Raw genomic sequence first — 56,012 nt, 5'->3', positions numbered from 1 at the left:
GTGCCATCGCCCGCGTGACCAACATGAAGGTCTGCACCGCTTACCCAGGTCGATCCCGCGCCCGTCACCGTTGCCGCGCCGCTTGAGCCGAAACCAAGTCCGACATAGCCGAAATAATCGCTGACAACCGAACCGCCGTGTTCGACATTCAGCGTGCCGGAGCCGGAAACCCCGACATAGAGGCTGACGGAATTGGCCCAGGTCGATCCCGCACCCGTTACCGTCACGGTTCCGGTTGAGCCGGAATTCTCGCCGATATTGCTGAACGTACTATCGACCACCCCGCCGTTCCGGATGACCAGTCTGACATCATCCCCAGACACGTGGCCGACACTGAGACTCCCCCCAACGTTCCAAGGGCTGTTCCAGGTTCCCGTGGTACCGTCGCCGCTGCCGTCCACGATCACTTCAAGCGCATGAGCCGGAAATGGCAGGCTTCCTAGCAGGAGCAGGCCGCCAAGCGCCGTGGAACCATGAAGAAATCTGCGAAATGAACGTTTCCGCGTCATGCCCTGACCATTTCTTTTTCTGTGGCGGGGCACAAACAGGCCGTGCCGCTTCATTCGCCTGGTGATACGGCCGCGACCTGTCGAGGAAAATTCACATAACCCCTTGCTTCGGCGACGATAATCGTCACGCCGCGTTCGAGGACAAGGCGCTATGAGCGGCGCGGGGGATTATTGTCATTTCGCGCAGGAGAAGGCGGAGCGCGTAGTCAAATCACGCAAGCGGACCGGAGGGGGTGGTGCGCTACGGCCGCGGGGCCTGCCTACATGGCCGCGATCCACCGCCGCCATGCGCTGTGCGTGGGCGATTCTGCCTGCGCTATGCCGGCCTCGGCAAGCCGCTCGCGGGCCATGGCGCGAACCTGGCCCGGCGTCAGGCCGTAGAACGCCCGAAACGCGCGCCCGAGATTGGCCTTGTGGCTGAACCCGTGCGCGTTGGCGATGTCCTCTATGCGTAGGTGCAGCTGTCCGTGATCTCTCAAGGCTTCATGGGCGCGGGCCAGCCTTTCCTCGCGCACCCATGAGGCGAACCCGTCCCTGGATGCGAACAGGTAATCGAGCTTGCGGACAGAAACGCCGAAATGCCTGGCAACATGCTCTCGTGTCATGTCCGGACCGGGCAGGTGGGCGCGCACGTAGCGGCAAATGGCGCCGCCCAGCGCGGCCTCAACGCCTTCCGTCACGTCCTCGCGTTCCGCCGAGCCGTTGAGCGCCGCCGCGGCAAGCTGTAGCGTCGGCGCGCTCACGCGTGCCGCGTCTTCATTCGTCATCGAGGGGGCCATCTGAAGAAGCGCCTGCAAATGATCGCGGAACAGGGCGACAAGCGGCGTGTCGCCCGGCAGAATGCGCATGGCATGGTGGTCGGGCGCCTTGAGCAGGGGCGAAAGCAGGCGGCGGGGCACGATGAGATTGAGCATCTCGGCATCCTCGGCCAGGCTCATGACCGGCTGTCCCAGATCCGACACCCACAGGTCGCCGGGGCGCGTCCTGGTTCTCTCGCCTTTCTCGTCGCGCCTCGCGACACTGCCGCTCCGGTAGAATTGCAGCAGATAATGGTCGATGCCGTCGCGGCCGGCGCGTCTGCGCGACCGGTCATAGCTCTGCCCGCCGACCCGGGCGTCGACCAGCACGAGGTCATCCAGCATGAACGCATCGAGATGCGCACGGAAGCCGTCACTTCCGACTTCATTTACCCGCACGTCGAACATGACATCGATATGCTCGTACCACGAGGAAAGCGCTTGTTTCGGAGTCAGGGCCCGCGTGTCGAACACCGAACGCAAGACAGTCTCGCGAGACCGATCGCCGTTTCCGGCTGCCTGTTCCGTGTTCGCCTTCTCCACGCACCCGTCCTCCTCTTCTGAAGGTTGTGGCAACAAAGTCCGCCTTGCCTGGCTTGCCGGTCGAACCGGCGCCGTCGAAGCGCCGCGCCGTGGCAGAAACAAGACGCTTTCGATTCCTCCCGGGCGATCATCCCGACGATGACGGACAGACGGCTTCATGGCAATGCGCCTTTGGGTGTCCGGTCCCCATCAAACGCATTTATGCCGGGTACCGTCCCTGCGCCGACCGCGGGATCGAGCTTCATGCTCAAAGGCTTGCCCGCATACGCGGTGTCTCGCGGTTGCCGGGATTACGGTTTGCGGGGTTGCGGCTGTCTGCCCGCGCTGAATCAGAACGCCTCCCGTGCGGGAGACGATCAAGGATTTGTTTTTCGTTGGGATTTGGTTGTGGGGGCAGGATTTGAACCGTTCGGGTCTCAAAACGCTCCACTGGAGCGTTTTGCCGCCTTGCGGACGACCGCTCACCCTTCAGGTTATGAGCCCCATGCAGGGCTATAGACCTCAACAAGCACCAATGCCTAACAGTAGCATTTACAGGGATTTAGCGCCAGTCGCCTGTTGAAAATCGTTGGCGAATGGGGCATGTTGATGGGAGCAAGTGTCCCCAATTTGTCCCCGCGTGTCCCCGAGGCCCCGCCATGCCCACCATCGAAAAGCGCGTCCGCAGCGACAACGGCGATAGCTATTATCGCGTCCGCGTGCGGGTGCGCGGTCTCCCTGAGAAGCAGAAGACCTTCAAGCGCCTGACGGACGCGAAGCTGTGGGCGCAACAGACGGAAGCGGCCATCCGGCGCGGCGAAGTCCAGAACGTCGTACCCGCCGCCAAGGGCAAGACGCTCGCTGACGTGATCGAGCGTTACAAGAAGCGCGTATTGCCGCACCGGGCTGAAAGCACCCAGCGGGCGGCGGTGACGTATCTCGCCTATTGGGAGAAGGCGCTCGGCACCTATGGGCTGACCTACATCACGGCGGAATTGATCGAAGCGGAGCTTGAGAAGCTGGCCGCCGCCGGGGACACACGGCGCAAGAGCGATGAAGGCGAACCGGCTGGCAAGCCGAAGAGCCGCAAGACGATCAAGCATTACCGCGACACGCTGGCGCTGCTGATGAAGCACGCCAAGGCGTGGGGCTGGGCGACACAGAACCCAATGGAAGGGGTGACGCCGATCACCAACATTCGGGATGAGCGTACACGGTTCCTGAGTGACGCTGAACGCGCCGTCCTGCTTGACGCCTGCAAGGCGAGCGACAACGATCAGCTGTTCAACATCGTGGTGTTCGCTCTATCGACCGGCGCGCGCAAGAGCGAAATCCTTGGCCTGACGCTGGCCGATGTGGACCTTCAACGGGGCTCGGCGATCTTTCGGGATACGAAGAACGGGGACACACGGGCCGCGCCCCTCGCCCGCCACCTGCGGGACCTACTGACGGGTCAGGTGGCGAAGGCGGAAGCGCTGTACGCCGCCCTGCCCCATGCGCCGAAGACGCGCTGGCTTTTCCCGCGCGCGGACGGCGTGCTTCCCATCGACATCCGCACCGCCTGGGAGAACGCCCGCGACAAGGCCGGGCTGGTGGACTTCCGCTTCCATGATCTGCGGCACTCGACGGCCAGCTATCTGGCCATGAAGGGCGCGAGCCTGGTGGAGATTGCGGAGGTGCTTGGCCACCGCACCCTTCAGATGGTGCGCCGGTACGCGCACCTGTCGGAGAGCCACGTGAAAGGGCTGGTGGAAAGCCTCGGCGAAGACATGTTCGAGGATACGGCGACGGCGGTGAAAGGTCAGGCGGAAGGTGAGGAATTGAAGGTGGTGCCGTTTTCCGGCATAAGGAAGGTTCCTGCTCCTTTATAGGCCCCAAGACCATGAGGTTAACATGGTTGACTACAGGGACCTGGCGACCGTGAGGCAGGTAGCGGCGGAAGCGCCGTTCATCACGGAGCCAACACTGCGCTGGTGGATCTTCCATGCGGAGACGAATGGACTGAAGCCGGCGCTACTAAAGATCGGTGGCCGGGTCTATATCGACCGCGCCGAATTCAACAAGTGGCTGGAGTGCCAGCGCATGGCGCCCAAGCCGTTGAAGCCCGCAGCCTGACACGGCCTAGATCGACGACTGAAGCTCCGCCGCAAGGCGGGGCTTCTTTTTTCGGAACGAAATAACAAAATAGAATTTACACTCAATATTTCTTATGATGCTTCTTGGACCTCAACAAATGAAAGCGGCAACAAATGCTGTTTGGCCTCTTCGGGCGAGGCGACGGGCGACCTCAAAATCTCAAAGTTATCACACGAGAAAATACGCACGATGAAACCGCTTTATTGCGCCCAGTTATATACATGGGAGGGTATCGCGATGGCACGCCGAGCGCTTGGCGCTCTCATGTCATCGAGAAACTAAGCGACTACGCGGCTACTTTAATCGACCCATCAACAACGGTTGCCCCCAATCCTCGTCGTGATCTTGATGGCCACGCTGAGTTTGTCTTGTGGGAAAGAAGCGCAATTGATGGTTCTGACGCCGTCATTATGTGGCTGCCGAGGAGAATGGATAATCAGGCTCCTCGCGTGGAGATTGGTTATATAACAGCTCGGAAGAAGCACCTGATCGTGGGTGCAGAACCTGAATTATCGGGACTTGATCATCTACAGTGCTTTACCCAGACACAATTTTTCCCATGCCTTGATCAGACAATTGAAGCGACAATCGAATACATCATGAATGGCAATCACAAGACACGCTGATAAGCAGAATCATTTATGATTGTGTTCAGGCTGAGAATACATCCGCGATCCAACTTCTCGGCGCCCGAAATTTCATAGGTCACCCGTTGATCGCCGCTGTTCCTGTTATGTTCATTTCTTCATCGATTTCAGCGTGCTAGCAAGCAATTCTAGCCTTGCCCTACCCTGCTTGTGACCCTAGCGTGCGTGTGGGTCTAGTTTCTCGTTGCATCGAGTCGCTTGGCCCATTTGGCAGGAGCGGCGATGGCCAGTCAGCACATGTTGGGGCTTCGATGGGGTGTCGAGCAGCGGCTTGAGTTCGTTGAGACCCGGCTGTTTTGGGAGGGTTTCGTGAACAGGAGCGATCTGATCGACACTTTTGGGATTTCTGTTCAGCAAGCATCAACCGACCTCAACCGCTATTTGGCGTTGGCGCCGGACAACATGATCTACGACAAGAGTGCGAAATCCTACGTGCGTCGAGAGACATACGCACCCAAGTTCTTCAAACCAAGTGCTGACCAGTTCCTCGCCCAGCTTCGATCTTTGGCCGAAGGAACCCTTCAGCCAGACCATGTGTGGTCCATGGGGACGACACCGGTCGAGGTTGCGACAACTCCGGCACGCGGTATCGACGTTATGGTCTTGCGGGACATCATCACTGCGGTCAGGGCTAAGGACGCTTTGGAGATTGAGTATCAATCCATGGCGAAGCCAGAGCCGCTCTGGCGCTGGATCGAACCTCACGCTATCGGCTTCGACGGTTTTCGATGGCATGTCCGCGCCTATTGCGCCAACGACTCCATGTTCAAGGACTTCGTTATCTCCAGAATTATCGCTGTAGGAGAGAGACGCAGCGCAAGTGTGTGCGCCCAGGACGACTTAGACTGGCAACAGACCGTCACCCTCACAATTGGCCCTCACCCGAAGCTCACATCAGGGCAGAAGCGGATCATTGAGTTGGACTATGGCATGTCTCGCGGCGTGGCAGAAATTCAGGTCAAAAGGGCGTTCCTCTATTACACCCTCAAGCGACTTGGTCTCGATGTCGATCCATCGACACGCCGACCTCAGGACCAACAGATTGTACTACTGAGCATGTCGCCTCCGCTCGATGGCGCACGCACCGATGACTGAAGGAGACCGATGATGCTCGGACTAGTTCTGCGGCAAGAATTCAAAGGGCGGCGTCTCAAGGGGACGGCTATCGAACTTTCGAATGACGCCAATACAGGCGCCACGCAGGTTCCTGCGCGCGACTTTCTGGAGATCACATACCCGACGATTGACCTGCTAAAGGGGATCGAGGCGGTTGGCCCTCAGCAGGGACGGCCAGTTGTGGTCATCGGTGAGCGCGGCCTTGGTAAGTCGCACTTGATGGCAGCGCTCTTCCACGCTGTCAGCGATCCGACATCGACAGGCGACTGGCTTAGGAACTGGTCAACCACCCTCGCTGAACCCACGATTGGGCAGATTCCTCTGCGGAATGGCATGCACGTGATTGGCGAGAGCTTGCACCGCCAAAGGTACAAGTTTCTTTGGGATATCCTGTTCGAACGTCACCCTCATGGTACTTACATCAAAGGAAAATGGGAAGGGATGGGGGCCGGGAAGACTGATATCCCGTCCGATCAGCTGATCCTTGAATTGCTTCGTCATACGCCGACGATGCTTCTCCTCGATGAATTTCAAACCTGGTTCGACGGCCTTACGAATACCAAGCAGTACCCCTGGAAGAACTGGGCTTTCAATTTCATTCAGATCCTTTCCGAGATCGCCAAGGAGTATCCGGATCTCCTCGTCCTCGTGGTTTCGGTGAGGAACGGAACCAGCGACGCTTACCAGCAAATCCACAGAGTTAACCCGGTTCAGGTCGATTTTCGGGCAGGTGGAAGTCCGGACAAGATACAGCATGATCGCCGCCGAATGCTGCTTCACAGGCTATTTGAAAACCGGCTTCAGATCGGCGAGGCCGCGATTGAGGGCGTTCTTGGCGTTCACATCGCGGAGTACTTCCGCTTGCTTGGCACGCCCACGTCAGAACAAGATCGTAAGCGACACGATTTCGTGGAGTGTTGGCCGTTTGCGCCTCACCTGTTGCAGCTGCTGGAAGATCAGGTTTTGGTCGCCACCGACGCCCAGGAGACGCGTGACCTCATCCGAATTCTGGCCAATCTGTTCAAAAGCCGGGGCGAGGCATCGTCTGTTCTGACGGCAGCCGACTTCCGACTGGACGATGACACATCCGGAATTGGTGCGCTTCTCGACTCGGTTGCCAATCAGCAACATCGCGCGCTGCGTGACAAAGCACTCCGGAATTTGACGTCAGTAACCGAGGCTGTGCCGGATCATGGGGCCAAGGTACCTCACCTTCAGGAGATCGTTGGCGCGCTGTGGCTGCGTTCGATCGCGGTCGGTAACTTGGCGGGTGCAGAGCCTGCGGCCTTGCAGGTCGACCTTACGCAAGCAAAACCGGTCGACGACAATGCTTTCCAGGTCGAGCTGGCGACGGTCATCGAGAACAGCTTCAACATTCACCAGGACGGCGCACGGCTTGTTTTCAAGGAAGAGGAAAACCCTCAAGCCAAAGTCATGGCCTCTGCAAGGAACGACAAGCTCTTCACAGATGGGTCGGACCTAGGACAGCTGGCGAAAGAGGTACGCTACATAATCGGCGGTACCGAGGAGGTAGCCAAGACGTTCCGCGTCATCGCCCTTCCGCGCAACTGGCTGAACGATCCGTGGACGGGGCTGGAAGAGAGTGAACAGCCAGATCGCTGGGACGACAGGCTGCCGATCCTTGTGCTTCCTGAAGAACCGGATCGCATCAATGAACGTTTAGGACGGTGGCTCAAGGACCATCTTCAAAAGCGGCGCAACACGGTTCGGTTCTTGATCCCCCGGAACGGGACATCGAACGCCTTCTACGATCGCGACCTGCTTGTCCTCGCCAGGGCAGAAATGAAGGCGCAAGAGTGGGGGGCGCAAAACCCTGAGTACCGCAAGCTTCAGTCGAAATACCAAGGCGAACTGCGGGACATTCTCAAAAAGCGGTTTGACCGGTTTGCGGTCCTGCACAGGTGGAACTTCGGCGACCCGACGAAATGCGAGTTCCATGTCGAAACGCTCCGTGAACAGGGAGCGAAGGTGCCGGAGGCCATTGAGGCGGCGCTAACGAATGACTTGTTCGTACCAGAGGACTTCGAACAGCTCGTCCTCGAAGCCGCCGGTAACAACAGCTCGGTTGGCAAGCTCCTCAAGGAACTGCAGGAGCCTCGCCCCGCGGGCCAAGATTGCATCCCTTGGCTCGGTGAGACGGCCATGAAGGAGCGGATCGTGCGCCTGTGTGCGAAGGGCAAGATCGCGATCAATCTCCGAGGGATGGAGTACCTCCAGGCTCAGGCCGGTGAAGAGGAGGAGAGTGCTTGGCGACGCCTGAGACCCAAGCTGTCTTACACCGGCCGTCAGCTAGAAGAGGTGTTTCTGCTGCCGCCTTCAGCCGTCCCTGCAACGGGAGGAACCAACCCTCAACCAGGTGCCGGATCATCCGGTAACGGTGGCCTCTTCGGCGGCGGCATGGCACCCACGCCAACACCGCCCGGCGACATGTCGGGTGGGCAGACAGGCACTGGCACAGGCGGAATGCAGCCGTCTCCTGAGCCCGGCGGCGGCATTTTTGGTGGTGGTGCTGGGAGCCCACGCATGCCCTACGCGGCACCGGCGACGTCGCCTCTTAATCTCATCGGTAAGCTTGAAGGCTGGGGGATCGGCCCGGCAACGCCAGTCAAATCCGTCATGATCAAGGTCGATGCGGCAACCGGTGCCCAGCTCAAGGAGCTACTCAAAAAGCTGCCGGACGGCATGACGTTTGAACTGTCGCTCGACAAGGAGGGCAGCTGATGGCCTTAAACCTTGAGACGCTCGCCGGCTTGACGACCGCTTCGGAAACTGAAGCCTGGGCAGAGGTCATCGAGAGGGCGCTGGCTATATGCGGCGCACCGCTCGACGTGGAGAAGGCGCCCGGAGAGGTGACGCGACGTGACCGCGCGATTGGAGAACTGGACCATTTTCTTTCGTCGGTCGCATGGGAGTTGTGGCCGACGTTTACCAGCGCGGCTCCAAGGAATGCCGACAAGATCGTTGAATGGTGGTTAGCGCCTTATAGCGCGAAGGCGGTCCTGATCCTCGATGGTCTAAGCCTTAGAGAGATGCCTTGGCTTGTCGAAGGCGCAAGGGCGCGCGGGTTCGTTGTCCATACGTCCACAGCTTACGGCGCTGAGATACCGTCGGAGACGAACGCCTTTGCCAAGGCGCTCGGCTTTGGGAGCCGCAGCCAACTCCAGAACAACGGCGGTAGCCTCGTGCATCGCCTGGCACCTGCCAAGACGGAGTGCATAGACCTCCCATGGAAGGATTGCTTGGGCCTGATCGACGCCTCCCCGAACTGGGTTTTCTGGCACCAGTGGCCAGACAGCAAGCTACACGATGGCTCTGGCGCTGGCCAAGGACTGGACCTTCTCACGCGCGATATCGCGGTACAGCTGACCAGCGATGATTTCTGGGAGTTTGTTGAACGTCTCGCCACCGGTCGCCGATTGGTGATCACTTCAGATCACGGCTACGCGGCGACTGGGCTCTTCTTCGATGCGGCCGAGGATCAGGCCGCCTTTCTCAAGGGTGCCTTGAAGAGCGGTAGGCTGTTATCAGGCGACCATGACGCCGGCCCTTTCGTCCCCCCGGTCGCACTTCAAATGGAAAGTCCGCACGGCAAGCACCTGCTGGCGGTCGGACGCTGGAAGTGGAAGAGCCAAGGGGGTTACCCGACGCTTGCACACGGCGGGCTGTCGCTTCTCGAAATGCTCTGCCCCTTTGTTGAAATAACGAAATAAGGAACTCGCGCGAATGGCCACCAAGAAGGAAATGATCGCCCAAGAGGTCGCGCGCGCAGTTGGTGCCGGTAGGCCCGTTGCACTTGAGACAGTCGACTTCAGCGACCCGAACCGACCGAAAACCTGTCTTGAGGTAGATTTCCCGATCCTGCCGGTCAATCAGGTGGCTGTCATCGAAGGCAATGCCGGAAAGCCGATCTACCAGATGTCAAAATGGTGGGCGCGGCGTCGTTCCAGCGTGTTTCGCTCGATGCTGATCGCAGCGGCGACAAAAGCCCCTGAGGACCCTTCACTCGCGGCTAAGCTGGTGTGGGACAACTATTACGCCAACCACCAGAAGAAGGGCGCCTTCAAGCATCTGAAGGTGGCTGACATCTTCATGGGAGGCGGCACCACGCTGGTTGAAGGCTCTCGACTGGGCATGCAGATGTCAGGCAACGACCTCAATCCTGTAGCTTGGTTTGTGGTGAAGCAGGAGCTGGCGGATGTCGATCTGGACGAGGTGAAACGCCTGCTGGCCGATATCGAGGCCGAGGTGAAGCCGCAGATCATGCCGTTCTACTACTGCGATGGCCCGAACGGCGAGAAAGGAACATGGACGCACAAGCCGACCGGGAAGGTTATGAGCGAGGACTTCGACCCGCTCTCCCTCAAGCCCGAGGAGCGGAAGGACTACAGCTACGAAGGGCCGGAGATCATCTACACCTTCTGGGCGAAACATGGACCTTGCCAGGTGACAGGCTGCGGTCACCGCACACCGATCATGACCAACCCCGTCATGGCGATAAAGACGCTGACGGTGAAACATTGGCAGCACACGTGCCGGTCGTGCAATGAGCGTTTCGATATCGAGGAAGCTGAGGCGCGCATGGCGCCGGACGTCCCGCTGTACGTCGCACCTGACGAGCCTTCCTATTCGATACTCGATCCGAAGGGTCGCGTCGTCTGCCCCCATTGCTCCCACACTGAAATGGTGAAGCTCGGCAAAGGCAAAAACAAGAAGGTCGAGCTCTCGCTCCTGGTCCATCCTGAATGGCTGGCTGGCAGCCCAAAGATCGATTCTAACGGCGCTCCATTCGGAGGGTCGCCGCATGATGACGCCGTCTCAAGCGAACGGTGGGATCGCGAAAGAGCCTCTAAGATACGCCTTCTCGAAGTGAGGGGGGCACTCCCTGACGAAGTAATTTGCCCAGATACTGGCGTGACTTTCCGAACGGACGGAGCCGCCGGCACGGTTCCAAAACGCTCACACTTTGAATGCGCTTCGTGCGGCACTGTTCAAGATTTGCTGGATTCTGCTCGACAGTTCGGAAAAGCCGCACCACTGGCCGGGTATGCTGTACAAGGATACGCACCCAAATCTGACCAGAGTTCAAGACCATACAACGGTCGGTTCTTTGCACCATTTGATCTTAGAATTGCGAAGCAGTTTGATGCGGCTTGCAGCGAGTGGGCAGACAGAAAGAACGGAGACCTAGCTGGTTTTTGGCCGCGAAGCGCAATTCCTATTGGCGCTGAAATTGGTCCACATGACGTTGAGGGGCATCACTTCACTCACTGGTGGACAATGTTTAATCCTCGCCAATTGATGGTCCATGGACTACTTCTTAAGTCAATAACGACGGCTGGAAGCTACGCCTGGGAAACGCGCGAGTATGTTATGGCGGCATTCCAGCAATATTTGCGTAACCAGAATATGTTTTGTTTCTGGAATTCTGGGGCTGACAAGATGGAGCCTCATTATTCGCGAAACAGTTTCCACCCAAAACTTACTGCAATTGAGAATAGTGTCTTCGGTACACTCGGCAGGGGAAACTGGTCCTCCTGTGTGGAAGGTGCCGTGGAGTCGGCCGATTGGGCGAAGCATCCTTGGGAGCTTATAAGCCTTGAGCAATTAGCTCGAACACATCCCGATCTATCGGGCCAGTGCTCCGGAAAGAGCGAAAAGGCGCTGCCTTTCGACGCTGTGAAAGGCGGGAGCGTCCTTCAAGCTTCGTCGACAGATTTGAGCGTTTATTCGGCGGATATGTTCGACTTAGTGATTACCGATCCGCCGTTTGGCGATTTGGTCCAGTACTCTGAGCTATCCGATTTTTTCTATGTTTGGCTGCGTATAGTCATGCGAGAACGATACCCAGACGTTTTCTCGGCTGAGTACACCCCAAAAACACTGGAAGCCGTCGCTAACCGCTATCGTGAACCAGAGGATCCAAACGGCTTTTACCAACGACTTCTAACGGCGTGCTGGAAAGAAGCACACCGGGTATTGAAACCCGGCGGCATGCTCGCGTTTACTTTCCATCACAGCGAAGATGCGCCGTGGGTGTCTGTCTTGGAGTCTTTATTCGATGCCGGATTCTATCTGGAGGCGACTTATCCGATTAGATCAGACGAGACCAAAGGCGACGGGCAATTCGGCTCTCAGAAGGTTGAGTACGACATAATCCATGTCTGCCGAAAGCGGACTGAAGAGCCAAAATCCGTCAGCTGGGGTCGAATGCGTCGTGAGGTCTTGGCAGATGTCCGCCAGCTTCAGGGTTTGCTTGAAAACCACGCACGGGCCGGTCTGCCCGCGGCTGACCTTCAAGTCATCCGGCGGGGCAAGGCGCTTGAGTATTTCTCGCAGCATTATGGGAAGGTGTACGTGGACGAAGGTCGTCCGATCTCCGTTAAGGATGCTTTGGTTGGTATCAATCAGCTCATCGACGAAGATACCAACAAGGCAGCCGAGCCCCCACCCGTGGTCGCAGAGCCGATTACCCGCCAGTTCCTACGTATCTTCGACGGCAAGACCGAGCTTGCCAGAGACCAAATGCAGAAGGTCTTGCGCGGTTCGGGTATCGCACCCGACGAATTCGTGAACCGCGGCTGGGCACGCGAGGAAAAGAAGGTCTTCTATCTCAACGACCCGCTGGAAATCGCCCGCGACTGGCAGGGACGGCACCGTCGGCGTCTCACTGCTGATCTTGATCAGGCCTTCGTTCTCATGGGCGCCTGTTATGACGGCAGCGGCATCAATGCGGCAGACACTTTGAAGAACGAAAACTTCAAACCGCACGCCGCGCTGAAGAGCCTTCTCGAATGGATGAGCAAGCGTGGCCAGACGCAGGCGATGCGGAATGCGGCCTCGCGGGCGCTGACCATCTACAACAACTGGGCCGCCAGCCACAAAGAGCAGGTCCGGCAGCTGTCGTTCTTCCTGGAGGATTGAGCATGAAACAGGTGCTCGACAGCGTCTGGCAGCGGCGGGGTATCAGCTGGATTTGGGACGAGGATGCCTTCTCGACCGTCGCGAAGGCGAACCAAGTTTACAGCCTGCGTCAGCTGATGCGCGCCACCAAGTCCTGGCCGGACGATCTGCCGAGCAACGCGGGAGACACACTCGTTGTGGCGGGCCTCGATGCTTGCCTCGACCTGCTCACTCCAACTGACGCGGAGGCGTGGTTGGGAGGAGCACTCAAATCAGCCATCCTCTCTTTCCAGGATGCTTATGACGGTCAAGCATCGCTGATTTTCTGGCTGCCGAACGGTCAACGGCGGATGCCGATTGACCTCGCAACGGATGCTGTTCGGTGGCGCTGTTCCGCTCCGTCTTCGGGTGAGCTGATCGATTTCGGACGGGTTCTATGGGGCGAGGCTCGTGAGTACCCGCAGGAAATTGTCCTGAGCCAAGGCGGGAAGCCAGTCGGCCTGTTTCATTTGAGAATTACCTGAGCATGCAGATGGAACAAACAGCCTTTGGACCTGGCGAGAGAATCACCCACTTGGACTTCGGCGCGGGCGTGGTGCTGGAAGCTCCCCGCGACGGATACCTTCGCGCGTTTTTCAGCATCGGAGAGCGCCGGGTACCCCTTGCCAGCATACAGAAGGAGATGTCCCGCACAGAGCGTATTCTGCGCTCGGTAGAGGGAACTGCGGAACGGGCGCGTTCGGTGTGGCTGTCCTACGAGGCCCATGCCCTGCCGGTGATGGAGAGCGCCTCGGCTTTGACATCGGCGCGGATCGACCTTCTCCCTCATCAAGTCGTTCTGACGCATCGTATCGCGACGGCGTCACCCCGCCGGTTCCTGATTGCGGATGAAGTCGGGCTCGGCAAGACAATCGAAACGGCCCTCGTCTTGCGCGAGCTCGCGAGCCGGGGCGAACTCGACCGGGCCTTGATGGTTGTGCCTGCTGGCCTTGTGAACAACTGGCACCGTGAATTGAATGAGGTGTTCAATCTGGACTTCGAAGTCTTCGGGTCTGAAGGGGATATCACGGACCGTAAAACAAATGCTTTTGCCAAGCATGACAGGCTCATTGCCAGCATTGACACACTCAAGCGACCCGCCCGCATCAAGCGCCTTCTTGAAGCGCCCCCCTGGGACTTGGTCGTCTTTGACGAAGCGCATCATCTGACCGCGTATCGAACGGGTGGAAAGGTCAGAAAGACCGAAAACTACAAGCTTGGTGAAGCCCTGAAGGGCCACACCCGTGATCTCCTCCTGCTATCGGCTACGCCCCACCAGGGCAATCATTTTCAGTTCTGGATGCTCGTGCAGCTTCTGAACCCCACGCTGTTTGGAAGCCCAGAGGAGATGCTTGAAAACCGGCACCGCTTGAACACGGTCATGTTCCGGCGGACAAAAGCCGATGCATGCCGTCCGGATGGTGATCCCCTTTTTGCACGGCGGTGGGTGCATACTGAGTCGTTCCTGATGGGGGACGAGGAACGGCGCTTCTATGAGCGTCTGCGGGAGTATCTTGAGGACGGGTTTGATCTCGCCAAGCGGAAGGGGAACCAAGGTCGAGCCCTTGGCTTCCTCATGGCGATTTTTCAGAAGATTGCGGCTTCCAGCTTCGCAGCAGTGCGAAGAACCCTCAAGCGACGCATGTTGATGCTTACACTGCACGAGGCCCTGCTTCGCGACAAGGAGCTCGACATCGAGGGCCGTGAACGCTTGTTCGATGAAGCACGGGAGCTGATCCATGCCGAATGGGGCTTCGACAGGGATCCCATCGGCAGAAGCGAAGTCGACAGGATAATGGCCGATTTGAAGTATCGGCTGGCAAAGAAGCTGGACGAGGAAGCGCTTGAGATGGCCTCTGATCCCTATGGGTCGGAGTTCGCTTCATCGCATATGGAAGATGTCGCCTCGGCTGCGATTGACCTGCACCTTCCAGAAGAGCGGCTACGTATTGCTGACCTGCTGTCTGTCTTTCCCCTGCAGCGCGAGACCAAGGTACAGAAGCTCCTCGATGGGTTAGGCACGCTCTGGCGCCAGAACCCGAACGAAAAGATCGTGATCTTTGCGACGTATCTTGGGACTGTGGACCTCCTTGCACGCGAGATCGAGGCGACCTACCCAGGACAGGGCGTCGTCGTCCTGCGTGGTGGGGATCACGGGGCGAAAGCAGCTGCCGAACGTCGGTTCAAATTGAAGGACGGGCCGCGAGTTCTTGTTTGCACCGCCGCGGGGCGGGAGGGCATTAACCTGCAATTTGCCCGCATCCTGTTCAACTTCGATCTGCCTTGGAATCCGATGGACATGGAACAGCGGATTGGCCGCATTCATCGGTACGGGCAGGCGCATACTGCTCAGGTCTATAATCTGGTTCTATCCGACACGATTGAAGGCCGCATCTTCCTTCTGCTGGATGACAAACTGACTGAGATCGCGAGAACGCTCGGAAAGGTCGATGATCAGGGCAACGTCGCGGAGGACCTCCGCTCGCAGATTCTGGGACAGCTCTCGGAACGCCTGAATTACGATCGGCTATATCAGGAAGCCCTCGGCGATCCCGAACTGAAGCGGACCGCCGTGGAGCTCGAAGCAGCCCTTGCCAACGCGCGCGAAGCCCGAGAAGTCGTCTTCGATCTGTTTCAGGACCTCGAAGGCTTTAGTCTTGACGATTACAAGCCGTTCGCGGACGTCTCTACCGGCCTGGAGCGGCTGGTAGAGTTCTTGTCGGCCGCACTCGCCGACAGGCATCTGCGTATGGCAAAGGTCGATCCCGAAACCATCGATTTGGTCACGGCAGACGGTTTACGACGCACACGATTTACGCTTAGTCGAGAGGTCGCAACGTCATCTGAAACTTGTGACCTGCTTGGTCTCGATCATCCTGCCGTCCAGGAAGAGCTGGGTCGTTGGCGCTCTCTCAGCCCAGAGAATCTGGGGGTAGCGCTATCCGGCAATGGCACGGGGCAAGCGGTGCTTTCTTTGTGGCTCGTCGAATCGACAAACAGCCATGGCGAAAAGCGTACGACAATCCAACCGATCGCGGTTGGGATTGACGGCACGCGGGTCCCGGCCATCGAGCGACAAGTCGATCAATTCCTCCAGCTTTCCCCGGTACGGCCGGCACTGACAGTCGAGCGCAGGCTTGAGATCTTTAGCCAGATCGTAGAACCGTCGCTACAGAGAGAGCTCAAGCACAAAGGCACTGCTAGCGGTGACGGCAGTTACTCCGCAGAGCTCATCGGCTACGCGGAGATTTCTTGAACACTGCGGCTTCGACGGAAATTGTGACAAAACGCGAAATCGTTGAGCGATGGACATTAAAGAGGCGCGCAATGTCTGCTTGGGATTGCCCTTCGCGTAGCAGTTTATGCACCGCATGCTGCTGATCGCGTGTGAGAGCCCGGCGGCGACCCAGACGACGCCCCTGCTCGCGGGCATGGGCAAGGCCAGCACGTGTGCGCTCCCGGATCATCTCCCGTTCGAATTCTGCGACGCTGCCTAGCATCTGCATCATCATTCGACCGGCTGGAGTTGTGGTGTCGATTGCCTCTGTGAGCGAGCGGAAGCCCGCAGCCGCAGCATCAAGTCGCTCCATAATCCGCAGAAGGTCCATCAGGGAGCGAGAGAGGCGGTCGAGCTTCCAAACTATGACGACATCGCCTGGCTGCACGCTTTCCAAGAGCTTCTGAAGCGCGGGACGATTATATCGCCCTCCAGACGCGGCATCTTCGAAGATAGTATCGGCACCTGCTGCCTTGAGGGCTGCAATCTGAGCAGCCGTGTCCTGACCTTCAATCTTCGATACGCGGGCATACCCGAAAATCAAGCGCCTAAAGTCCCCATATTCTGCAACAAGTATTCGCAACCGAATTAAACAATATCATCAATATCTTTTCGATTGTTGCAAAAACGGTCGTTTTTGATTGGCACGATCACAGCCTCTAGTGCCTTTGCCGTATCGTCAAAGCCGCTTCGACGGGCTTGGTCGGCGAGATACCCGATACACCAAGCAAGACGCTCGGCTTCAATGCCGGTCGAAAGTGCGTTGTCATTGGGCTCGGATGCCGGCCACTCGGTATCATGCGTCATGCCGCCACCCTTTCGTAGCGCAGTTCACCGAGGTTGCAGATGATCGCCCCCGTCGCGCCCGCCCGCTTACGGACGCGCGCCAGATATTCCGGCGACACGTCAAGCCACTCCGCCGCTGCCGTATCCGTGCCAGTTTCCAGTGTTCCGCCAAGTCGGACCGGGTTCCACCCTGCACGGCGCATGATGGGCTCCATGCGGATGTCGGAAACCGATACATAAGCGCGAAGCCCCGCGTATAGCCCGAATTCGAGCATTCCGGCCATAAGGATGGCGGCGATGTTGGTAGGTGCGGTAGCCTGGTCTGCACAGAACCTTGTACTCTCCCAGATCTCCTGTTCTCGGGGAAGCGCACCATGGACCAGTTCCGGAAACACATCCGCCAGCAGGTAAGGCCCTGTCGTCGGAAGAAGCCGGGTGCAAGCATTTATTCGGCCGTTTGGGCCTGTGTGAACCAGGTAATGAGCATCTGGAAGGTCGAACTGATCGAGCTCCAGACCATTGACGACATTAACGCTCCAGCCTAACCGCTCCCGGAATACTGTTCGGCGGAGCTGATGCATTGATGCAAGTTCATCCCAGTGTAAGTGAGCGTTTTCGCCAGAAATGATAGTGAGCATAGAAATTTCCTTCCCAAAATTGACTCAGGAAAGGAAAACAGATTATCGCGATCCGCACACCCTACCCACTCGGGTAGTTACCGATGAGTAAAGTCATGGATCGATCAGGCCAAGCCGAACGGCCTGAATGATAATTTCATGGCGTGAATAGGTCCCGAACTTGGCTCGTATGTTCTTGAAGTGATATTTGACAGTTTCTTCGGATATACCAAGTATCAAGGAAATCTCCCATCTCGTTTTGCCGTTTGCGAGCCAAATCAGGCATTCTCGTTCACGTGGTGAAAGGCTGATTGGGCTGCGGCCACATCGACCTAACGCCATCAACTCCCGTGCCAGATTGTGGAAGATAAGGGAGATGAGATGAACGTCCTCTCCGTGGTGATGGAGCATGCGGGCCAAGCGACGGGTTTCTTCCTCAGCAACCATGGAAATCATGGCAAGCGAACCGTACGCTCCATGCACCGGGATGCCCAAACCCTCACCAAGGCCAAACTCTTCTGCTTCCGCGAAGAAGCTTTTCTGCTCGTCTGTCGGCTCGATCCCGAACGACATGCTGCTCCATGTGAACGGCAAAAGCCGCTCAGGGCCTTTGAGAATGACCGGATCAATAAGGTGGTAGCTGCTGTCAATGTAATGGTCGCGCCAGGCGTCAGAAAAGGTGGTGAGGATCACCGGCTTCTCATCTGGCAAGGCTTCCGCACGAATTACTTGGTAGGCCCACTCCCGAAAGCCAAGCTCAGCCAGCACCTTTGAGAATAGCTTTTCCAGCGCAGCGAGGTCCGTTACCGCGCGCGACTGATCGAGAAAATCTAGAACCGCTAATTTTATGTCTGGATGCCTCCATAGCTCTTTTGTCTTATGGAGGAAGAAAAAAGGAAAGCTACCGTCCTGCGATGGGAGCAAATTATCACATTGAATTGAATACTATAATTTGCAGCCTTGGGGTCAGAAGTTGAAATTTTCAAGCTACCCGTTCGGGTAGGTGAAATATTTAAGCTCGATATCCAAAAATAGGTATGGAGCGTTGCCGACCCTCTTTTGGCAAAGTCGTCAATCGGGAAACGCGACGATCAGGATCGGCAACACTTCCATTATTGTACCAAACCCTTTGGAATTCCACACGTCAGTTAAAGTAATTTCTGAATGCCGCATAAGCCTTTGGCAAAGTCAATTACCAAGGGAACGCACAATGGGGCATTTACGTCTGTTGTGGCGGCTCGTCAGGCTTGTCCTTGTAGAGCTGCCAATCTGTCTGCTTATTGCAGCACTTATCTGGTCCATCATCGAAAATCTAACTATCGGAAGTGACCGGCTGTTCGTGCTTGGCACGGCAGGGGCATTCGCCGGCGTGGCGATCGTCTTCTTCGCCAGCCGCCTCTTCCGCCAACCTAGTGATGCGCACGGCACGGCCGCGTTTGCGACGCCGACCGAGATCCGACACGCGGGCCTTCGGTCTCGCGGCGTCATCCTCGGCAAAAAGGGGGGGCGCTTCGTCCGCTTCGCCCGGCCAGGCCACCTGCTGACCTTTGCACCAACCCGCTCAGGCAAGGGCGTCGGCGTCGTCATCCCCAACCTGCTCGAACATCAAGGATCGGTGGTGGTGACAGACATCAAGGGAGAGAACTACCGCATCACGGGGCGGCATCGCGGCACGCTCGGGCCGGTACACGCGTTCGCGCCTTTCGATCCGGAAATCGAGAGCGCCTGCTACAACCCGGTCGAGTTCATCCGCACGGGCACGGTCAACGATGTGGACGATGCGCGGCTGATCGCCGAAATGATCGTCGCGCCCGAAAGCCACGAGCCGAACCACTGGGAGCGCGAGGCGCGGGTGCTCGTCACCGGCCTGCTGCTCCATATCGCCCAAGACCTGCCGCCCGGCCGCCGGAACCTGCGCGAGCTGCGCGTTCTTCTCATGCGGTCGCGCGAGGGCTTCGATGGCGTACTCGCCGGCATGGCCGATGCCAAGCACCCTATCGTGCAGCGGATCGCGCAGGGGTTCTCGCAGAAAGAGGACAAGGAGCGCTCGGCCGTCATTTCGACGGCGCAGACCCGGACGGAGGTGTTCGACAGCCCGCAACTCGGGGCGATCACCGGCCGCTCCACCTTCCGGCTGGAAGACCTGAAGAACGGCGTCATGTCGGTCTTCCTCATCATCCCGCCCGAGTATGTCTCCGTCTACCAGCCCTTCCTGCGCCTGATGGTGGGTCTCACCACGGCCGCCATGACGCGGAACAAGCGGGTGCCCCGGCATCCGGTGCTGTTCCTGCTCGATGAGCTGCCCGCCCTCGGGCCGATGCGCCCCATAGAGGACGGCATTGGCTATCTGGCCGGATATGGCGCGCATCTGTGGCTGTTCGTCCAGGACCTCGACCAGCTCCAGAAGACCTATCGCAAATGGCGCTCGATGATCGCCAACTGCGCGGTGCGGCAAGCCTTCAACGTCCAGGACAGCGACACCGCGCTACTGCTCTCGGCGATGCTCGGCCAGCGCACGGTGACGGTTTCCAGCGGCGGCAAGAGCGGGCGATTCCCGTTCCTAGCGCTGGCGTCGAACTACAGCGAGCACCACAGCGAGATCGGACGGCCGCTGCTGGCGCCCTCCGAAATCATGCTGCTGCCGGAGAGCTGTCAGCTCCTGTTCGTTCAGGGCTGCCGGCCGATCCTGGCGCAGAAGCTCCGCTACTTCGAGGAGCGTGTATTCAAGGGGCGCTGGACGCCGTGGCGGATGGAAGCAGCAGAGGACGATCCCGGCGCGCTCATATCCGCCGACATGATGAAATAGCGAAAGGACGAAAGGATGAAATCGTTCAATAACGATATTGGCGCGTATGCCTTCCTCGGCCTACTCGTCGCCACGGTATGGGCCATCCCGCTCGCTGTGTTCCTGCACCGCGACGCGCATGGAAGTCCGATGGAACTGCCCCGTTGCCTCGAAGCGCGCACTTTGGATCAGGTGCGAGCGGCTCTCGAAGCTCAGGGCAACCGAACCGTTCTCGGCCTCTACGCCGCCACGGAAGTCCGTAGCGGCGCCAACCGCGATTACCGGCGTTGCATGGCGACCGTCGTGACCGACGACGGGGAAGCGCATATCGGGTTCACCATTGGTTGGCACGACCGCCGGAATGGCATCCCCTTCTGGGCGGGGGACGGACTGCCGTCGTCGCGGCAGTCCGTGTCGAAGCATTGACATGCGCGCTTTTAGTAATTACATTGTGATTACATAGGAGGATATGACGATGAAAGTGAACCTGGTTCCGATCGGCAATTCCAAGGGCGTGCGGATTCCAAGCTCGGTCATCAAGGAGTGCGGCTTCGGCGAGCAGATCGAGATGCGCGTCGAGCACGGCATTGTCGTGCTAGCGCCTGCCCGTCGCACCCGCGATGGCTGGGACGGCGCGTTCGCGAAGATGGCCGCCGCCAAGGACGATGCCCTGCTTATCCCCGATACGATGGAGCATGACTGGGATAAGGAGGAATGGGAGTGGTAGCGGATGTCCGACGGTACGACGTATATCTGGTAAACCTCGACCCCACGCTGGGGTCGGAAATCAAGAAGACCCGGCCTTGTCTGGTCATATCGCCGGACGAGATGAATCGGCACATCCGGACGGTCATCATCGCTCCCATGACCTCCGTGCGGCGGGACTATCCGAGCCGCGTCGATGTCACCTTCCAGCGGAAGAAGGGACAGGTGGTTCTCGACCAGATACGGACAGTGGACAAGGCGCGCCTCGCCAAGCATCTCGGGCGCCTGCCGGAGCCGCGTTGTCGCGAGGTCGCCGGCGTTCTTCAGCAGATATTCGCCTACGAATAATCGCGCGAACAATGCAGACGTGAGCCGACGGCCACGCCACGTCCGACAGGGTCATGGCTGATGGAACCCCCAGCCCCGCTCTCCGTACAACGCGCAGACCGCACCAATCAGCGCGTTCGCCTGCGACAAGCTGAACACCTCCGGCTCAAAGCCGCCCGCCCAATCCACCATGTCCCGGTGTTCCGGATGGTCGGTATCGGCCAGCGCATCCAGAAACTCCGGATAGCGGTAGACGCCTCCGCAATCCTCAGGAGGACATGCGCGCTCGCCGGCGACACAGCGAGCCAGATGGCGCGCGGAGGCGGGCGCGGAAATATCCTCGACCGTGACAAGGTGCTTCCAGTTGTCGCCGAAATCGTAGACGTAGAGGAACTCCATTCCCTTGGAGAGGATCGCCCCCAGCGTTTGCTTCCGCTCGTCCGCATATCCGTCCTCCGGCCCGAGCTTGTCGTTCTCCGGCACCTCGAAGCGCTTTCCCTCGATCTCGAACATGTGCAGGTGGTAGTCCTGCCAGCCCATGGCCCCTTGCAGGACGGCATGAAGTTCCCGCAGCGTCAGCGTGCCCGGAACAATGATGCGACGCCAGATTTCCGGCTCGATGCCGATTATCTGAACCTTGATCTGAAACGCCGCATTCGCGGCGGCGCGTTTTCTCTTGATGGGCATGCACTGCTCCCCCTTTTCTTGTCGTCGTCAATCCTGCCGGCCGGTTCGGAATCTGCGATGCAGATGCCGCGCGACAGGATGCTCACTTATCGAACAGGCTCAGGTCGAGCCCGAACGCCCGTCCCCGTTCGCGTTTGCGCTCCCGCTCCAGCCTGCGCTCCTTGGCCAAGCGCCAGGCACGATGGAGTTGCTCCCGCCGTTCGTCCGACAGTCGGCTGCGCTCGATGGCCTTCTCGGTCACGCGCGACAACGCCCGCGCACGCGCCTTGATCTTCTCCAGCATGGTGTCGCGCAGCACCTGCGGGCTACCGGCGATCTGCTGTAGCAGCTCGTAGTCCCGTATCGACTGCTTCACCCGCCGCCGCGCCTGCTCGATTTCCGAGCGCGTGTGCTCCAGTCGGTTTCTGGCGTCCCGCCACCGGCGCCGGCGTTCGATGATGTAGCGATAGTACCGCCTGGCTTCCTTGCGGTCCGCCGTCCGCGTATCGCCCAGCCGCATGCCGCGCACCGCACCGAGGATGAAGGGGTCCTTCTCGATCATCCGCTCGGCGTCGCGGATGCCGAACTTTTCCTCCAGGTCATCCCAGACCGCGCGGGCCTTGGCAGCGTCGCGGTAAACCTTGCCGAGGATGTCGTTGAGGCTGCGGTCGCGCTTGCCAAGCCATGCCTCGTCGCGGGGCACCTGCTTCTCGGCGAAGGAGTGCTGACGCTCGGCATAGCGCACCTTACCGGCGGCCGACCGATAGGACGCCTCGATCTGGCCCCAGTAGCGGAAGTCCATGTCGGCCTCGTCGAACCGCCGCACGGCCGCCTCGGCCGGATCGCGGTCGGGTTCCTCGGCGAACATGCCCTCCACCGTCCGCCGATCGCGCGGCGCCATGCCCGACGTGTCGGGTGTCGGCTCCTCCTTGCCCCGCTCCCGCTGCGCCACGCGCGCGGCCTGCCGCGCCATGTGGTCGTCGAAGCTCTCCGCGAAGCGTTCCTCCAGGGCATGGAAGCGCACGCCCTTGCCCATGTCGGAGAGCTTTGCGAAGCGCTCGCCGTCGGTGAGGATCAGCCCCTGCCCCTTGCGCTCCAGGGTGACGCCCTTGTCGGCGAGCCGCTGGGCCAGGTCGTCCCAATCGCGGGCGCGGATGAAGTCGTCCTTCAGGCGGCTGCGCAGGTCGGCAATGTCGTCCTTGGCGAAGGGGATCTGCGCCTCGCGCTGCTCCCGCCGCGCCTGCCAATATTCGGCGTCGGAGACCGTGGGGCCGAAATCCTCCACCACATCGCGGCCGAGATCGCGCTCGTACTCGCGGTTGCGCAGGATGTTGAGGCCGTGCTCCCGCGCCAGCTCCTGCACGATGCCGGTCAGCCGCCGCCCGTCCTGGTGCCGGTCATAGGCGACGTGCTTTTCGGGATGCACTCGGTTCACCAGAAAATGCAGGTGGGGGTGGTCGGTGTCGCGGTGGCTGTAGACCAGGAGCTGATGCTCCGTCAGGCCCATCCGCTCGATGACCTGCTGGGCCACCTTCCGCTTCAGCTCCGGCGTCACCTTCCCGGCCGCCGCGTCCTTCGGGTCGAAGGTGATCATGAAATGGTAGGCCGGCTGCTTGCACCGCGCCGACTGCTGGGCGGTCGCGTCCATGACGGCCGCTGCCGAGCGCGGGTCGTCGGTATGCAGGTTGCGCCGCTCGACGAACTCCACTCGGTCGGGGGTGAGCCCCTTCACCCGGCCTGCAAGATAGAGGGCGGAGGCCCGGAAGCTCTCTGGCTGGCGCTTCGGGACCTTAAAGCGCATCCCGCCCGTCTCCCGGATCGGGTTCCTTGCCACCGTCCCTGGCCGGACGCTTCACCGCCTTGTGGACCGGCTCCAGGACGCGGCCGAGGATGGAGAGGGTCTCCTCGACCTCCCCGGCGTCCAGTTCCTTGCCCATGTTGGCGCGCCGCGCCATGGCGTTGACCATGTGCCCGGCACCGTTGATCTCCTCCAGGTGCTCCTCGATGAGCGGCGTCAGGTCATGGCGGTCTGTCACCCGCTCGACCAGCTCGCCACCGACATAGCGCGCCCACTGCGCGTAGGTCGCCTCGCCGGTGGCGTCCTCAAGCTGGGAGAGGTTCGTGGCGATGGAGGACAACTCGTAGAGCAGCGCCGACATCATCCGGTCCTTGACCGGCTTCGGCTTCGGCCGCCGTCCCGTCAGGGTGGCGCGGGCGTACTCGGCAAGCGTCACGCCGGCCTCGGCGGCGGCTCGGCGAAGGTCGTACATCTCGGTCGGGGAGAGTCGAACGTTGAGGGTCTCGGAGCGCCTGCGCTGGGGATCGAGGGTTGGCCGTGCCATGGCTCAGATGCCCCCTGTCCCGGTTGCCTCGCAGAGCAAGATGGCTGCCGCTTGAGACCCCGTCAGTGGGTCGAATGCGTGCGCTGTTGGGTGGAAGAAACTCCCGTCAGGCCGGTCGGCGAAGCCGCGGCCGGTGTCGGGGCGGCAGCCTCGACGCGGGAGTTTTTGTAACACAACATCCATCTTGCCTCCCCCCTGTGGCACACGCTTGCGTACCCACTTATGGGGTCGGGCAGAAGCAGAAAAGGAATTCACGAAGGAATCACAGGCTACTAGCGCCAGTGATGGACAAACGGAAATTAACAGAATCAACCCGACACCGCAACGGCCAACACTGCACAGCAGACAACAACACTCAGCAACTCGCAAGCGCAGCACGGGGCTGCGCCGCGCCAGCGGACAGGGAAGCAGGCGCGAATGCGCCGCGATCCAGCCGCTGTGTGGGTTTCGGTCAAACGCCAATTACCCCGCTGGCGGTTACGCGAGCGGGGTGAATAGAGCGAGGTTGCGTCACGCCGCGCGGAGCCATCTATCGCGGTCGTCGATGATCCCCGTCACGCACCCGATTGGGCTCAGGCCTCGTTCGAATGCAGCAAGAACCGTGGCGTAGTCATCGGCGTCGATGTCCCCGCCAGTCTCGATGAGGTGCAGGTCCTCGACCTCAATGATGAACTCGTCCCAGGTCAGTTCGTAGTCGGTGTCGATGGTGTGCAGGGTGTCCATAGCTTGCCTCCTTCTGTTGCTGTGACCGCAACCGCGGCCTTCCATGGGCAACGTGAGGCGTCGGCTGAGGCGTCCAGACGCACCCGAAGGGCGAAGCGCAGCGGTAGACGGCGACGCTCGACTTTCTTGGAGCGCAGCGACCGCGAGGAAGGCGCCATAGGCGCCGGGGAAGAAAGTCGAGCAGCGCCGTTGCGGCGGACGCCGCCGACGGCAGTTTGCCCAGTCAGGAAGGCCCGCATGGTTGCGTGAACGGGAAGGACGGCAAGCCCACCCCGCAGACCTAAGAAGCGACAGACTGGCTGTAGCGATGTCAGCAGGTAGGTTAGCGCGCACCCCCATAAGACAGCACGAAACTCGAAAGCCACATGACCAGCACGGGGGGCAGCCCAGATGCAGGACTACTGCCTGACGAGGGGACAAGAAAATCTGACGCTCTTTCGTCTGGCCAACCAGCAGCGACGAGCACGGGCGCGCAAGATCAAGATTATGGCGCTGACAGCGTTGATCCTGCTGGTCGCTGGTCTCGCCGTCAGCGCCGTAGTTTGGATAACGTGAGATGATGCGGATGGAAGACAAACGCCCACTTACTCATCGTCAACGTTTCATCAGTGTCGCCAGAATGATTGCACTGTCGTGCCTGATAGGTGCGATGGCGGCGGGAGATGAATCGGCCAGGCTCCTTTTGGGCCTTATTGCAGCGGTCGGGCTTGCTTGTTGTGTTGGTGCAAGCTGCGCGAAGCCGCTTGATTAACGAGTCGTACCGCGTCGTCTTGGCAACATGACAAAGCCGCCCCTGGAGCCGGGGCGGCTTCTGCCGTTTCAGCGGTGACTACCACCATGATGTGTAGAACACCGTCTTCCCGTCAGCGATGGCCGCACGGGCTTTTGCGATGAAAGCGAGGTCGAGCTCGGTCTCGTCGGGGCGTGAGGTTCCGAAGAAGAACCCCTCGGTGTGCGGCAGTGCCTGATGGCGAATGTCCCGCTCCAGCTGGTCGAGGTCTTCAGCGGTCAGCGCGACATTCACGCAGTTGAAGTCGGCGTCGGTGCCGCCCTTGGCACGGTAGAGCTGTTCCATCCAGCCGTGCAGGTTGGGGTGTTTGCGCCAATAGGCGAGTTCGGTGGCGTTCTCAGTGGTGAAGTCCACTGCGGCCGCGACGGGCTCGGCGGTGGTGAAGGCGTACATATCCAGTCCCATGAGGGTCTCCTTTCGGTCTTTGGTTGCTCGTCCTGATGGACGCGACCGAAAGGGCGGACGGCATCAGCCGCCGCCGTCCTGACCAACACGGGCGGCCTCGCCCGCTGGCGCGGGCAGGTCATGGACGGCAAGACGTCGTCCGCCAGGGAAGCGGACTCTCCGAAGGGCGGGCAACGGACCGGGAGATGCTATGGTGGACGGGCTGCTGCCTTCAGCGCGGCCGGAATCGGATGCAGAGGATGACCAACGTCGAGAACCTGAACCGCCTGATCGGGCGCGGGCTGCCAACCACGGTGGCGATGGACGTTGACGCCGGGCGGCTCGACGAAGAGTTCGAGGTGGCGTTATGGACGACGCGCCGCGAGGCCGAGAGGTGGGCCAAGGACGCCGCGAACAGGTCTGCTGCGTTCACGCCGGTCTGGGATTTCGACCCGGCACGGTTCTACCTGGCGTTCGATGGCGAGAGGCCGGACACCGTCGATGGTGCGGCCCTGACGGTGATCGAGGTGACGGTGGGCGAACTGCACGGTGCGCTCCAGCACGGAAGCGGGCGCGACAAAGACCCGTGGTCCATACGCTATTGGGAGAAGACCGCCGTCATCGCGTACCGTTGGGCACGGGGGCTGGCGGTCACGCCGCCGCTGATCCGCCCGTTAAACGGCGAGGTTGTCATCGCTGGCGGCATGCACCGTTTCCACCTCGCGCGGCACTACGGGGCGCAGACGATGCCCGTGCTGCTAAGGCGGGAGGAGCTGGCAGAGGTGGTGCGGGTTCTGCCATCGGCGCGGGCGCTGTAGCGCCCGACCGAAGTGCAGACGTGCGAAATATCCGCCTCAGTCGAGGCGGACTTCCAGTTGGTCGATGCCGTTCCACGGGCGCTCGGTGATGAAGTAGCCAAGCCTGTTGACGAAGTGGCAGCCGGAGAGAAGCCACAGGCTGTCGTCCTCGCCATCGACGATGGTCCAGACGCAGGCCGGGTCGGCGGCGGCGACGGCATCGAGTTCGGGGCCGAAGGTCTCGAACATCAGCCCGTCGAAGGGCGCGGCGGGGCGCAGGGTGTTGCGAATCGGACGGTAGGCGTCGCGCCAGTCGTCGTGGCTGACTGTGGGTGCAGGCGGCGTTGGCTCAGGATTGCTCGCTTCTCGGGCAAGCTCCTGAAGGGCGAGCTTGAAGCCGGTCGCGATGCCGTCGGCTTCCTTCCATGCATCCCAGTCGTCGGGGTCGTCGCTGTCCTCGGCGGCGGCGAGGCGGCGGTCGGCGTCTTCGGCGATGCGTGCGGCCTCGGCGTGGAGGCGTTGCATATGGATGTCGGTCAAAGTGATCATGATGAAATCGTCCATTCGTTAAATCGTCAAACTATTGAGGGAGGCAGCGCCGCCCGCCGTGGGGCGGGCGGCGCTGCCTGCGGTCAGCGGCTCCAGATGAGGGCGAAGCCTTTGTCCTGCTCGACCAGGTTGGCGTAGATCGGGGCGGCGAAGCTCGGGTCGTCCAGCTTGACCGAGATGTACTCGTTGCCGCCCTTGGAGGTGCGGTGCCAGGCCGCGCCGATCTCGACAGCGCCCGCCTTGACGCGGAAGTCGGGGGCGGCGTCTGCGGTTTTCTCGACGCCGGTGATCGCGACCTTGGTGGCTTTGACGCCGAGGGTCTGGATGGTGCCGGTGAAGCCGCTGTCGGTCTTGGTGAAGGTGCCGATGGTTGCCATGATGAAAGTCTCCTTTGTTTGGTTCTGGCGGTCGCGCCCATCGCGACCTTTCCATGGCCCATGACGGAGACCGTCGAAGCACGGACCCGCACCCGCAGGGCGAAGCGAAGCGGCAGACGGCAGGCGGGCTGTTTCTTGAAGCGCAGCGCCCGCGAGGAATGCGGCGAAGCCGCAGGGGAAGAAACTGGCCGAGCGCCGTTGCGGGGACGGGCGACGGGATCAGATGTGGCCATGAGAGGAAAGGACGCAGTTGGGCGGCTGATCCGCGCCAAACAGAGGGCAAGACGCACTGGCGACCTCGGCCCCTTCACCCGACACGCGGCCAATCGGCCTCCGTCCAAGTCACGGCCTCCGGCCAAATCGCATCACCTGTCCAACGAGAAACCGCCCCGCCCCTTGACGGGAGCGAGGCGGCGATGTGGGTCGGCTCATGGCCGCGCCGTCTCTCAATGCGGCGAGCGGGATCTTAGGTCAGCGCGGCTCCGACCCGCTTCGGATCGCCCTCACGATCCAACCTGCAATGAGCAGGATGAAATACAGCCCCACGGCTGCGAACGGACCGACGAAGAGCACCGCGATGAAGGCGTCGGCACTGCTGGTGCTTGTGCTGACGAAGGCTGCGAAGATGATGAGCGCGATTGTGACGATAATGGACATGAGGCACCTGTCGAACGAAGGATCGAGATTGAGGAAAGAACGAAGCCCGCCCATGACGGGCGGGCTTCGCGGGACGGATCAGGCCGCGTGGGCGGGCTGAACGTCCTCGGCGACGGCGGGCGTGGGAGCACCGTCGCCTGTCTCGTTCTCGTCCTCGGCCATCCCGTCACGCTGACAGGGCTGGCCGTCTTCCACCACGGCGGCACCGAAGCGCATGGCCTCGGGAAGCCAAGCATTCGCGCGCGCCTTGAGGTCGGCGGCGATCAGCTTGTCATCGGCGGCGCTGCGCTCGAAGTGACGGGCAAGGGCAGCGGCAAGTTGCGTCTTGTTGTAGTCCTTGAGCGCCCCGAGGCGGCTCACCGCGCCTGTCTCCTTGGCGATGGCCTCCAGCTGATCCTTGCGGCGGCGCGAGAGGAACGCCTCGTCGGGGCACCAATGATCCCGCATCGACACCCCGAGATCGCTGGCCACACGATTGAACAGGCTCGCCCCATCATCGAGCGCGTCCATGTTCCCCTGACCGAAGGTCAGCGTGGTCAACAGAAGATGCAGCGCATCGAGCGCGGCATCATCGAGGGCGGCCACGGCCTCGTAGAGCGCCAGCGGCTCCTTCTGGGGGCGCAAGAGCGTCTCCCATGCCCCACGGTCGGGCGCGGGATATCGGCTGGTGAGCGTAGCGGCAATGTCGAGCGCCTCCATCACCGCCTGCGCCGCGCCTTCCACCTTGGCGTAGGTGTCGGGCTGGGCATCCTCGCCCGCGAAATATCCCAGCGCGGGATGGGCATCCAGCCGCGCCCGCGCCGTGAAGTCACAGGCATTCAGCATCGTCACCACGGCCACCTCCCGCGCCGCGCGGGGGTTGGCCAGAAGCCCTGCCATGACGGCGAGCGACTTGTGGGCGGCGACCATGCGGATGACCGCGCCCGTATATTCGGGCTTCTCTTTCGGCGAGGCAGGATGATCGGCGGTGTCCTCTGCCACGCTCGGGCGCACCTCGCGGCGCGTCAGCCCTTCCCGCACCTCGACACGGCCTGACGGCTTGAAGTGGATTACCACTCCGCCCGTCTCGCCCGCTTCGGCGTCGGCCTCCCGATACTGCCACCACGCGGCGTAATTCTCGGTCAGGATGTCCACGAAGGCGGCACCCGCCTCGCGGTGATGCGCGACCAGCGCCTCCACGGCCTCGGTCTGGAGCCGAAGGAACTGCTCGGCATCGTCGAAGATGGTCGCGTCCTCGTCCGCGAACAGGTCGGACGTGGTCGTGCCTTCATAGCGTTCCAACGGAAAGATCGCGAGCGACAGGGCGGGCTTCTCGCCCGTCAGCCAGTCGCGGATGTCGTCGGCATCGTAGCGATAACCGCTGTCCAGCCGCTCGATGACGGCGCGCTGCTGCTCGGCACTGCCCAGCGTCAGCGCCTCGGCGGCGGCGAGGGTGATCTCTCCCTCCCGCACCCGCGCCTTCACCTCATCGGTGAGGCTCGCCAGCGCCACGCGGCGCTTGACGGTCAAGACCGACACGCCCGCTTTCGCGGCCACGTCTTCGAGGCTCGCGCCCTGCCCCAACAGAAGGGCGAAGGCTTCGGCCTCGTCCATTGGCGGCAGCTGCTCGCGCTGGATGTTCTCGACGGTGGCCAGACGCAAAGCGTCGGCCTCGGTCAGATCGGCGCGCACCTCGACGGGCACGGGATAGTCCTTCCCGATGTCGCCACGCTCCACCAGCAGGGCAAGCGCGCGCCAGCGCCGTTCGCCCGAGACGATGCGGAACTTCCGCCCGTCCTCGCGCACGACAAGGTTTTGCAACAGGCCGTCCGCCTTGATCGAGGCGGCAAGCCCCTCGATGGCGGCGGCGTCCATGCTGCGGCGGGGATTGGCACCCTCGGCAAGGGCGAGTTTGGAGAAGGTGATGGTTTCGATGGTCATGGGTTTGTTTCCTTTCGATTGGGTGAGCGCCCGCGCCGTGACGCGGGCGCGGGTTGTCAGGCGCTGATGCGCCCGTGTTCGTTCGCCTCGGCGGCATAGGCCGTTAGGCTCTTGGTCGGCTTGAAGTGGAGGTCGCGCTCGATGGTCAGCCCAGCGGGACCACGGATGGCGGCAAGCTCCGACAGGCGAACGCTGCCCAATTCGGGGCATCCGAAACCAAGGTCGCAAAGGCCGAAGGCCATATCCTCGTCCTCGGGGTCGATCTCCGTCAGGAGCCACGTCGCTGCACCCCACGGGCAGAACAGCTTCACCACCGGCCAGAAGTCCTGCGTGTTGCCGTCCTCGGCGATACGTTCGGCATTGGCGCGACCGTTGGCCAGCATGCGCGCACGCTGGCAATCCGTGAGAAGCGGCATCATTGCGCGGCCTCCCGTCCATCATGGTCGGTCAGGCGCATCGTGTCGGTCACCGACACGAACAGCGGGCGGATGGTATATGCGCCCCCCTGCTCGTTCACCGCGCAGATAGCGGCGGCGGGCTGGCCGTCCGCAAAGCAGGAGAATAGGGCGAAGTTGGCATATTCGCCGCTGGTCAGCGCCTCGAAGGCGGCGCGGTGTTCGGGGGTGATGTTGGTGAGGCTGGCCATGGGTCAGCCCTCCACCGTTGCGGCCTCGGCGGCGCTTGCCGCTTCGGCCTCGCGGGCGGCGTCTGCCGCCTCCACCACATCGCCCCAGCTGGTGAACAGATACTCGCCGCTGGCGACGTCATAGACGATGGTCGGCGCATAGCTGTCGCCCATGTTCACATAGAGCGCATCGGGCACCGCGCGCGGGTCGATGCGCCGGGTTTCATCGAACCACAGCGCTTCCACGCCATGGCCACCGGCCAAGGCGCCGACACCCTGCAAATGGTTCTCGGCGCGCTCCAGCCGTTTGAGTTGGGGAAATCGGTTCATGTCGTCATGTCCTCCGTCGAGTTGTTCGGGTCTGCGAAGGACACCCACGCCCCGCGCATTACCCTCTGCCCAGCGGCGAGCGACGACAGGAGAACCAGTGACCATGAGGGCAGCAGTCGCTCTGGCGGCGTCGCGCCGACTGCGCCGGGCTCCCGGGGGAGCCGCCCCGCAGGGGGCATCCGGCCAACACGGGAGGGCGGCGTCAGCCGCCCGAATGGAGCGGGCAGGCCGGACGGCGACCTTGGGATGTGCGCGTGGTGAGCATCCTGCCCGATGTCGGCTTGGCCGGTGCAGTCGGCACAAGCTGGAAACAGAGGGTATCGCGCCCAGGCGCGATCACAGGATCATCTCCGGCCCAACGGGCCGTCCGCATCGATGCAGTGAAAAGAATAGGGAGTATGCCAACAAAAAAGTCGCCCAAGTGGGCGACTTTCCCCGTTAGATGAAACGGTTCGCTTGGAGGGTTTCGTAGAGAACGCGCGCAAGCTGAAGGTCCTCCAGCTTTTCGAGTGTCGCGTCGAGACAAGGCCAGTGCGCACTTTCTCCGAGGGCGTCTTTCACCCCCTGTACGCCTGCGGCGACGACAGCTTCGCGGAAGCTCTGGACGGCCGAAACGAGAGTGAGACGGCCGGGGACAGAACTGCGCGACACTTTGAGGGCGCAGTTGGCTGACGCGAGGGCCTCCGCGTAGCGGGGACCCTTCCCTTTCAGATCATGGGCGAGTGCATTCGCGCGCCGGACGACATGGTCTCGGAACGGGGCAAGGTGTTCCTCGACGCCGACATCTCGGCACAGAAATATCAGCGCATTCATCAGTCCGGGCCGAACGATGACATCATGGGGGTTCCATGAATGCTCGGCTCTGACGATGGCGGCGATCTGCGGACGCGTCGACCACTGGTTGATCAGGATGACGTCAGCGTAGCTGGCATTTCCAATCATGGTTCATCACCCGACCAGGTCGGGGTCCCTATTGGTGAAGTTGGGTTGATGTAACCGAGGGCGTCGAAGGAGCACCGGAGGTGGTCCGAGACGAGGAAGCGGAAAGAAAGATGGTTCGGTTACGCGTTCTTATGTCGCGAAGCAGAAAACCTACTTCTGACGGGGCGTTGCGAGATGAAACTCCGCTGGAAAGGGGTGCGCCGAAGAAACGTGGATTGAGGCCATGGGAAAGCCTATTCCCCGCACATGAAATTTTTCTACAAAATCAAAATACGACGATATGATATAATCTCTATTAACGCCCATTATGAAATAACAACAATATAAAAACCGAATGCTTTCAATTTCATTTTTACTTGCGGCGCTTATACCTCCGATCTTTGACAAGGAGGCGAACACCGTTATGCCGCGACAGCAGCGCTTCGATTTTCTTGACGACATGCGCGTCAAGGGTGAAGGGCCTTGTCTTGCGGTCGACGTGGGTGATGCGTTTTGCCCAGGGGTCGCCCATGGAGATCATTCCATCTGCGATTGCTACAAGACAAATATGAAGAAGATTTACTTCTGCATCGACTCAATGCTGATCTATCGTGGAGATTATTTGACCTGCGCCCCGAAAACTGGGCCAGTTTAAATGAGAGTATTGCGCTCCGATAATGGAATCGAAGGCGCAAAGAGACATGAAGGCGAAAAGACTTATGGAAGAGCAGATCGTCAAGGTTTCGCAAGAGGTCGAAAGCTGGGTGAGCTGTCGGCACGGCACGTCCAAGCCGACGTATTTGCACTAGAAAGCCAAGTAGTCGGGGATGTTGGCGAGCGATCTGAAGCGACTGCGTGCGCTTGAGCAGGAAAAGAGCCGACTCAAGCGGCTTCTGGCCGATACGATGCTGGATAATGCCGGACTGAAGGAAGTGGTTTAAAAAAGTGGTGACGCCGACGGCGCGCCGCCAGGCGGTCGCTGCTGATGGAAACTGCAAACTTTAGCGAGCGGCGCGCGTCGGCGCTTGTCGGCCTGAATCGGACGACACATCAATACAAACGAAATCACCCTGACGGTGCCCTGCGTCAGAAGTTGCGCACGCCCTCGTTTCGGTTATCGCCTTCTGTACATGATGCCCAAGCGGCAGGGGGTGATGGTCAATCACAAACGTGTTCAACGGCTCTACCGCGAAGAAGAGCTGGCCGTGCGCCAGCGCAATCGGCGACGGAATTGCGCGGCCGTGACACGCATGGTGCAAGAAGCGAAGAGGCCGGACGTCGTCTGGGCAATGGACTTCGTCGCCTACGCTCTGTCGAAGGGTCGGCGCCGGAGGTGTCTGACGCTTGTGGACAATTACACACGGGAGTGCATGGCAATTGAGGTGGATACCTTTCTGCCGTCATTGCGGGTGATGGGCGCGCTCGACTAGATGCTTGCGCACGCTCGCAAGCCGGAGGTTTTGAGGGTGGACAACGGGCCCAAATTTGCGAGCAAGGCGCTCGACGAATGGACGTGTCGGCGTGTCGTGAAGCTGGATTTCATCCGACCGGGTAAACCGGTGGAGAATCCCTACATCGAAAGCTTCAACGGAAATTTCGTGACGATAGCCTGAATCAGAACTGGATGCTGGGGTTTCAGGATGCGCGCGGGATCATCGAGAACTGGCGGCGCGACTATAACGAGGCGCGTTCGCATAGTGCGCTGGCTGGACTTAGAGTCCGTTTGAGAATGTTCTCAATGGCTGATGCGGCGTAGGAGGAGGCTTCCCATGGCGACGTGGATCATGGCCTCGGAGACGTCGATGCGCTGCTCGTAGTCGCGGACGAGGCGCCGCCATCGTGTCATCCAGGCGAAGGTCCGCTCGACGACCCATCGCCTCGGCAGGACCTCGAAGCCCTTCTGGTTCTCCATCTTGCGCACGATCTCGACGACGAAGTCGAGGAAGGCCGCCTTGTCCATGAGTTGCGTGCGGTCGTAGCCGCCGTCGGCGAACAGGTGCTTGAGCCAGGGCCAGCGCTTGCGCACAGCCGCGAGTATCGCTTGAGCGCCGGCGCTGTCGGAGATGTCCGCCGTGGTCAGGTTGATCATCAGAAGCCGCCCGTCGGTGTCGACTGCGATGTGGCGTTTTCGGCCCACCATCTTCTTGCCGCCATCGAAGCCGCGCTCCTTGGCTGCGGGAGCCTTCACCGTCTGGCTGTCGAGCACGCCGCCCTCCGGGCTCGCCGCGCGTCCGGCGCGCTCACGATCGAGCATCAGCGCCACGTCATGGATGGTGCGGAAAAGCATCAGCCGCACGAAACGCCGGAACCACCAATAGACGGTCTGCCAAGGCGGAAAGTCCTTCGGCAGCATCCGCCAACCGCCGCCGGAGCGCGCCATGTAGCGGATGGCGTTGAGGATCTCGCGCCGGTCGACGCTCGGCTTGCGCCCGCGACGCGCGACGTTCGGAAGGAGCGGCGCGATCCGCTCCCACTCCGCGTCGGTCAGGTCGCTCGGGTAGCGCTTCGTGCGCCGTTCGATCTTGGCCATCCGGCCTCGGGTTTGCTTCGTCCACATCGCCACCGTGAATCACGGAAGCCCCGATTTGAACACCCCCGCCGCGCATTCTCAAACGGTCACTTACGCTAGGGAGTTTCCTGCACAAGTGGGCTCTGGACGCGTCCAGATCCTACTTGTGAGTAAATAATTGGTAGACCAAAAGAAAGATGTGTAATTATAATCAAATGCGCAAACCGCTCTCATCACGAGTAGATAGTTTTTTTCCAGGTAATGTTGCTGACCACGCGTCAGCCAAATCGCCAATTGAACTATCATCATGTTGCATAAAAAAGAGGAATACTAAAGGGGATCCAACTATGAAATGCGGCTCTATAATCATTGCAACAGCGATTCTATCTTTTACAGCAATAAGCGTCGGCGCACAAAGCAAATTCTTTTCAACATCATCGAGAGGCGGCGCAGAGGGTGCCAAGCAGAGTGCACAAGTGACGACCCTTCAGGGCGAGAACGAGCGGATGAATGCGTGTACTGCCGCTGGAAAAATTTACGCACCTACGCATCCCAATAAGGACACAAATGACTGTATTCCTCATTTAAATCTGAATCCAACCAACGGAACAGCTACATTTACGGGACAAGGGGTATTTCCGAGCTTGCGTGTCAATCCAGAATCCCTTTCTGCCTGGCCGACGGGTTGGGGCCTCGGGATTCATACTTGGGATCTTTATGCGAATGGAACGATTGCCGCTGGTCAAAACGGCCAGCTGAATGCGACCATGTCACGCAACGGCGATATCACAGCTTCCAGAAACTTGACGGTCGGAGGCACATCTACCTTCAGCAGCAATATGCAAGTGAACGCCCGCGTGACGGCCAATCAGCTTTATGTTGGCAGTGGCAACGTGGGCAGCATTCCCACCTGTACCAGCGCTCAGAAACTGCAATGGACGGGCACGGCCTGGGCCTGCGTATTCGATAATGTCGGCGCTACCGCTGCAACGGAGGTTGACCCGAAGATCGGCACACTGACAAACGGCCGCTGGTGTCGAACTGATGGCGCTCGCGTGCACTGCGACGTTCCAGTCCCACCCGCTTGCGGGACAGCGCAGAAGCTGCAATGGAACGGTAGCGCTTGGTCCTGCGTCGCCGATAGTGGCGACAACCTTGGTGCAGGCGGAGAAACGGCAGGACAGATCACAATTCGCAACCAATCACCCACTCTCTTCCTTGCTGACTCGAATAATAGATCCGGCATGGTCCACGTAAACTCGAACCTCATGTACTTCCTGCGCGGGTGCGGAACGGGAAGTACCAGCTGGTGCCAAACGAACGGCCAATGGCCGCTCTACCTCAATCTTGAAAACAACGATGCCGTTGTCGGCAATAATGTAAACGCCCAAGATGTTTACATCCGAAAGGTCGGAAAATGGGCATCAGAATTATCCGGTTCCACCTCGGGCTTCACCTCCTGCCAGGTGTGCTGCAACGGCGTCTGTCGAGCGAGTTGCGGGGGAATTTACTGCTCCGGCGGCGACGACGACTTCGGAGACTGGTGACACTTCGTCGCCTCGGCGCTGCGGCTGACGAGTGCGCATCAGCTCAGCACAGTTGGAAATAGGGATAGCCATGCCCCGTAATGGATGTCAGCCGATCACCGGCGTCATAGACCACAAGTAAGAGAAGATCGAACCACGCACCTTTCTTGGGCTTACCTTTTCCTATTGTGGTTAATCGCCCATTGGGTCGATCACACGGCAATCGTCTGGATTTTCATCAACCCCTGCTGTGGGAGGTTACCGCAGCAATGCGGATTGTATGTCCATGCGCGATCGGTTCTACGCCCCGAACACGCTCGCTGTCACTTTCCCCCTGATTGCGGCGATTGCGCTCGCGTCGCTCCTGTGTTGGTTCCGGGGCAAGCCGCACTGTCAGACATGGCCGTCTGTGTGCTGATGCTCGTCGCTTTCTATTTTCTGTTCTATTGCGCCGAGTACCACTACGCTGGGATTCTGTGCTTCGTTGACATGTTCATAGCCTTCGGCTGCGCCGTTAGCCATCATTGCCGATGTCGGCACAATGCTGCCGCAAGCCGCATTCGACGGCGGACGCATCTTTGCCATCGCCTGCGGCAACGAGGCATGTGAAGCTCCATCTGCGGCCCGTAAGGTATACAATCCATATTTGCGTTGTTAATTTGCGGGTGCCTTGCGAACTGTGGGGGTCGCGCCCTTCGCGAGCACTCGATGTAAAAAGAAAGTTCAGCAGATCCGATGCTCCGAAGTTTCTAATCTTCAGAAAAAGCGACCAAACTCAGTTGTCCGCCCTGAACAATGGCTAAGCCGTTGACATATGTGGCCTGCGAAGACGGGAGGCAGTATCCGGTTTCGCCGTTGTCGGCAGGAGCGCCTGCAGGAACGAGGCAAGCCAAAGCGCCAGGACGGCCAGGATCAGGCGCAGATTGTGAGCGGCGGCCACGAGCAGCGCATTGATGGCGTCGCCAGCATGGCCGAGGAGGAAGTTGCGGTCCAGTCGCCCATCGGTCTTCATGTGCCCGATGGTTGCCTCGATGGCCGATCGTCGCTTGAGTTCCCGTTTCATCGTGGCGGTCAGGCCGCGCTTGCTGCCGGCGATCATCACCGAGCCCGCGCCGGCATAGTCGTGGCCGCGATAGCCTTTGTCGACGTAGATGCGCTCTGGGTCGACGCCGCCGATGTCCACGGCCTGGTCGACGGTCGCCGCCAGCGTGTGGCCATCATACGGATTGCCCTCAAAGGACTTGGCGGCCAGCACGAGGCCTTCCCGGTTGGTGGTTGCAATCCCCACCTTGCAGCCGAACTCGTAAGGGGTGCGTGCCTTGCCTTTCGAGATGCAGACCACCTCGGGCGCATGCAGCGAATAGAGCTTGTTGCTGTCTTTCGGTTTCTGGGTGAGCAGCCGCTCGACGAGCCCGAGCAGTCGGGCGAACCTGGCCTCGAGTTCGGCATTACCGGCGATCTTGCGGCCGATGTCGCGGAACACCCGGCCGAGATAGGTGCGCAGTTTCTTCAACTCGCGGCGCATCCGGCGGAATTGCCGGGCATGGGCATAGCGACCCGCCCGCACCGCCGCGGCCTTGGCCAGCCGGGTGTGGCTTTGCCGGAGCACGATCCCATGCCGCTTCGCCTGGCGGACGAGGATCTGGATCGCCTTCAGGTAAAGCCGACTGTCGGTTGGATGAGCGATCGCCTTCGGCTGCACCGTAGTGTCGACGGTGATCCTCTCCAGCGAACTGGCCGTGGCGACCCCGGTGTCGAGCGCAACGTCAACACTCGCCTTCAGCATCTGCTCGAGCCCCTCCGGCCCGATCCGCTTGCGCCAGCGCGTCATCGTGCTGGCGTCGATCGGCGCCTCGTGCTGGAAGAACTCGAAGCCGCAGAAGAATTGCCAATACGGATTCTCCACCCATCGATCGACCACTTCCTCGTCCGAAAGGTCGTGGACGTGCTTGAGGTAGTGCAGACCCACCATCAGTCGCGTCGGCTTGGCCGGCCTACCGACCGGGCGGTAAAAGCCGCCAAAGGCTTCATCGAACCGTGACCACGTCATCACCTCCGACAATCGCGCCAGCGGATGGCGGGCATTGATGATCGCGTCGAGACGCTCGCGAAAGAGATCTTTCTTGCCGGATGAGGGGCGGGATGGGCGCATGGCAAAAACACCAGAAATCAACGGGGTCGGGATCGATTTCTGGCATTCTCCAATACTTCAAACCCGATGGGAATCCCCGAACGACAAGGGTTCCGGGAGTTTTTCAGGGCGAACTCAGTTGGGAGACGCCTCAAGAGGCGGCGTCCAGTCCCTGAGCAGAGTATCGTCCCCGATGGTCTGCATAGAGATGACCTTGAAGCCGACTTCGCGGGGATAGCAGAGAGAAAGCGCAAGCAAGGCAGAGTCGGGTTCTACGGCTTCGATTTCAACTGTGTGACCGTCGGCCCAACTGTCAGCAAACTCGGTCACATTGGGTTCGCCTGACGAAAGAAGAAGGCGGACCCAATTGTTAACAATGCGGGCTCGATATTTGGTCAATCCCATTCTATGAGCCTCTGCCATTACTTCGTATTATAAAAATCCCTGTATTGTGGAGCCAAGATGCTGCTCCTGGCTCCACTTGAGGATATATCCCGTCGCTCCTTCCTAGATCGACAGCATATGCAATAATGCTACCACAGAGATGATGCAATATTCATCTTTTGTTTGACTAATTTCTATCGCTAATCAAATATATATGGCGAGCTACTTTTGCTGGAAAGCACAAATGCGCCAACGCTCGCAGGCTGCTTCTCACTATCGCCAAGAGAAGCAGCCTTTTTATTATTCATTTGCTGTCTATTTGAATTCGCTCAAACCAACCCAGCCTTGCTGGCGGGTGCCATCAGCTTCCTGGTCGATTATTGAAACATGGGCGAGAAAGAATTTCTGTTCGATCTCATTGATGCGCAGGGTCCGCCCTTGATCAATCCAGTCGCAACGCGTCCCTTCGAGGGCATCGGAAGACGATTTTAAATCTACATGCGATTCCGCAAGGCGAGAGAAAATTTCGCGATACTCTTCGGGCGTTGCACAGATCAACGTTTTGTTCTGCAACTGATAGTATTGTTCTTCGGCGAACGCGTTGTCACAGACCAAGACTGCCATCATCGTTAACGCACCGATAAGCACTGTCTTCAAAGGTCTCCTTGCCCGCGGCTCAGCCGCGTCCTTAGGAGCAGGCTTATCTACCAGCTCGCCTCGGAGAACCTCGTATTCACGAGGAAACACAATTCCTAACTCAGCGACACCGCCCTTTATGTCAACAACTTCGATGTACACATCTTTGTTTATCCAGACACATTGTCCAATTTTTCGTTTCAGCCTCAACATGATGTCAGTTTTTCTGTCAGTTTTTCTTAGTGCTCGAATTTATATTATATCATAATCGCTCATAATAAATGAGCAACGGCATGTATGCCGAAACAAATAACCTTAGGTAAAAGGGTATAAGTATGTCTCTTACTATCAACACCAACATCACAGCGATGTCTGCACAGCGAAATCTGAACGCTTCAGCGATGAAATCCCAAAGCTCGTTGATGAAATTATCGTCGGGCTCCCGGATATCATCGGCAAAGGACGACGCCGCGTCGCTGACAGTCGCAAGTGGCTTGAAACTCGATATCGCTTCCTTGCGGGCTGCGTCTGCAAACATCTCGCAGGCAGCGTCGATGCTCCAGATTGCTGATGGCGGCTTGGGTCAGATCGGTGACATTCTCGGTCGGATGCAGACGCTGGCGTCAACGGCTCAGTCGGATCAGATCTCGAACACCGAACGCGGTTTCATCAACACTGAGTACAGCAACCTGGTGAACGAAGTTACGCGGATCGCAAACGCGACTGAGTATAACGGGATTGAGCTGCTGTCCGGCACGACCGGCGTCGGCGCGAGCCTGGAGACGAACGCGATTGGTACCAACGTTGAAGCCGCTGACGGCTTCGTGGCGCTGACCTTCGACGCCAATAAGCGCGCCGACGGTGAAGCTGTCACCATCGCCTTCGACGAGAACACGAACGTGTTCACAGTCACGGCACTTGACGGCGCAGGCGGCAACGCCCTCGTCGCTCAGTCGCTCGATCTCGATGACTTTGGTGGCGCCATCCCCGATGGCCAGACTGTCGACCTGAACTTCGCGGACGTCGGCGTTACGATCCGACTGTCGGCTGATTTCGACGACACAGCCGCGATCAACGCAAACAACGAAGTCACCATCCAGAATGCCGCGGCAGGCCAGCAAGGCACGCAGCTGGTATTCAAGGTGGGCGTTGCTGCGACCGACACCATCACCGCGAACATCAATGGCTCGACCGCAGGTCAACTTGGCATCGACGCAACGAGCGTCACCACGCGCGTCAACGCTGATGCAGCTGTGACCGCGATCGAGACTGCGCAATCGCGGATCAACAGCAATCGGGCAAACCTGGGTGCCCTGATGAGCCGTCTGGACTTCGCTAATGCGAATGTCGGCATTCAGATCGAGAACATGGAAGCTGCGCGCTCTACACTTCAGGACACGGATGTGGCTGAAGAAATGACGCGCTTCACCAGTCAGCAGGTCCTCGTGCAGGCTGGCGTCTCGATGCTGGCTCAGGCGAACCAGCAGCCGGCCCTGCTGCTGCGTCTGCTCCAATAGTCGGTGCAGCTGAGACGTTAAGGGGGGCAAACGCCCCCCTTATTCGTTTCTACCCGCCATGTAATTTCCGTCACAGACTGCGCTCAGGAGTTCTACCGCAGCCTTGTACCTCCGATCGGCCTGGCCCGGGTCAATCTTCCGTGCTGCCACATCCTCGGCAAGTTTGCTCCAAGCTGCGGCGATATCGATCAAACATCTTTCGTCGCTATGGCCTAGGGCAGCGAGTACCTTTCGAGTGCGGGAATATGCGCACTCCATGAACGCGTCGTTGGTTCTCGCATCCGATATGTTCCGGCATGTCTTGTATTCTCGCACAAAAATATCTGAAATGCGCTTTGCCGACAATGTCTTGGTGGCAGGCCAGCATCCTGCAAGCATCATCGCCACACATATTGTAATAACTGATTTCAAATTTTGCCCCCATCCCTGTCAGTTTTTATTTTGCGCATGCAGTCATAATATTTCAAACCATAAACTACGGGGATTACTCACATGGGACATTTTATGTCTTCAATAAATCGACGCGTCATCAACAGCCAACGCGGCGCAATGTTCGGTCTAGATGCCCGAGTCGCGCTTGCAATTTTCGGCGGCCTTTCAGCGATCGCCGGTACGGCGGTATTTTCTGCGGTGCGAGATACACGGGTAACCGGTGTGCTGACCGAGTTCGATAACATCGCCAAAGGCTACATAAACTTCGTATTCGACACGGGTGTGGACGTTACGCAGGATTCCACGGCTACACCGGGTACCGACGGCGGCGCCGGTGCGATGGGCTTCAAGAACCTTTATCGAAATGCGAACAATACCCTCAACTGGAACGGACCTTACGTGACCATCGCCACGAACCTGCACCCTGCAGGCTATGGCCAGTTCGCCCTGCGAGACGGCCGGATCGATGGCACATGGACGGTTCCCCCCGGGACGAACCCAGCCGGTAGTATCGGTGGAAAGTGGCTAACGCTGTCCGCAGTGCCCTGCGAGATCGCGGGCGACCTCAAAAGGAAAATCGACGGACAGAATTCAGACGGAACACCAGCGCTTCCGACTGATAATGGTAACTTCCGCCATGCAGCATGCACGCCCGGCAACACTGTGCTCGTCGCATATCTGATATCGCGCCTGCGGGGCTAAGCCAGACTTAGGAGAAGCTCCGCAAAAGCGGAGCTTCTCATTGTTCTCGACTCTTTTCTTTTATCTGGCACCGCTCTGTCGGCTATTATTTGCTTGATCTGACGTCTTCCCAAAGCGTCAACTCACGAAAACATGAAGAGGCACAATCCGTTGGTAGCTACGCGTGCAACGATCGCAAATACGGTCTCCAGAAAGGCAAACTTGTATCCGTCTGAGAGCAGGCATCTGATAGGTCAAATTCTCAACGAAATTGCAAGTTCACTAAAAGCCGGAGAAGAGGTCCGCCTGGTGAATTTTGGCGTCCTGTACATCCGAACAGGTCGCCGGATTTCCGCGCGGAACCTGAAAGATGGGACACCGATTTCAATTGAACCTCGCCGAGCGGTCGTGTTTCGGCCGTCTCAGCGGCTTAAGCTTCGTATGAACAGCCGTGATGCAGACCGCTAGCATCCAATGCGTAGCGACGTTAAAATAACGTCACGCTGTATTGACGAATCTGTAGCGGCACTACAAAAAGAAACTCTCTGTTGCCAGAGAGTTTCCTTATATGGAGAAAAGGAGTGAAACGGTCCTTAGAGGTTAGCATCGAATGCCTCTATGCGAACACTCCATTTACAATATTGATAGAACCAGACTTAATCGGCAAGAACTTTTTTTATATCTATCATTATTTGGCTCGGCGCCAGCTCGATATTTATCGAGCGCAGCCACTCACGGCTTTCCACACGATAGGCTTTTGGTAATTCAGCCATCTGTGCGCGTACACGGTGGATCCCGATCCAGAACGCGGTGGGGTCTTCCGGTGGGTTTATGCCTATGGCGGTGAGATGCCCCCGTAGGGCCGCTTCGTCCAGGCGCACCAGTGCAAGCAAAATATCCTCGTGGCTCAGCTTCAAAATTTTCTACTCCCGCAAATCTCACAATTACGAATACCACTTCTTTAGTGCAGAATAATACATTGCGAACGATCAGGCACCTTCAAATAGACAGTTGAAATTTAGAATTACCATCGAGCAAGCAAAAACCGCCATTGCAGCAGTCTTGGCATGAAAGCTGCAGAAGAGTGGGAAATTATTGGAGGTTTTTCTAATGAGTTTGTTTGGAGCACTATCAACCGGCGTTTCCGGTGTCATCGCTCAAGGGTCCTCCCTGAGTACAATCTCAAACAACATCTCTAATTTGAACACACCTGGCTACAAGGGCTCGCGGACCCTTTTCTCGCACATGGTGACAGGTGGCGGCCGTCCTGGCACGCCGGTAAGTGGCAGCGTGGCCTCTCTTGATCAGCGGGATTTGACCGCACAGGGGGCCATCATAAACACCAGTCGTCCAGCTGACTTGGCTCTGGTCGGCAAGGGCTTTTTCGTAGTGACTGACTCTCCATTCGTCGGCCCTGAAACGTCATACTTTTATCAGCGGACAAGCTCGTTCTCCGAGAACACGCAAGGTTATCTTGTCTCGTCCCAAGGCTTGCACCTCCAGGGCTGGCGGACCGATGCCTCAGGTGAGATCATCAATCCTGCTTCGGTCGAATCCATCGAGCTGCAATCGTCTCGCATCGAGGCGACTGCGACCCGTGAACTGAAAATGGGGATAAACTTGACGCCGGTTGAAGGTGTTTATGCACTTGAAACGGGCAGCACACTCCTCAGCCAGCTTGAAACAATCGCAGGAGACCTGAACACCGCAGATTATTCGGTGGCGACCAGCCTGTTCGATGCGCAGGGTAACCGTCGAGATGTCGACGTCTTCTTCATGAAGGCCGGTGCCAACTCGTGGCGTTGGGCGATGTCGACGAACGGCGCCAATATTTTTGGTGGGAGTGCGGGATCTCCGGAGATCATTGGTAGCGGTGACTTGCGCTTCAACGACGATGGAAGCCTCAAAAGCTACACTGGATCGAACCTGGATATCGCATGGACAGGCGGCGTGCCGGTCGGAGATATCAGCGTAAATTTTGGGAGTGCGACGGGCGGTGCTGACTTCGACCCTGCCAGCATAACGGGGGATCTGGAGTTTTCAGATGGCATCATAGATCTGACGCTCAACGATCGGCATTCCAATGCGCCAGCGGTGCTTGCGGGAAGCTATACCGTCGAAGCAATGGGCGCGAATGTTCTTCAAATAACCGAACCCGACGGGTCCACCTTCACTGCGACGGTTCCTGCTGACGCGGCGATACGACAGATCACGTTTGGCAACGGCGTCACGATGACTCTCAGTCCACAGTGGACGTACCCCGCCGCTGGTCTCCTCGGGACGATCGACGCGACTGTTGTCGAGCCGTCCGGGAATGGCTCCGGTGCCGATGGAATTGTTCAGTATGCCTCCACATACAATACGTTCAACATCCTGCAAGACGGCTTGGCACCGGGTGTTCTGAGGGAGTTTTCGATCGACGAGCAGGGTTTCGTCATCGGCAGCTACACGAACGGTGGTACAAGAAAACTATGGAAAGTTGCCGTCGCGATTTTTCAGGACCCCAATGGTCTGGAATTGGTTTCAGGCGGTCTTCTGCGTGAAGCGGAGCAGTCTGGACGTCCGTTCTTCCGTGAAGCCGGAACGTCTGGAACCGCGACGATTGCTCCAAGCAGCATTGAGCAGTCCAATGTCGATATTGGGACGGAATTCTCGAACATGATCGTCTCGCAACGCTCCTACAGCGCTTCAACCAAGGTGATCACCACGGTAGACCAGATGCTGAACGAGCTCATGAATATCAGGTAATCGCTATCATCGATTACATATCGAAAGAAGGAGGTCATTGTTGGAAAAATTGAAACGATACCTGCCGAACCGTTTTTCTTATAATCGAGGCGAGACGAGCAGGAACGGGTTTGGCGAGTTCTACGATGTGCTCTTTGGCTTGCATCTCGCGTACAGCTTACCAACGATTACGCAAGGGGCGGGAAACTACGATTGAGACGCTGAAAGAGGTAGAACGCGTCTTACGCAAGGCAGAGCGAGCCATGAAACGTGCTTTGCACAGCGAGGGCTTGAGGCCGCCTAAGCGGCGGCCTCTGTGATTTCAGTTGCCTGCAAGCTGGCCAGAAAGTCGGTTGCCTTCGCGGCCTGCGATGCGGCAGTGAAGATAGCCTTCTTGTCAGCCTTGAGCACCTTCAGCCAGTTGTCGATGTAGGCAGCGTGGTCGGGGCGCGGGGTGAGCGTCACGCCCAGGTCGGCGCAGAGGAACGCCGCGCCCAGCTCAGCGACCAGCTCTTCCATGGCATAGGCTTCGTCGCCGAAGCGCTTGCCGAACTGCCGGTCGCAACGGTTGGGAGAGCCGGAGTAATGCACCAGCTCGTGGAGGAGGGTGGCGTAGTAGCTCTCGGTCGCCGTGCTGGTCTCTGTGCCCAGGAAACGCTCGCGCTCGGGCATCTGGATGATGTCGTCGGAGGGACGGTAGAAGGCGCGGGTTCCGCCGTGGCGGATGGTAGCGCCCGTTCCCGCGACAAAGCGGTCTGCGGTGGCGATGACGGTGACGGGATCCTTGGGCTCGGGCAGCGCGGGCGCCTCGTAGCCGTCCACCTGGTCGGCATTGAAGACCCAGCTCGCGCGGGCCATGAGACGTTTGCCATGTTCGGTCTCGCCGGTGTCGTCGTTGCGGTCCTCCACGTCGAACTCCTTGTAGAAGACCACGAGGCTCGACTTCTCGCCTTTGCGGACCTGACAGCCCTTGTTCTGCCATTGGCGATAGGTGCCCCAGGTGCCGGTGCTGAATCCGCGGGCTTGTCCTGCTGCCCACAGGCTGACGACGTTGATCCCGCGATAGGCTTTGGCGGTGTCGATGTTGACGGGGCGGTTCAGGCCCTCGCCGCTGCGGTGCCAGGGCATCTGCCAGTCGCTCGCTCCCGCCTCGATGGCGGCGATGATGTTGTTCGTGACCTGGGTGTAAACGTCGATGCGTTGTGCGGTCATGGTTCCTCTCCTTGTCTTTGCGACCGCGCCCATCGCGGCCGTCCGATGGCGACCGGAGAGGCAGGGGCAAGACGGGCGGCGCACCCCAAGAAGAGCGGACTGGGCGAAGGCCTGACCGGGCTTCGCTGCGGGCTGGAGGGAACCGGAAGACGGCGGGCAGGCTGTTTCTTGCTTCGCGAGGAAGGCGTTAGCCGGGGAAGAAACTGACCGACTGCCGTTGCGCCGAACGGCGTCCCTGCCAGGTCAGCCACATCTGAGGACGGCTCGTGGGCAGCGGTCAGCGACAAGGGTCAAGAGGAAGCTCGCACGAGGCGTGTTGACGTACTCCGGACACCGAACAGCCCCGCCTGGCGTACGCGGGGCTGCGGTCTGGTTGAATGCCGTCAGGGGTTGGCATCGATGGTTTATGGCCTGCCACTAAAACCGACACCTGACACCCAGCGTAGAAACAGCGTCAGACGATGGGCACACCAAGCATTCGCGGCGGATTTTCAGGCACTTCGGTGGTATCCTTCTTGGAATCAGCGGCTAATCTTTCAGGGGAGCCAAGAGGCGGGAGGGCCGCGATGGTCTGGGGAAAACTGTTCGGCGGTGGAAGGAAGGACAAACCGGTCGATCCGGACGCCGGCAAGTCGCCCGTGCATCTTCTGCTCGAAACGCTCGACCCGGCATGGCGCGAGGCGTTCAAGATGGTCGTCAGCGATCCCCAGCTCGACGCCGTCTACAGGGACATCCTCTACCGAAACCTGACGCTTGGGCAGATCGAGGAGGCACGCACGACGCTGCGTCAGGCCATCCCGATGATGACCAAGGCGAACCGCGATCGCATCCAGCACCTTGGACAAGCGCAGGCATGGGCGAGCGACGATGATCTGCTGCGGGCGGGGATATTCTCGCCCAAGGGCACGGCGTTTCCAGTGGACTATCTGGAGCTGGGCTACATGCCGAGGCAGCGGTCGAACGGTGAGGCCGTAAAGCTGCCGGTCATGTTTCACGGCGAAGGCCACCTGCTGACGGTGGCGCCGACCGGCTCGGGCAAGGGTCAGCGGTTCATCCTGCGCACGCTGCTGGAATTCGAAGGGCCGGTAGTGGTGCTGGATCCCAAGGGCGAGAACTACCGTGAGACGGCATGGCGGCGGGACCTTTACGGCCAGGTCTACAAATGGGCGCCGGGCGAGGACGATTCCGATTGCTATAATCCGCTCGACCGAGTGAAGGGCTGGGACGATGCCCGGCTCTTGGCCGAATTGCTGGTGGTGCCGCAGAGCAAAGAACCATTCTGGGACGACGCCGCGCGCGACCTGCTGACGGGCCTGATCTTCTATGTCATGCACCGCCGGCCGCGCGAGCGGCGCAACATGCGCGAAGTCTGCCGCCTGCTGGCGGCGAGCAAGGCCGATTTCGATGCCATGGTCGAGGACCTGCAAGGGTCGGATGATGAGCGGCTCCAAGAGCTGGGCAACATCATCGAGACGCAGTCGGAGGCGTTGCGCACCTCGATCACGACGACGCTGCGCACGCAGCTGGCGGTGTGGCGCTCCGACGACGTGGCGGCGGTGACGTCCAGCTCGACGCCGGGCTGGTCGGTGGAGACCATTCTCCGCAGGGACAACAGCTGGATCACGCAGGCGGCCAGGGAAGGCCGCGCGCCGGGCTGGTATTATGACGAAGAGGCGGGCGAGGTTCATGGCGGTCGGGCGGCTTCGATCTACCTGATCGTTTCGCCCGAAAAGATGAGCTCGATGCGCACGGTGCTGCGGGTGATGCTCGGCCAGCACCTGAGCGAAGCGATCCGCGTCCGCAGGATGCTTGACGAGGAAAACGCGACCGACGCGGAGCTGCCGAAGAGCTACCCGAACTGGCCGATGACGTTCTATTTCGACGAGATGCCGCAGCTCGGCTACATGCGCATCATCGAAGACGCTGTCGCGATCACGCGCAGCTACCGCATCCGGCTTTGGCTCTTCACGCAGGACATTGCGCAGCTGAAGGAGGTCTACCAGAAATGGGAAAGCCTCATCGCCAACTGCCGCTGCCAGGTCTATTTCCGTCCGAACGATCAGAGCACGGCGGAGCATGTCGCTAACCGGCTCGGCAAGCGCAAGGACCTGTGGGGCGGTGAAGACTGGGTGGCGTCGCCCCAGCAGTTGATGGGACCTGAGTTCCGCGAGGACTGCGTCATCATACAGGACGGGCTGACAATCCGCGCCCGGATGTCCAAGCCTTCCTATGCCGATGAAGACTTGAAGGAATGGATCATCGAGCAGAAGGGCAAGTTCGGTGAGGAGATACACCGCGCGCCGCGTTCGGAGCGAGTTCCAGTAATCGACCCGGATCAGGAGCCGGAGGCGGGAGAGCCGCCTCCAGACGCGAGCGAGCCGTCAACTCCAGAGGACGCCGACCTGAAAGAGGACGCGGAATACCAGGAGGAGTTGGCAGCCCTGCAAGCGCGGATGCGTGCCCGCAGGAGCGGGCCGCCGCCCAAAGCGACGAAGGATGATGATGAAGGTGGCGGCAAGCGGCCTGACAGCCCTTCTGGTGCATCCGAACCGCCGCGCCGCCCACCTACTCCTCCAAGCTTCAACGAATGAACAGAAAGGGCTCCTGTTGCGCCAGACGGCCCTTTAAAACCGATGCAGCGCCCGCTATCGCGACGCTGCCAAAATAGCGAGGTCCCAAAAATGGATGGAAGTCTGATCATAGCTGCGCTGATCGCAGCGCCGTTTTGCTACCTGTTCCTGCGCTGGTACTTGCCGCGGCTGCCGAAGAGGAAGACTTGGCGCGAGCAGTTTGAAGAAGGCCGAAGCGCCAGCAAGGCCGAAACCGACCGGATTGTGGAACAGGCTCGGCAATATCAGGAACTGCGGGACAGGGCGAAACAGGAGAAAGACGGAAGCGTCTGAGACGCACGTACGGCTTTTCGGTGCCACTGGCTGGTCTCGGTCACCTCCAGACCCTAAAGAACCTCCTGGTGAGGCTCCTGTGAGGCCTCAGGAGGGTTTCCACCCTCACCATCGCTTTGACCCCATTCGATAGCCCCTTGCGGCAGAACATCAAGCACTGTGTATCATTGATGCAGAGGATGGCAGGATGCGTATTCAAAATGATAAACTACGGGTGAGCCACCTCAGAAAGGACGACACCAGATGCGACGCGTAGAACTTCAAATTCGAGACGGCCTTATTTTTTGTTCGCATACACGCGTTCCTGGTTTGGACATTCTTTTACGAAAGACAACACCTGGTCAGTCTGTCGACCGGGACTGGCTCGTTGTCTTTGGGTGGATTGCGAACCGAGATGAGGATTTACTTCGGGAAGTTGAAGCTGGCGTAATGAAGGCGATCGAGCACTTATTAGGCCGCCCTATTTCAACCATCAGCTTAGAAGATATTCGTGAGCTTGTTGATGATGCTGAAAAGGTCTCGGTCGACCTCTCGATGCTGCGTTAAGGTCTGTGGCAAAAGTACGGAACTTATCCACAGCCCGAAGACCGCGCGAAAGCGTTTTTTCTAGTTTTAATAAGTTTTAATAAGTTTTAGGGGGTCGTAATTGCCCTCTAAGCCAAGCTAGCCGCGGCTTTCAGTGTATACAATCTACGCAATCTCCACTTTTTTCTACGCAATCTCCACCAAAATCTACGCAATCTCCACTTTTTTCTACGCAATCTCCACTGCGCTGAACTCTTCGTCGGATAGTTATCCACAGGGTGAAAGCGTTTGGGTGGAGATTGCGTAGATTATCATGTGCAGAGGGTGCATCCGGAGATGTTATGTTCAGGGTCGAGATGACACTTCGATTGGCCGTAGACTCATTCGCAGGTGCGGGCCATCTGCTCCCCTCAGTTCAGAAAGATCGTAAGAGGGTAGCGGATTTAGAGCAGATGCTGTTCAATCCGGGTCATATCCAGCGGCCCTGAAGTAGTTCGCGCATTCTATCGGCGTGAAGCGGGGCATCAATGCGCCGACTGCGTCCCACAGAGCATCGATCTTTCGTTCCGCCCGAGCCCGCAACATGGCCTTCAACTTTGAGAAGGCATTCTCAATGGGGTTGAAGTCGGGGCTATAGGGCGGCAGGAACATGAGCTTGGCACCCATGCGCTCGATGGCGTCGCGTACACCGGCTGTTTTGTGTGCGGGCAGATTGTCCATGATGACAATATCCCCGGGCTGAAGGGTTGGTAGCAACACCTGCTCGACATAGGCCAGGAAGACGTTGCCGTTCATCGCTCCGTCGTAGACAAACGGCGCGGTCATGCCGGTCAAGCGCAGAGCGCCGGTGAATGTCGTTGTTTTCCAATGGCCATGCGGCACGCCAGCTCGACAGCGCTCGCCTCGAATTGCTCGTCCGCGCAGCCGTGCCATTTTCGTTGAAAGACCGGTCTCGTCTATGAAGATAAGCTTTTGCGGATCAAGATCGAGCTGCCCATCAAACCAGGCCCGTCGGCGCTTCAGGACATCCGGTCGGGCCTGCTCCAATGCGTGTGCGGACTTTTTTTAAACGTCCAGCCGCGACCACGTAGCCATGCGCCAAGCGCGCTCCGGCTGATGCTGACCTGCCGCTCAGCCGACAGACGCTCGACCATTTCATCGAGCGTCACGTCCTTGCAGTCGTTGATCATTTCGACAACAAACGCCTCGTGAGCGTCCAGAAGGGAAGGTCGTTTCCAACCCTGCGGCCGCGGTGTTGGCTCGCCCTCTACTGCTCTTGCAATCCAGCGGATCGCCGTGGAAACCCCCACACCGAACCGACTGGCAGCTTGGCGGGCAGACATACCGGCAGCTGACGCCTTCAAGACGCGGATCCGAAGATCATCGCTCAGTGCTCGTGCCATCATCAACCTCCTATTCGTAGAAAAGTTGAATCAGCTTCGGTCGCTCTCGTCACTTCACGTTTGATTCATCGATCACAGGATCTGCTCTAGCTCAATGAGCTTCCTCAGATCTTTTGTGAAGTTGTAGATGTCGCGCGTTGAGCCGCTTCTGGCGTGGATTGCCTCGAACGAGTAGGTCGCTTCGCTGGTTCCCGCGGCCTTGCGGGCGAGCCTGTAGATGAAGCGCGCCAGCCCCTTCTTGAGAAGGAAGTAGTCCGGATCGAGGGTGAGCACTTCGGGGTTGGTATGGGAGGTGACGGCGTCGTACATCCAATCGGGTATGATGATCTCGACCGTGCCGATACGACCCGTGTCGGTTCGGGAAATCACGTCAGCCCCTGCAATAAGCGGGAAGTATCCTGTCCGACGCGAGCGCTTGCCGGCGTTGTTGTGAGCGATTTCGATGAATGTTCCCTGGAGCCGTCTGAGCGACTCGGCGAGCATATCGTAAGAGGCCCCGCCTTTGCTCACCCGGCAGAACTTGAAAATTTCAACGCTGCTGGGACGGAAGAACTTGGCGGGTTTTGGAGCGCGGCCTTGGCGGTGGAGACGGGTCTGCTCCGCGAGATGGCTGACCATCATCAGGACGACATCGTAATCCATGATTGTCGCCATGCCATGCGCGCCGCCTGCCACGGTGATCGTGACACCGGGCAGTTCGTGGCGGATGATGTCGCCCTTGCGCGTTTGACTTTTGGCAAGGCGGAAGACGGCGATGTCCATGAGGTCGAGGCCGTCCTTGATCGGAACGTCCTGCACCGCTGGGACGAAGAAATCCGGCTGATTGTCGTTCGCTGGCGCGGAGCGTTTCGCGGTGTCTTGCGCCTGGTTTGGAGCTTTGGGGGCCGTTGGCATCGTCAATTCGAGAAGTTCAAGCTGCCGTCTCAACGCCGGGTCTTTTACGCCATCAAGTGATTTTCTCTCAGGAGACAGTTTTGTCATTGGCACCTTTCCCAAAATATTTCTCTTCAAAATTATTTCTTAGTACCACAATTATTATTGTCATCGTTAGTATTGTATTTCACTATCAAACTATTACACATGCCAGCATGCTGGCATTCAAGTATTATCAGGGGAAATTGTTAGTGGCGCATATTGTAGGCGTTGTTTCGCAGAAAGGCGGAGTGGGAAAAAGCACAATTGTTCGGCTGATAGCCCGTGAATTTTCTCAGGAGGGGTGGTCGGTGAAGATCGCTGACTTGGATGTCTCGCAAGGTACGAGCGTTGAGTGGTGCCGGATACGGCAGCAACACGATATCCAGCCCTACATTCGGGCAGAAAGTTTCGGTCGTGTGGACCAGGCACTGGCAGACGCGGACCGTTTCGACCTGATTATCGTCGATGGCGCGCCCCACGCAACCTCGGCGACGCTTGAGATCGCGCGCAGGAGCGACCTGATCGTCATCCCAACTGGCCTTTCGCTCGACGATCTACGCCCTAGTGTGCTTCTTGCCCATGAGTTGGTCCAGAAGGGCGTGAGCGCAGACCGGTTGCTGTTCGTCTTGACGCGCGCCGGAGATAGTTCCGCAGCGATCGAGGATGCGCGCACATTTGTCCAGCGCGCCGGGTACCGAGTCAGCGCGGCTGAGTTACCTGAGAGGATTGGGTACCAACGGGCAATGGATGCAGGGTTTGCCGCCTCAGAAACAGCCCACCGTAGCTTGAACACAAAGGCAGTTGCGGTGGCGCAGGGCATCGTCGATCAGCTGACTGAGCTTGCTTCGCACAAGGAGGTGGCTTGATGGTCGAGATGAAATTGAAGAAGCCCCGTCCACGCGGCCTGCCTCTGCCGCCCGAGAGGCCAATCGTCGGCAACCTCCATAAGCCGGCGGGCGCGGGAAAGGTGCCGCTGCAATTGAAGCTCTCGCCGGAGGTTCGGCGCGATTTTCGTACCTATGCTGCCGCAAGGGATCTGGAATTAAGCGAGCTCTTCTGTCTGGTCTGGGAGGACTTCAAACGTGCGAAAGGGTAAGCGGACGGCAGCCGAGCATGTCGGCATGCGGGCATTCGGAAATGCTGCGCGCCCGCGCGCTGGAAACCTACTTTCGGACGCGTGCATGCTCGCATTCAGCCACTCTGAGAACTCAGCAGAGGACCATCCGGGAAGGTCTCTCTTGTAACCATCGTCTGTTTTTCAGACCGGGAACGAACAGCCGCATGTCGATGATGTCATGGTGCAGGGCCGAGCGGCGCTCAGGACCCGTTGGTCGATACGATAGCGGAGGTCGTGCGGTCACGGGCGCGTATGCACCGATTTCCAGAACCATAGGCCGCTACGGTGCCGCAGGAGCTGGATGTCACCGAGGCCATGCAAGCAGTCGGGGTTTCGAGCATGCCAGCAGGTCGGGGCAGAGAACGGCGCCTGGGCGTGTGCACCACAAGGCGCCGATGTTGAGATTCGTGGCCTGGAGCAGTGCTCTGTTGGTACTGACTGTCCCCATTTTGTCCCCAGAACGCCAAAAGCCCCGTCCGTGAGGATCGGGGCTTTCTGTAAAGCGTATTATTTTCAGTGCCTTATTTGGTTGCGGGAGTAGGATTTGAACCTACGACCTTCAGGTTATGAGACTGACGAGGAGCGACTGTAGCCGAGCGAAGACGGTGTTTTCGCGTCAGCCGGACGAGCGGGTATGGGTTTGCTGGGATTTGGTTGCGGGGGTAGGATTTGAACCTACGACCTTCAGGTTATGAGCCTGACGAGCTACCGGGCTGCTCCACCCCGCGGAGAGGTTTTTTTTGCCTTGGTTACGGGGCTTGAGGAGCGCCGTTGTGGAATGAGGCAAAGTTGAATGTTCTTGCGTTGAGGGATGTCTGCGCTTTGCAGGCCTGGCAGCGACCTACTCTCCCACATCTTAAGATGCAGTACCATTGGCGCTGGGGAGTTTCACGGCCGAGTTCGGGATGGGATCGGGTGGGGGCTCCCCGCTGGGGCCACCAGGCCGGCGAAGCGCAGATGAGAGGAACTGGTCTTTTTTTTCAGGTTTGTTTCTGATCGATGACATCCCGTATTGGGAATGATGCGGTGCGAGGCGCGTTACGAACCGGAGGGTCGCAAGCGCAACGCGCGCCGGCCGTTAGGCCGCCCTTGCGGAGGGCTTCGCCCGTGAGCGGCGCCTGATTACGGACCGGAGGTCCGCAAGGCCGAGGGCCGCCGCGGCTGATGCCGCGCGTGGTTCGCAAGGCCGCGCGTTGGCGCGGACGCCCGTGAGACCGTTTTCAGTGAATGGACATTGACTAATGAGAGTGATCAAGCCGAACGAGCTATTAGTAAGGCTCAGCTTCACGCGTTGCCGCGCTTCCACATGCCTCCTATCGACGTGGTGGTCTTCCACGGCTCTTCAGGGAGAACTCGTTTTGAGGTTAGTTTCCCGCTTAGATGCTTTCAGCGGTTATCTATTCCGAACATAGCTACCCTGCACTGCGGCTGGCGCCACAACAGGTCCACCAGAGGTTCGTCCATCCCGGTCCTCTCGTACTAGGGACAGATCCTCTCAATTCTCCTACACCCACGGCAGATAGGGACCGAACTGTCTCGCGACGTTCTGAACCCAACTCACGTACCGCTTTAAATGGCGAACAGCCATACCCTTGGGACCTGCTCCAGCCCCAGGATGCGATGAGTCGACATCGAGGTGCCAAACAACCCCGTCGATATGGACTCTTGGGGGTCATCAGCCTGTTATCCCCGGCGTACCTTTTATCCGTTGAGCGATGGCCCTTCCACGAGGGACCACCGGATCACTATGGCCGTCTTTCGACTCTGCTCGACTTGTCAGTCTCGCAGTCAGGCAGGCTTATGCCATTGCACTCGACGAGCGATTTCCGACCGCTCTGAGCCCACCTTCGCGCGCCTCCGTTACCATTTGGGAGGCGACCGCCCCAGTCAAACTACCCGCCACACACGGTCCCGGATGCTGTTACATCGCGGTTAGATATCCATGACGACAAGGGTGGTATTTCAAGGATGACTCCACGAGAGCTGGCGCCCTCGCTTCGACGTCTACCACCTATCCTACACATGTCGACACGAATACCAGTGTGAAGCTGTAGTAAAGGTGCACGGGGTCTTTCCGTCTGACCGCAGGAACCCCGCATCTTCACGGGGAATTCAATTTCACTGAGCCTGTGCTGGAGACAGCGGGGAAGTCGTTACGCCATTCGTGCAGGTCGGAACTTACCCGACAAGGAATTTCGCTACCTTAGGACCGTTATAGTTACGGCCGCCGTTTACCGGGGCTTCAATTCGGAGCTTGCACACCTCCTCTTAACCTTCCGGCACCGGGCAGGCGTCAGACCCTATACGTCGCCTTGCGGCTTCGCAGAGCCCTGTGTTTTTGATAAACAGTCGCCACCCCCTGGTCTGTGCCCCTCCTGGCTGGTTGCCCAACCAGAAGGCTCCCTTCTCGCGAACTTACGGGAGCAATTTGCCGAGTTCCTTCAGCACAGTTCTCTCAAGCGCCTTGGTATGCTCTACCAGTCCACCTGTGTCGGTTTCGGGTACGGTCTATACGCGGGGGCTGTTTCCTGGAACACCTTCACCGCACCCCCAATCCAGTAAGGGGATACGATACACGGCATTCGTCACCACCCGCAGGCCCACGAATATTAACGTGGTTCCCATCGACTACGCCTTTCGGCCTCGCCTTAGGGGCCGGCTAACCCTGCTCCGATTAACGTTGAGCAGGAACCCTTGGACTTTCGGCGAGCGGGTCTCTCACCCGCTTTGTCGTTACTCATGTCAGCATTCGCACTTCCGATACCTCCAGCAGCCCTCGCGGGTCTGCCTTCATCGGCCTACGGAACGCTCCGCTACCGCGCACTTGCGTGCACCCGCAGTTTCGGCACATGGCTTGAGCCCCGGTACATTTTCGGCGCGGAACCCCTTGTTTAGACCAGTGAGCTGTTACGCTTTCTTTAAATGATGGCTGCTTCTAAGCCAACATCCTGGTTGTTTTGGGAGTTCTACATCCTTTCCCACTTAGCCATGATTTGGGGGCCTTAACTGGCGGTCAGGGTTGTTGCCCTCTCCACGACGGACGTTAGCACCCGCCGTGTGTCTGCCGGATAGTACTTCTCGGTATTCGGAGTTTGGTTAGGATCAGTAAGACGGTAAGTCCCCATAGCC

At 59.3% G+C, this 56,012-nt stretch carries 55 protein-coding genes, 1 tRNA gene, 2 rRNA genes and 1 pseudogene (2 of these 59 only partly in view); 27 read left to right on the top strand and 32 right to left on the bottom strand.

Annotated features, from left to right (window positions below; all coding sequences use genetic code 11):
* Nucleotides 1-509 carry the 5' portion of a hypothetical protein gene (locus tag SL003B_RS02660; protein WP_158306622.1) on the bottom strand. The gene continues 1,192 nt to the left of window position 1, outside the view, so the window shows 509 of its 1,701 coding nt (coding positions 1-509); the start codon lies at nt 507-509; the stop codon falls past the left edge of the window.
* 260 nt (nt 510-769) lie between these two features.
* Complete coding sequence (locus tag SL003B_RS02655; RefSeq protein ID WP_013651280.1) at nt 770-1,849, bottom strand: AraC-like ligand-binding domain-containing protein; 1,080 nt, start codon at nt 1,847-1,849, stop codon at nt 770-772.
* Nucleotides 1,850-2,487: 638 nt separating this feature from the next.
* Between SL003B_RS02655 and SL003B_RS02650 the strand changes: the two genes are divergently transcribed.
* The 9 genes from SL003B_RS02650 (at nt 2,488) to SL003B_RS02615 (ending at nt 15,943) form a co-directional block, all read left to right on the top strand.
* On the top strand, nt 2,488-3,699 hold the full coding sequence (locus SL003B_RS02650; RefSeq protein ID WP_013651279.1) for a tyrosine-type recombinase/integrase: 1,212 nt from the start codon (nt 2,488-2,490) through the stop codon (nt 3,697-3,699).
* A gap of 22 nt (nt 3,700-3,721) precedes the next feature.
* Nucleotides 3,722-3,943 (top strand): MerR family transcriptional regulator, encoded by a 222-nt coding sequence (locus SL003B_RS02645; protein ID WP_013651278.1) that lies wholly within the window; start codon nt 3,722-3,724, stop codon nt 3,941-3,943.
* Between the two features lie 134 nt (nt 3,944-4,077).
* Nucleotides 4,078-4,590 (top strand): nucleoside 2-deoxyribosyltransferase domain-containing protein, encoded by a 513-nt coding sequence (locus SL003B_RS22615; protein ID WP_083812032.1) that lies wholly within the window; start codon nt 4,078-4,080, stop codon nt 4,588-4,590.
* 243 nt (nt 4,591-4,833) lie between these two features.
* A complete protein-coding gene (locus SL003B_RS02640) occupies nt 4,834-5,706 on the top strand; it encodes a BrxR family helix-turn-helix transcriptional regulator (RefSeq protein ID WP_013651277.1) in 873 nt (290 codons plus the stop codon).
* A 9-nt stretch (nt 5,707-5,715) separates the two neighbouring features.
* Complete coding sequence (locus tag SL003B_RS02635) at nt 5,716-8,469, top strand: DUF499 domain-containing protein (RefSeq protein ID WP_206771951.1); 2,754 nt, start codon at nt 5,716-5,718, stop codon at nt 8,467-8,469.
* The gene (locus SL003B_RS02630) at nt 8,469-9,458 is read left to right on the top strand and encodes a hypothetical protein (protein ID WP_013651275.1); all 990 of its coding nucleotides are present in this window, start codon (nt 8,469-8,471) and stop codon (nt 9,456-9,458) included. Before SL003B_RS02635 ends, SL003B_RS02630 begins: the two co-directional genes overlap by 1 nt.
* Nucleotides 9,459-9,471: 13 nt before the next feature.
* The gene (locus SL003B_RS02625; protein WP_013651274.1) at nt 9,472-12,669 is read left to right on the top strand and encodes a DUF1156 domain-containing protein; all 3,198 of its coding nucleotides are present in this window, start codon (nt 9,472-9,474) and stop codon (nt 12,667-12,669) included.
* 2 nt (nt 12,670-12,671) lie between these two features.
* Nucleotides 12,672-13,172 (top strand): hypothetical protein, encoded by a 501-nt coding sequence (locus SL003B_RS02620; RefSeq protein ID WP_041375333.1) that lies wholly within the window; start codon nt 12,672-12,674, stop codon nt 13,170-13,172.
* A gap of 2 nt (nt 13,173-13,174) precedes the next feature.
* Entirely contained in the window at nt 13,175-15,943 is a 2,769-nt protein-coding gene (locus tag SL003B_RS02615; RefSeq protein WP_013651273.1) for a DEAD/DEAH box helicase, read from the top strand.
* Here the strand turns inward: SL003B_RS02615 and SL003B_RS22610 are convergent.
* The 4 genes from SL003B_RS22610 to SL003B_RS22210 all read right to left on the bottom strand — a co-directional run bounded on the left by SL003B_RS22610 (nt 15,918) and on the right by SL003B_RS22210 (nt 18,291).
* Nucleotides 15,918-16,508 (bottom strand): recombinase family protein, encoded by a 591-nt coding sequence (locus SL003B_RS22610; RefSeq protein ID WP_041375772.1) that lies wholly within the window; start codon nt 16,506-16,508, stop codon nt 15,918-15,920. The genes SL003B_RS02615 and SL003B_RS22610 overlap by 26 nt on opposite strands.
* Nucleotides 16,509-16,552: 44 nt before the next feature.
* Entirely contained in the window at nt 16,553-16,771 is a 219-nt protein-coding gene (locus SL003B_RS23205; protein ID WP_013651272.1) for a hypothetical protein, read from the bottom strand.
* Nucleotides 16,768-17,388 carry an acyl-homoserine-lactone synthase gene (locus SL003B_RS22605; RefSeq protein WP_242390320.1) on the bottom strand — a complete coding sequence of 207 codons (621 nt, stop codon included), beginning with the start codon at nt 17,386-17,388 and terminating at the stop codon, nt 16,768-16,770. Before SL003B_RS22605 ends, SL003B_RS23205 begins: the two co-directional genes overlap by 4 nt.
* A gap of 93 nt (nt 17,389-17,481) precedes the next feature.
* A complete protein-coding gene (locus SL003B_RS22210) occupies nt 17,482-18,291 on the bottom strand; it encodes a helix-turn-helix transcriptional regulator (RefSeq protein ID WP_242390319.1) in 810 nt (269 codons plus the stop codon).
* Nucleotides 18,292-18,577: 286 nt separating this feature from the next.
* On the opposite strand from SL003B_RS22210, the gene SL003B_RS02600 reads away from it, so the two are divergent.
* Genes SL003B_RS02600 through SL003B_RS02585 form a run of 4 tightly spaced genes read left to right on the top strand, consistent with a single transcriptional unit; the run spans nt 18,578 to nt 21,205 of the window.
* Nucleotides 18,578-20,173: a type IV secretory system conjugative DNA transfer family protein gene (locus SL003B_RS02600; RefSeq protein ID WP_083812031.1), complete on the top strand. Its 1,596-nt coding sequence runs from the start codon at nt 18,578-18,580 to the stop codon at nt 20,171-20,173.
* A gap of 15 nt (nt 20,174-20,188) precedes the next feature.
* Nucleotides 20,189-20,578: a hypothetical protein gene (locus SL003B_RS02595; protein WP_013651269.1), complete on the top strand. Its 390-nt coding sequence runs from the start codon at nt 20,189-20,191 to the stop codon at nt 20,576-20,578.
* 49 nt (nt 20,579-20,627) lie between these two features.
* On the top strand, nt 20,628-20,879 hold the full coding sequence (locus tag SL003B_RS02590; RefSeq protein WP_013651268.1) for an AbrB/MazE/SpoVT family DNA-binding domain-containing protein: 252 nt from the start codon (nt 20,628-20,630) through the stop codon (nt 20,877-20,879).
* On the top strand, nt 20,873-21,205 hold the full coding sequence (locus SL003B_RS02585) for a type II toxin-antitoxin system PemK/MazF family toxin (RefSeq protein WP_013651267.1): 333 nt from the start codon (nt 20,873-20,875) through the stop codon (nt 21,203-21,205). Before SL003B_RS02590 ends, SL003B_RS02585 begins: the two co-directional genes overlap by 7 nt.
* Before the next feature lie 51 nt (nt 21,206-21,256).
* Here the strand turns inward: SL003B_RS02585 and SL003B_RS02580 are convergent, their stop codons facing one another.
* From SL003B_RS02580 to SL003B_RS02565, 4 genes are all read right to left on the bottom strand, one after another.
* On the bottom strand, nt 21,257-21,871 hold the full coding sequence (locus SL003B_RS02580) for a plasmid pRiA4b ORF-3 family protein (RefSeq protein ID WP_013651266.1): 615 nt from the start codon (nt 21,869-21,871) through the stop codon (nt 21,257-21,259).
* Between the two features lie 82 nt (nt 21,872-21,953).
* Nucleotides 21,954-23,651, bottom strand: a complete 1,698-nt coding sequence (locus tag SL003B_RS02575; RefSeq protein WP_041375331.1) for a relaxase/mobilization nuclease domain-containing protein — start codon at nt 23,649-23,651, stop codon at nt 21,954-21,956.
* Complete coding sequence (locus SL003B_RS02570; protein ID WP_242390318.1) at nt 23,641-24,192, bottom strand: plasmid mobilization protein; 552 nt, start codon at nt 24,190-24,192, stop codon at nt 23,641-23,643. Before SL003B_RS02570 ends, SL003B_RS02575 begins: the two co-directional genes overlap by 11 nt.
* 510 nt (nt 24,193-24,702) lie before the next feature.
* Nucleotides 24,703-24,915: a hypothetical protein gene (locus SL003B_RS02565; protein WP_013651263.1), complete on the bottom strand. Its 213-nt coding sequence runs from the start codon at nt 24,913-24,915 to the stop codon at nt 24,703-24,705.
* A 390-nt stretch (nt 24,916-25,305) separates the two neighbouring features.
* On the opposite strand from SL003B_RS02565, the gene SL003B_RS23500 reads away from it, so the two are divergent.
* On the top strand, nt 25,306-25,470 hold the full coding sequence (locus SL003B_RS23500) for a hypothetical protein (RefSeq protein ID WP_158306621.1): 165 nt from the start codon (nt 25,306-25,308) through the stop codon (nt 25,468-25,470).
* A 274-nt stretch (nt 25,471-25,744) separates the two neighbouring features.
* Here SL003B_RS23500 and SL003B_RS02560 read toward each other — a convergent pair whose 3' ends face one another.
* Entirely contained in the window at nt 25,745-26,110 is a 366-nt protein-coding gene (locus SL003B_RS02560; RefSeq protein ID WP_013651262.1) for a hypothetical protein, read from the bottom strand.
* A 239-nt stretch (nt 26,111-26,349) separates the two neighbouring features.
* Between SL003B_RS02560 and SL003B_RS02555 the strand changes: the two genes are divergently transcribed.
* Entirely contained in the window at nt 26,350-26,907 is a 558-nt protein-coding gene (locus SL003B_RS02555; RefSeq protein ID WP_013651261.1) for a hypothetical protein, read from the top strand.
* A gap of 36 nt (nt 26,908-26,943) precedes the next feature.
* Here SL003B_RS02555 and SL003B_RS02550 read toward each other — a convergent pair whose 3' ends face one another.
* The 9 genes from SL003B_RS02550 to SL003B_RS23495 form a co-directional block, all read right to left on the bottom strand.
* Nucleotides 26,944-27,450: a hypothetical protein gene (locus tag SL003B_RS02550; protein WP_013651260.1), complete on the bottom strand. Its 507-nt coding sequence runs from the start codon at nt 27,448-27,450 to the stop codon at nt 26,944-26,946.
* 68 nt (nt 27,451-27,518) lie between these two features.
* Nucleotides 27,519-27,812 carry a DUF736 domain-containing protein gene (locus SL003B_RS02545; protein WP_013651259.1) on the bottom strand — a complete coding sequence of 98 codons (294 nt, stop codon included), beginning with the start codon at nt 27,810-27,812 and terminating at the stop codon, nt 27,519-27,521.
* A 471-nt stretch (nt 27,813-28,283) separates the two neighbouring features.
* The gene (locus SL003B_RS02540; RefSeq protein WP_148259238.1) at nt 28,284-28,469 is read right to left on the bottom strand and encodes a hypothetical protein; all 186 of its coding nucleotides are present in this window, start codon (nt 28,467-28,469) and stop codon (nt 28,284-28,286) included.
* 78 nt (nt 28,470-28,547) lie between these two features.
* On the bottom strand, nt 28,548-30,389 hold the full coding sequence (locus SL003B_RS02535; RefSeq protein ID WP_013651257.1) for a ParB/RepB/Spo0J family partition protein: 1,842 nt from the start codon (nt 30,387-30,389) through the stop codon (nt 28,548-28,550).
* A 56-nt stretch (nt 30,390-30,445) separates the two neighbouring features.
* Entirely contained in the window at nt 30,446-30,808 is a 363-nt protein-coding gene (locus tag SL003B_RS02530) for a DUF2958 domain-containing protein (RefSeq protein ID WP_013651256.1), read from the bottom strand.
* Nucleotides 30,805-31,035, bottom strand: coding sequence for a hypothetical protein (locus tag SL003B_RS02525; protein WP_013651255.1), 231 nt, complete (start codon nt 31,033-31,035; stop codon nt 30,805-30,807). The genes SL003B_RS02530 and SL003B_RS02525 overlap by 4 nt, the downstream gene beginning before the upstream one ends.
* A 3-nt stretch (nt 31,036-31,038) precedes the next feature.
* The gene (locus tag SL003B_RS02520; RefSeq protein ID WP_013651254.1) at nt 31,039-31,344 is read right to left on the bottom strand and encodes a hypothetical protein; all 306 of its coding nucleotides are present in this window, start codon (nt 31,342-31,344) and stop codon (nt 31,039-31,041) included.
* Between the two features lie 438 nt (nt 31,345-31,782).
* Entirely contained in the window at nt 31,783-32,286 is a 504-nt protein-coding gene (locus SL003B_RS23200; RefSeq protein ID WP_148259237.1) for a hypothetical protein, read from the bottom strand.
* A 352-nt stretch (nt 32,287-32,638) separates the two neighbouring features.
* Nucleotides 32,639-32,797, bottom strand: coding sequence for a hypothetical protein (locus SL003B_RS23495; protein ID WP_158306620.1), 159 nt, complete (start codon nt 32,795-32,797; stop codon nt 32,639-32,641).
* A 544-nt stretch (nt 32,798-33,341) separates the two neighbouring features.
* Here SL003B_RS23495 and SL003B_RS23070 point away from each other — a divergent pair.
* Nucleotides 33,342-33,695 carry an IS3 family transposase gene (locus SL003B_RS23070; RefSeq protein ID WP_277914616.1) on the top strand — a complete coding sequence of 118 codons (354 nt, stop codon included), beginning with the start codon at nt 33,342-33,344 and terminating at the stop codon, nt 33,693-33,695.
* 155 nt (nt 33,696-33,850) lie between these two features.
* Nucleotides 33,851-34,021, top strand: a pseudogene (locus SL003B_RS24155) (integrase core domain-containing protein); the annotation flags it as partial.
* Here SL003B_RS24155 and SL003B_RS02500 read toward each other — a convergent pair.
* Nucleotides 34,001-34,822, bottom strand: a complete 822-nt coding sequence (locus SL003B_RS02500; protein WP_083812029.1) for an IS5 family transposase — start codon at nt 34,820-34,822, stop codon at nt 34,001-34,003. The pseudogene SL003B_RS24155 and the gene SL003B_RS02500 sit on opposite strands and share 21 nt — an antisense overlap.
* Before the next feature lie 428 nt (nt 34,823-35,250).
* Between SL003B_RS02500 and SL003B_RS23195 the strand changes: the two genes are divergently transcribed.
* Nucleotides 35,251-36,321 (top strand): hypothetical protein, encoded by a 1,071-nt coding sequence (locus SL003B_RS23195; protein WP_148259236.1) that lies wholly within the window; start codon nt 35,251-35,253, stop codon nt 36,319-36,321.
* A 372-nt stretch (nt 36,322-36,693) separates the two neighbouring features.
* On the opposite strand, the gene SL003B_RS23190 is transcribed toward SL003B_RS23195, so the two are convergent.
* The 4 genes from SL003B_RS23190 to SL003B_RS22590 all read right to left on the bottom strand — a co-directional run bounded on the left by SL003B_RS23190 (nt 36,694) and on the right by SL003B_RS22590 (nt 39,664).
* Nucleotides 36,694-36,885: a hypothetical protein gene (locus SL003B_RS23190; protein ID WP_148259235.1), complete on the bottom strand. Its 192-nt coding sequence runs from the start codon at nt 36,883-36,885 to the stop codon at nt 36,694-36,696.
* Between the two features lie 214 nt (nt 36,886-37,099).
* Nucleotides 37,100-38,452, bottom strand: a complete 1,353-nt coding sequence (locus tag SL003B_RS02495; protein WP_013651251.1) for an IS5 family transposase — start codon at nt 38,450-38,452, stop codon at nt 37,100-37,102.
* Nucleotides 38,453-38,566: 114 nt separating this feature from the next.
* Entirely contained in the window at nt 38,567-38,836 is a 270-nt protein-coding gene (locus SL003B_RS02490) for a hypothetical protein (RefSeq protein ID WP_148259234.1), read from the bottom strand.
* Nucleotides 38,837-39,130: 294 nt separating this feature from the next.
* A complete protein-coding gene (locus tag SL003B_RS22590) occupies nt 39,131-39,664 on the bottom strand; it encodes a carbon storage regulator (protein ID WP_083812028.1) in 534 nt (177 codons plus the stop codon).
* A gap of 122 nt (nt 39,665-39,786) precedes the next feature.
* Between SL003B_RS22590 and SL003B_RS02475 the strand changes: the two genes are divergently transcribed.
* The 3 genes from SL003B_RS02475 to SL003B_RS24090 all read left to right on the top strand — a co-directional run bounded on the left by SL003B_RS02475 (nt 39,787) and on the right by SL003B_RS24090 (nt 42,549).
* Nucleotides 39,787-40,968 (top strand): flagellin N-terminal helical domain-containing protein, encoded by a 1,182-nt coding sequence (locus tag SL003B_RS02475; protein WP_083812027.1) that lies wholly within the window; start codon nt 39,787-39,789, stop codon nt 40,966-40,968.
* Nucleotides 40,969-41,460: 492 nt separating this feature from the next.
* Nucleotides 41,461-42,102, top strand: a complete 642-nt coding sequence (locus SL003B_RS23185; protein WP_148259233.1) for a hypothetical protein — start codon at nt 41,461-41,463, stop codon at nt 42,100-42,102.
* Nucleotides 42,103-42,234: 132 nt separating this feature from the next.
* Nucleotides 42,235-42,549 carry an HU family DNA-binding protein gene (locus SL003B_RS24090; RefSeq protein WP_083812026.1) on the top strand — a complete coding sequence of 105 codons (315 nt, stop codon included), beginning with the start codon at nt 42,235-42,237 and terminating at the stop codon, nt 42,547-42,549.
* Nucleotides 42,550-42,737: 188 nt separating this feature from the next.
* Here SL003B_RS24090 and SL003B_RS23180 read toward each other — a convergent pair whose 3' ends face one another.
* Nucleotides 42,738-42,998, bottom strand: coding sequence for a hypothetical protein (locus tag SL003B_RS23180; protein WP_148259232.1), 261 nt, complete (start codon nt 42,996-42,998; stop codon nt 42,738-42,740).
* Between the two features lie 193 nt (nt 42,999-43,191).
* On the opposite strand from SL003B_RS23180, the gene SL003B_RS22200 reads away from it, so the two are divergent.
* Entirely contained in the window at nt 43,192-44,829 is a 1,638-nt protein-coding gene (locus SL003B_RS22200) for a flagellar hook protein FlgE (protein ID WP_013651248.1), read from the top strand.
* Between the two features lie 279 nt (nt 44,830-45,108).
* Here SL003B_RS22200 and SL003B_RS02465 read toward each other — a convergent pair whose 3' ends face one another.
* Nucleotides 45,109-46,020, bottom strand: coding sequence for an ArdC family protein (locus tag SL003B_RS02465; protein WP_041375324.1), 912 nt, complete (start codon nt 46,018-46,020; stop codon nt 45,109-45,111).
* A 566-nt stretch (nt 46,021-46,586) separates the two neighbouring features.
* Here SL003B_RS02465 and SL003B_RS02460 point away from each other — a divergent pair.
* The 3 genes from SL003B_RS02460 to SL003B_RS23175 all read left to right on the top strand — a co-directional run bounded on the left by SL003B_RS02460 (nt 46,587) and on the right by SL003B_RS23175 (nt 49,469).
* Nucleotides 46,587-48,611 carry a type IV secretory system conjugative DNA transfer family protein gene (locus SL003B_RS02460; RefSeq protein WP_013651246.1) on the top strand — a complete coding sequence of 675 codons (2,025 nt, stop codon included), beginning with the start codon at nt 46,587-46,589 and terminating at the stop codon, nt 48,609-48,611.
* Between the two features lie 90 nt (nt 48,612-48,701).
* Nucleotides 48,702-48,923 (top strand): hypothetical protein, encoded by a 222-nt coding sequence (locus SL003B_RS02455; RefSeq protein ID WP_013651245.1) that lies wholly within the window; start codon nt 48,702-48,704, stop codon nt 48,921-48,923.
* 243 nt (nt 48,924-49,166) lie between these two features.
* The gene (locus SL003B_RS23175) at nt 49,167-49,469 is read left to right on the top strand and encodes a hypothetical protein (protein ID WP_148259231.1); all 303 of its coding nucleotides are present in this window, start codon (nt 49,167-49,169) and stop codon (nt 49,467-49,469) included.
* Between the two features lie 438 nt (nt 49,470-49,907).
* On the opposite strand, the gene SL003B_RS22580 is transcribed toward SL003B_RS23175, so the two are convergent.
* Nucleotides 49,908-50,851, bottom strand: a protein-coding gene (locus SL003B_RS22580) for an IS630 family transposase (RefSeq protein WP_193371730.1) whose coding sequence is annotated in 2 segments (ribosomal slippage) — nt 49,908-50,515 and nt 50,515-50,851 — 945 coding nt in all. Because the reading frame shifts where the segments join, the coding sequence is not laid out codon by codon here.
* Between the two features lie 72 nt (nt 50,852-50,923).
* The gene (locus tag SL003B_RS02445; protein ID WP_049792540.1) at nt 50,924-51,832 is read right to left on the bottom strand and encodes a replication initiator protein A; all 909 of its coding nucleotides are present in this window, start codon (nt 51,830-51,832) and stop codon (nt 50,924-50,926) included.
* On the opposite strand from SL003B_RS02445, the gene SL003B_RS02440 reads away from it, so the two are divergent.
* Both SL003B_RS02440 and SL003B_RS02435 read left to right on the top strand, forming a co-directional pair.
* The gene (locus SL003B_RS02440) at nt 51,832-52,632 is read left to right on the top strand and encodes a ParA family protein (RefSeq protein WP_148259230.1); all 801 of its coding nucleotides are present in this window, start codon (nt 51,832-51,834) and stop codon (nt 52,630-52,632) included. The two genes, SL003B_RS02445 and SL003B_RS02440, sit on opposite strands and share 1 nt — an antisense overlap.
* The gene (locus SL003B_RS02435) at nt 52,632-52,862 is read left to right on the top strand and encodes a hypothetical protein (protein WP_013651241.1); all 231 of its coding nucleotides are present in this window, start codon (nt 52,632-52,634) and stop codon (nt 52,860-52,862) included. Before SL003B_RS02440 ends, SL003B_RS02435 begins: the two co-directional genes overlap by 1 nt.
* A gap of 672 nt (nt 52,863-53,534) precedes the next feature.
* On the opposite strand, the gene SL003B_RS02430 is transcribed toward SL003B_RS02435, so the two are convergent.
* The 3 genes from SL003B_RS02430 to SL003B_RS02420 all read right to left on the bottom strand — a co-directional run.
* Nucleotides 53,535-53,611: transfer RNA gene (locus tag SL003B_RS02430), tRNA-Met, on the bottom strand.
* A gap of 100 nt (nt 53,612-53,711) precedes the next feature.
* A 5S ribosomal RNA gene (gene rrf, locus SL003B_RS02425) occupies nt 53,712-53,826 on the bottom strand.
* A gap of 304 nt (nt 53,827-54,130) precedes the next feature.
* A 23S ribosomal RNA gene (locus tag SL003B_RS02420) occupies nt 54,131-56,012 on the bottom strand (it continues 838 nt past the right edge of the window).

This window comes from Polymorphum gilvum SL003B-26A1, from assembly GCF_000192745.1.
Taxonomy (GTDB): domain Bacteria; phylum Pseudomonadota; class Alphaproteobacteria; order Rhizobiales; family Stappiaceae; genus Polymorphum; species Polymorphum gilvum.
This window is presented reverse-complemented; position numbering and strand designations above follow the sequence as displayed.

Coding starts and splice junctions, on each gene's coding strand:
- SL003B_RS02595 (WP_013651269.1), top strand. CDS start 20,189: ATGAAATCGTTCAATAACGATATTGGCGCGTATGCCTTCCTCGGCCTA.
- SL003B_RS23190 (WP_148259235.1), bottom strand. CDS start 36,885: ATGGCAAAGATGCGTCCGCCGTCGAATGCGGCTTGCGGCAGCATTGTG.
- SL003B_RS23500 (WP_158306621.1), top strand. CDS start 25,306: ATGCAGGACTACTGCCTGACGAGGGGACAAGAAAATCTGACGCTCTTT.
- SL003B_RS02460 (WP_013651246.1), top strand. CDS start 46,587: ATGGTCTGGGGAAAACTGTTCGGCGGTGGAAGGAAGGACAAACCGGTC.
- SL003B_RS02530 (WP_013651256.1), bottom strand. CDS start 30,808: ATGATGCCGCTTCTCACGGATTGCCAGCGTGCGCGCATGCTGGCCAAC.
- SL003B_RS02620 (WP_041375333.1), top strand. CDS start 12,672: ATGAAACAGGTGCTCGACAGCGTCTGGCAGCGGCGGGGTATCAGCTGG.
- SL003B_RS02435 (WP_013651241.1), top strand. CDS start 52,632: ATGGTCGAGATGAAATTGAAGAAGCCCCGTCCACGCGGCCTGCCTCTG.
- SL003B_RS02645 (WP_013651278.1), top strand. CDS start 3,722: ATGGTTGACTACAGGGACCTGGCGACCGTGAGGCAGGTAGCGGCGGAA.
- SL003B_RS02550 (WP_013651260.1), bottom strand. CDS start 27,450: ATGGACGATTTCATCATGATCACTTTGACCGACATCCATATGCAACGC.
- SL003B_RS22615 (WP_083812032.1), top strand. CDS start 4,078: ATGCTGTTTGGCCTCTTCGGGCGAGGCGACGGGCGACCTCAAAATCTC.
- SL003B_RS02590 (WP_013651268.1), top strand. CDS start 20,628: ATGAAAGTGAACCTGGTTCCGATCGGCAATTCCAAGGGCGTGCGGATT.
- SL003B_RS02575 (WP_041375331.1), bottom strand. CDS start 23,651: ATGCGCTTTAAGGTCCCGAAGCGCCAGCCAGAGAGCTTCCGGGCCTCC.
- SL003B_RS02600 (WP_083812031.1), top strand. CDS start 18,578: ATGGGGCATTTACGTCTGTTGTGGCGGCTCGTCAGGCTTGTCCTTGTA.
- SL003B_RS02650 (WP_013651279.1), top strand. CDS start 2,488: ATGCCCACCATCGAAAAGCGCGTCCGCAGCGACAACGGCGATAGCTAT.
- SL003B_RS02570 (WP_242390318.1), bottom strand. CDS start 24,192: ATGGCACGGCCAACCCTCGATCCCCAGCGCAGGCGCTCCGAGACCCTC.
- SL003B_RS02445 (WP_049792540.1), bottom strand. CDS start 51,832: ATGACAAAACTGTCTCCTGAGAGAAAATCACTTGATGGCGTAAAAGAC.
- SL003B_RS02475 (WP_083812027.1), top strand. CDS start 39,787: ATGTCTCTTACTATCAACACCAACATCACAGCGATGTCTGCACAGCGA.
- SL003B_RS23175 (WP_148259231.1), top strand. CDS start 49,167: ATGCGACGCGTAGAACTTCAAATTCGAGACGGCCTTATTTTTTGTTCG.
- SL003B_RS24090 (WP_083812026.1), top strand. CDS start 42,235: ATGAAGAGGCACAATCCGTTGGTAGCTACGCGTGCAACGATCGCAAAT.
- SL003B_RS02565 (WP_013651263.1), bottom strand. CDS start 24,915: ATGGACACCCTGCACACCATCGACACCGACTACGAACTGACCTGGGAC.
- SL003B_RS02465 (WP_041375324.1), bottom strand. CDS start 46,020: ATGACCGCACAACGCATCGACGTTTACACCCAGGTCACGAACAACATC.
- SL003B_RS23200 (WP_148259237.1), bottom strand. CDS start 32,286: ATGATTGGAAATGCCAGCTACGCTGACGTCATCCTGATCAACCAGTGG.
- SL003B_RS02580 (WP_013651266.1), bottom strand. CDS start 21,871: ATGCCCATCAAGAGAAAACGCGCCGCCGCGAATGCGGCGTTTCAGATC.
- SL003B_RS02455 (WP_013651245.1), top strand. CDS start 48,702: ATGGATGGAAGTCTGATCATAGCTGCGCTGATCGCAGCGCCGTTTTGC.
- SL003B_RS02640 (WP_013651277.1), top strand. CDS start 4,834: ATGGCCAGTCAGCACATGTTGGGGCTTCGATGGGGTGTCGAGCAGCGG.
- SL003B_RS02540 (WP_148259238.1), bottom strand. CDS start 28,469: ATGTCCATTATCGTCACAATCGCGCTCATCATCTTCGCAGCCTTCGTC.
- SL003B_RS22200 (WP_013651248.1), top strand. CDS start 43,192: ATGAGTTTGTTTGGAGCACTATCAACCGGCGTTTCCGGTGTCATCGCT.
- SL003B_RS02490 (WP_148259234.1), bottom strand. CDS start 38,836: ATGGGATTGACCAAATATCGAGCCCGCATTGTTAACAATTGGGTCCGC.
- SL003B_RS23185 (WP_148259233.1), top strand. CDS start 41,461: ATGGGACATTTTATGTCTTCAATAAATCGACGCGTCATCAACAGCCAA.
- SL003B_RS02535 (WP_013651257.1), bottom strand. CDS start 30,389: ATGACCATCGAAACCATCACCTTCTCCAAACTCGCCCTTGCCGAGGGT.
- SL003B_RS02630 (WP_013651275.1), top strand. CDS start 8,469: ATGGCCTTAAACCTTGAGACGCTCGCCGGCTTGACGACCGCTTCGGAA.
- SL003B_RS23495 (WP_158306620.1), bottom strand. CDS start 32,797: ATGGGCGACCCCTGGGCAAAACGCATCACCCACGTCGACCGCAAGACA.
- SL003B_RS22605 (WP_242390320.1), bottom strand. CDS start 17,388: ATGCTCACTATCATTTCTGGCGAAAACGCTCACTTACACTGGGATGAA.
- SL003B_RS02625 (WP_013651274.1), top strand. CDS start 9,472: ATGGCCACCAAGAAGGAAATGATCGCCCAAGAGGTCGCGCGCGCAGTT.
- SL003B_RS02555 (WP_013651261.1), top strand. CDS start 26,350: ATGACCAACGTCGAGAACCTGAACCGCCTGATCGGGCGCGGGCTGCCA.
- SL003B_RS02520 (WP_013651254.1), bottom strand. CDS start 31,344: ATGAACCGATTTCCCCAACTCAAACGGCTGGAGCGCGCCGAGAACCAT.
- SL003B_RS02635 (WP_206771951.1), top strand. CDS start 5,716: ATGATGCTCGGACTAGTTCTGCGGCAAGAATTCAAAGGGCGGCGTCTC.
- SL003B_RS22590 (WP_083812028.1), bottom strand. CDS start 39,664: ATGTTGAGGCTGAAACGAAAAATTGGACAATGTGTCTGGATAAACAAA.
- SL003B_RS23205 (WP_013651272.1), bottom strand. CDS start 16,771: ATGACGCATGATACCGAGTGGCCGGCATCCGAGCCCAATGACAACGCA.
- SL003B_RS02500 (WP_083812029.1), bottom strand. CDS start 34,822: ATGTGGACGAAGCAAACCCGAGGCCGGATGGCCAAGATCGAACGGCGC.
- SL003B_RS02495 (WP_013651251.1), bottom strand. CDS start 38,452: ATGCGCCCATCCCGCCCCTCATCCGGCAAGAAAGATCTCTTTCGCGAG.
- SL003B_RS02545 (WP_013651259.1), bottom strand. CDS start 27,812: ATGGCAACCATCGGCACCTTCACCAAGACCGACAGCGGCTTCACCGGC.
- SL003B_RS02560 (WP_013651262.1), bottom strand. CDS start 26,110: ATGGGACTGGATATGTACGCCTTCACCACCGCCGAGCCCGTCGCGGCC.
- SL003B_RS02615 (WP_013651273.1), top strand. CDS start 13,175: ATGCAGATGGAACAAACAGCCTTTGGACCTGGCGAGAGAATCACCCAC.
- SL003B_RS02525 (WP_013651255.1), bottom strand. CDS start 31,035: ATGGCCAGCCTCACCAACATCACCCCCGAACACCGCGCCGCCTTCGAG.